This is a genomic window from Mesorhizobium sp. M1307 (assembly GCF_040318155.1).
Classification (GTDB): Bacteria; Pseudomonadota; Alphaproteobacteria; order Rhizobiales; family Rhizobiaceae; genus Mesorhizobium.
In genome coordinates, this window is sequence record NZ_JAMYLR010000031.1 from 1 (window position 1) to 54,946 (window position 54,946).

Here is a 54,946-nt window from a genome sequence, read left to right on the forward strand (position 1 = left end):
TCGCTCCTTCGCTCAACTGCCTCTCCAAAGAATCCTTTCTCAGCCTAAACTCAACCCCAAAATCGCCATATGCGATTCCCCTGCCCTCGAGGGGGAGATGTCCGGCAGGACAGAGGGGGTCGTCTCGCGTGGAACACCAGCCTGTTCCGTCCGCTATGGGAGTTGCGTCAAGACCTACCGACCCCCTCTGTCGCCTTCGGCGACATCTCCCCCTCAAGTGGGGAGATTGCCAGCACCTTCAACCGATTTGCATTCCCGTCACCCGCAATCTCCGCTTGAAGGCATTTGTGCAACGCGATACGCCGATTGCAAATTGCAAACCGGAGAGACACGTGAGCGCGCCAGAGACCAGAACCGAAACCGACACGTTCGGTCCCATCGAGGTCGCCGCCGACCGCTATTGGGGCGCGCAGGCGCAGCGTTCGCTGGCCAATTTCAAGATCGGCTGGGAGAAACAACCTGCCTCGATCGTGCGGGCGCTGGGCATCGTCAAGCGGGCGGCAGCGGAGGCCAATATGGAGCTGAAGCGGCTCGATCCGGCAATCGGCAAGGCCATTATCGAGGCCTCCCAGGAGGTCATCGACGGCAAGCTCAACGAGCATTTCCCGCTGGTCGTCTGGCAGACCGGTTCGGGCACGCAGTCCAACATGAACGCCAATGAGGTGATCTCCAACCGGGCAATCGAGCTTCTGGGCGGTGTCATGGGATCAAAGAAGCCGGTGCATCCCAACGACCACGTCAATATGAGCCAGTCGTCGAACGACACCTATCCGACGGCAATGCACATCGCCTGCGCCGAGCGCATCATTCACGACCTGCTGCCGGCGCTAAGACATTTGCATGCGGCACTCGACGCCAAGACCAAGGCTTTCGCCCATATTGTCAAGATCGGCCGCACCCATACACAGGACGCGACGCCGCTGACGCTCGGCCAGGAATTCTCAGGCTATGCGGCGCAGGTCGCCTACTCGATCAAGCGCATCGAGATGACGCTGCCCGGCCTGCAGGAATTGGCACAGGGCGGCACCGCGGTCGGCACCGGCCTCAATGCACCGGTCGGCTTTGCCGAAAAGGTGGCGGCGCGCATCGCCGCAATCACCGGCATCGATTTCGTCACCGCGCCGAACAAGTTCGAGGCGCTTGCCGCCCATGATTCCATGGTCTTCTCGCACGGCGCCATCAATGCCTGCGCGGCGGCGCTGTTCAAGATCGCCAACGACATCCGTCTGCTCGGTTCCGGCCCGCGTTCGGGCCTCGGTGAATTGTCGCTGCCGGAAAACGAACCGGGCTCGTCGATCATGCCGGGCAAGGTCAACCCGACCCAGTGCGAAGCGATGACGCAGGTTTGCGTGCAGGTCTTCGGCAACAATGCGGCGATCAGCTTCGCCGGCAGCCAGGGCCATTTCGAACTCAACGTCTACAATCCGCTGATGGCCTATTGTTTCCTGCAGTCGGTGCAGCTGCTGGCCGACGCTTCGGTGTCGTTCACTGACAATTGCGTCGTCGGCATCGAGGCCCGCGAAGACAACATCAAGGCAGCGCTCGACCGTTCGCTGATGCTGGTGACGGCGCTGGCGCCGACGATCGGCTATGACAACGCCGCCAAGATCGCCAAGGCGGCGCACAAGAACGGCACAACGCTGCGCGAGGAAGCGCTGGCCACCGGGCTGGTCAGCGAAGCCGATTATGAGCGGCTGGTGCGGCCGGAGGACATGACGCACCCAGGGTAAGTTGATCGCGAAAACGTTACCTGGGTGAACAATCCGTAACCAATCTGGCATCTTTGGTGAACAGTCGGCCTGCGCTAACTAGACGGGTATCCCAAGCCGTTTGGCCAAACCCTTCTGGAGAGTTACGCATGTCCACCAACACGTCCACCAACACTTCGTTTGCCGGTTCCGGCACCGCCTCCGGCGCCTCGGGCACGATCCTGCTCGGCCGCATCCTGCTTTCGGTCATCTTCCTGCTTTCCGGTTTCGGCAAGCTGACGGCGATTGCCGGCACGGCCGGCTATTTCGGCAGCCTCGGCCTGCCGCTGCCGATGGTGACCGCCATTGTCGTCGGCCTTATCGAACTGCTTGGCGGCCTGGCCATCCTCGTCGGCTTCCAGACCCGGATCGTCGGCTGGGTAATGGCGATCTTCACCGTCGCCACCGCGCTGGTCGCCCACACCGGCTGGGCCGATCAGATGCAGATGATCAATTTCATGAAGAACCTCGGCATTGCCGGCGGCTTCGTCGTGCTCGCCTCCTCGGGCCCAGGCGCGTATTCAATCGACGCCAAGCGCGGCTGAAGCAGCCCAGCATTTCCTGAACAAAGGGGCGCGGAATTTTCCGCGCCCCTTTTTCGTTGTCGTTTGTGCCTGTCGGTCCGCTGACCGGAATTCTGCTAGGATCGGGGCTCTTGGCCACCCGGCCGACAACGGAGGTTGCCATGCCCCGCAATGCGCTGCTTTTGCTTTCCCGACTAATGTTCGCCGCACTGTTCGTGCCGTCCGGCTTCCATGCGCTTGCCGACATTGCCGGCACGACCGGCTATTTCGCCGGCCTCGGCCTGCCGCTGCCGACGCTGGCTGCCTGGGGCACCGGGCTGTTCGAACTGATCGCCGGGCTGCTCATCCTCGTCGGCCTCAAGACGCCGATCGTGGCGCTGCTGCTCGCCGCCTTTTGCGTCGCGACAGCGTTCATCGGCCACTATGGCCAGGGCGGCGGCGATCCGACGCTGACCTTCATGCATTCGCAGATGCTGATGAAGGACATCGCGATATCAGGCGGTTTTCTGGCGCTGGCGATGGCTGGCGCGGGTGCATGGTCGGCCGACGGCCGGATGGCTGCAGGGACTGGCTAAGCTGCCGCCCGGCTCGGCTCATTTGCTGTCGAGAAAGACGAACTCCGCAAGCCTGGTTATGTTTATGGGCTGAGAGAGAAAGGCGCCATGCCCCATTTGACCGACGCTGATGGTCAGGCAAACCAGTCTGCTTTCCACCGCGATCGGCAGCCATTCATATCCATATTGATCTGCGCCCTTGGGGGAGTAGCTCCGAAGATTGCTGTCAATCGCGACATACAGGTAGTTACGCAATTGGATCAGGCTTGCCCTCTTCAGGTATGGCAACAGGTCGGTTCGGCCCACGACAGGGTCAAGAAAGTTGCCGAGGGGCTGATGAACGGACAGAGTTCGATCGACAGCGCCAGGACAGAGATTAACGTCCGCAAAAAACGTGTTCATCGAAATCGATCTTTGAAATTTGATCATTTCGTCGCTTATTCTAAATACAAAGTAATTTATCTTTTGCCCACTTTTAGGTTTTAAAAAACCTTTGAGCAGATTGAATGGTGTTTTGCCGTCTGCGCCTTTTGGATAACTCTTCTCAAACTCAAACGCGCCTTTTGCAGCAACGGAAACCTTGGAAACCGTCTGAGCTCTGGCCGCGTCGACAATCAACAATGACAGGACGGAAAGCAGCAGCGGCAGGATTTGACTGGATTTCACGATCTTCTTCCCCTCAGCGTGCAGTCGTCGCGATTGGCATCCATTTCAGTGCCGCGCCTGAAGCTACTTCACCGAAACACTAGGCCCGCCCTCGACCGCCAGCACCAGCCGACGGTTGGTCACCCTTGCCAGTTGTGCCAGCCGGCCGGCGGGCCGCTCGCCGTAAAGATCGGCCAGCGCTGCCGGCAGCACCAGCGCCAGCACGCCATTGCCGCGGTTTTCCCATTTCAGTCGCGACATGACGCCGGGCATTGCCGCCGTCAGGAGATAGACGACGCGCAGCAGCGCCGCCAAGACGCGGGCGCGCTCGAGATAGCGCGGTGTCGCCAGTCCGCGGATTTCCGGAGCGGCTTCATTGAACACGCCCTCGTGGCGAAACAGGCTGACAAGCGCCAGGAAGGCGCGGCCGGGATGATCGACGCCGATGAAGGAGGCGTGGGCGATGATGTTGAGCGATTGCTTGCCGCGATATTCGGGATGGGCACGCCAGCCGATATCGGCGAGCAGGCAGGCGGCGTGGCGGTAGCGCGCCTCATCCCTGGTCTCGTCGATGCCGAAGGCGGCGAACGCCTTGCCGGTCCACTCGACAAGCTCATGCGCGTGGTCGACCGAGCGCGAGCGCAGGCGGGCAAGCTCTTCCGCCGCCGAGATCAGCGGATCGGCTTTCTGCTCGGCCTTGTCGAGCAGCGAATAGAGAAAGCCCTCGCGCACGCCCAGCGCCGACACGATGATCTTCGACGGCTGCATCGCCGCCATGATCTCCTGCAGCACGATGGCGCCATAGGGCAGCAGCGAGCGGCGGTTCTTGGAGATGCCCTCGATGCCTTTGATCTTGTCGATCTCGGCCTTGGCAACCTGCCGGAGGAAGTTCGCGGCGCTTTCGATGCCGATCTCGTAATGGTGCATGACGCCGAGCGGGTAGTTGGTCATTTCCATGTGTAGCCGGGCGAGATTTCGCCAGGTGCCGCCGACCGTGTAGAAGGTCCTGCCCTGCCCGCCCTTCAGCAATTTCGCCCGCGCCAGTTGGTCGCGCGTGATCCTTGCCGCCTGGGTCAGCGAGTTCTTCGCCATGTCCTGCAGGCGCAAGCCGCCCAACGGCAGCGTGATGCCGTCACCGATCGTCTCACCATCGATGTCGATCAGTTCGAGGCTGCCGCCGCCAAGGTCGCCGGCAATGCCGTTGGCCGGGTGGAAACCGGAGATGACGCCGAGCGCCGAATAATGGGCTTCCTCGCGGCCGCTCAGCACCTGGATCTCGGTCTTGAGCACATCCTCGGCGCGGTGGATGAAGTCGGGGCCGTTGACGGCCTCGCGAGCGGCGGCGGTCGCCAGCACATATATGCGCTCGGCGCCGGCCTGGTCGGAGAGTGCGCGGAAACGGCGGAACTCTTCCATCGAGCGCGTCACCGCCTCGGGATCGAGCTTTCCGGTCGAAACGATGCCGCGGCCGAGGCCGGCCAGCATCTTTTCGTTGAACAGCAAGGTCGGCGAACGCGCCAGCCCCTCATAGATGACAAGACGGATCGAGTTCGATCCGATATCGATGATGGACAGCGGTCGGCGGTCCTGAAGCCGGCCCTGGGACGCTGAAATCATCAGCCCGTCGCTGCGTTCTGTTTCTTGCGGCGCTTGAACTGCGCGATGCGCTTGGGCGCATGCGACTTCAACGCATCGCCCCGTCCGGACAGGCTCGGATTGGTCATGAAATATTCCTGCGCGTTGAACGGTTCCTCGCCCTCCTCCAGCACGACGCGCCGGGAGGTTCCGTCAGCCAATACGTCGAAACTTTGCTGGTTGTCCATGATGTTGCCGAGCATGATCTGGCCGAGCACCTGCTCATGCACAGTTGGATTGGTGATCGGCACCATGGTCTCGACGCGGCGGTCGAGATTGCGTGGCATCAGATCGGCCGAGGAGATGTAGACGATCGCCCCGTCCGAGGGCAGGCCGTGACCGTTGCCGAAGCAATAGATGCGGCTGTGCTCGAGGAAACGGCCGACGATCGATTTCACCCTTATGTTCTCCGACAGGCCGGGCACCTGCGGCCTCAGGCAGCAGATGCCGCGCACGACGAGATCGATCTCGACGCCGGCGCGGCTGGCATCATAGAGGGCATCGATGACGATCGGGTCGACCAAGGCGTTCATCTTCATCCAGATGCGGGCCGGCCTGCCCTCCAGCGCGTGGCTGATCTCATCCGAAATGTGCTGGAGGATGCGGTCGCGTAGCGTGAACGGCGAGATGGCCAGCCGCATCTGCTCGGCCGGCTCGGCATAGCCGGTGATGAAGTTGAACAACTGGGCGACATCGCGCGCGATCGTCGGGGCGGTGGTGAAGAAGGACAGGTCGGTGTAGATGCGTGCCGTGACCGGGTGGTAGTTGCCGGTGCCGAGATGCACGTAATTGCGCAGCCTGCCGTCCTCGCGCCGCACCACCAGCGACATTTTCGCATGGGTCTTCAGTTCGAGAAAGCCGAAGACCACCTGGACGCCGGCGCGCTCGAGGTCGCGCGCCCAGCGGATGTTGGCCTCCTCGTCGAAGCGCGCCTTGAGCTCGACCAGCGCGGTCACCGACTTGCCGGCCTCGGCGGCGTCGACCAAAGCGCGTACGATCGGGCTGTCGTTGGAGGTGCGATAGAGCGTCTGCTTGATCGCTACCACTTCCGGATCGGCCATCGCCTGACGCAGGAACTGCACCACGACGTCGAAGGATTCGTAGGGGTGGTGGACGATGATGTCCTTCTCGCGGATCGCGGCAAAACAATCGCCGCCATGCTCGCGGATGCGCTCGGGAAAGCGGGGATTGTAGGGGGTGAATTTCAGATCGTCGCGGGCGACGGCGACGATCTCCGAGATCTGGCTGAGCGCCAGCGGACCGGTGAGCACGCTGATGCGGCTTGCCGAAACGCCAAGCTCGCCGGCGACGAAGTCGCGCAGTTCGGGCGGCATCAGCCGGTCGAATTCGATCCGGATAACCGAGCCGCGGCGCCGCCGCTTCAGCGCCGTCTCGAACAGGCGCACCAGATCCTCGGATTCTTCCTCGACCTCGATATCGCTGTCGCGGATGATGCGGAACGTGCCGGAACCCTTGACCTCGTAGCCCGGGAACAGCTTGCCGATATAAAGACCGACCGCCTCCTCGAGCGGGATGAAGCGGACATGGCGCTTGCGATCCGGCAAGCGGATGAAGCGCCTCAGCGCCACCGGCAGGCGCAAAAGCGCGCTCATTTCCTCGCTGTTCTTACGGTGGCGCAATTGCAACGCCATCGAGAAACCGAGATTGGGAATGAACGGGAACGGATGCGCCGGGTCGATCGACAGCGGCGTCAGCACCGGAAATACCTGCTCCTGGAAATGGTCCTCGAGCCAGATCTTCTCGTCCTTGCTCAGCGCATCGCGGGTGATGCTCTCGATGCCTTCCTTGTCGAGCAGCAGCATCAGCGCCGAAAGGCTTTTCTGCTGGTCCTCCTGCAGGCGCTCGACCTCGCGCAGCAATTGTTCGAGCTGCTGCTCGGGCGTGCGTCCGTCCGGGCTCTTCAGCACGATGCCCTCGCGCACCTGGCCGGCAAGACCCGCAACGCGGACCATGAAGAACTCGTCGAGGTTGGCGGCCGATATCGACAGGAAGCGAACACGCTCGAGCAGCGGATGGTTGGCGTTCAGCGACTCTTCGAGCACGCGCCGGTTGAATTGCAGCCAGGAAAACTCGCGGTTGACGAAGCGGTCGGGATTGCCGCCTTCGCGGCTCGCCGCCTCGACGGTGATGAATTCGTTCTGCACCGGCTTCAGTTCGTTCATGGTTTCCGCTCTTCCCACACCGTTCGACGACCATAGCCTTAACCGGCTTAACTTATCCTCTGACAGGCTTTTGCGACAGTTTCATTTCATCGATCTTGCAAAGAGACGGGTTATGATCCAGATGCAATCGACAAGATCAGGAGACGACGATGGCAGGCGGTTCCATTCCCCATTTCCAGAACGATGCGGGCTATCCGGCAATCGACATCGGCGTCAAGGAATTCATGTGCACCGGCGCCAATCCGCCTTTCGACCACCCCCATGTATTTCTCGACATGGGCGACGACAACGAAAAAGTCTGCCCGTATTGCTCGACGCTCTATCGCTATTCGCCGAAGCTGAAGGCGTTGGAAACGCAGCCGCCGGGCTGCCTCTATCTCGACCAGGCCGCCTGATTCTTCCGCGACAAGCCTGATGCAGGAAACGCAGTCCCGGCAGGTGGTCATCGCCGGGGCGGGCGTCGCCGGGCTGACCGCGGCACTGGCCTTCGCCGAGCGCGGCTATCGGATAAAACTGTTCGAACAGGCGCAGCACCTCGAGGCTGCCGGCGCCGGTATCCAGCTTTCGCCCAACGCGACGCGCATCCTACGGCAGCTCGGCGTACTCGATCGGCTGCTGGCGACGGCGGTGCGGCCGGAGGCGGTCGTGCTCAAGGATGCCGCCACGCTGCGCAAGCTGGCGCGCGTACCGCTTGGCCAGGCGGCCGAAACGCGCTGGGGAGCGCCCTATCTCGTTGCCCACCGCGCGGATCTGCAGTCAGCGCTGATGCAGCGAGTTTCGGAGCAGCCCGGTATCGATCTGATCGCCGGCGCGCGGGTGACCGACATCGCAGCCGGATCGAAAGGTGTTACCGTCACTGCATCGGCTGATGGCGACACGGTCGAGGCTGGCTGTCTGCTGATCGGCGCCGATGGCGTCTGGTCGTCGGTGCGAGAAAAACTGGCCCGCAAGGCGGCCGAATTCGGCAGAAGCCGGTTTTCGGGCGAGCTTGCCTGGCGCGCCACGGTGGCCGCCGACAGCCCCGCCGGACAAGCCTTCAGGGTGATCGGTGCGCCCGATTGCGTTACCGCATTCCTCTATCCCGGCTTCCACATGGTCGCCTATCCGGTCAGCCGTGGCACTGCCTTCAACCTTGCGGCCTTCACCAGGGGCAAGCGCATCGCCGAGGGCTGGTCGGGGCATGCCAACCCCGCCAGCCTCGCCAGCGCCATGCGCGGTACCGCGCCGGCGCTGGTCCGTCTGGCGAGCGAGGCCGCGCCATGGACGGCATGGCCGATCCACACCGTCGAGCAGCGGCGGTGGACGACGCCGGAAGGGATCGCGCTGATCGGCGATGCGGCGCATGCGATGACGCCGTTTGCCGCACAGGGCGCGGCGATGGCGATCGAGGACGCGGTAACCCTTGCCGGTTTCGTTGCCACCTCGCCTGCCGATCTCAGCAGCGCGCTTGTCGCCTGGGAACAGGCGCGGCGGCCGCGCGTCGCCCAGGTCGCCCGCCGCGGCGTCGTCAACCGCCTCGCCTGGCATGCGGCCGGGCCGGTGGCGATGGCCCGCAACCTGTTCCTGGCGATGCGCTCGCCCGAAAAACTCGCCGCCGATCTCGACTGGCTCTATGGCTGGCGGGCGTTGGACGCTCGGCGGTCCTAAGTCGCCTTGTCAATTGTAAAGCCGCATCGAAAGGCCGAGCGAGGCCGGCAGCGGGTTCCACCAGCCGGTGCGCAGCCCGGCCGTGCGCAGTGCAGCCGCCGCCCAGGTGTTGCAGCCGACCAGCGCGTTGAAATGGCCATTGGCTTCGAAGAAACGATCGAAACGGGAATACGCCGCATTCTCGATCGGCATGGCCCCGTTGGGTCCGTGCCGGAAGCTTGCCGCAATGTAATCGAGCAGCGCGGTAAACCGCTCCTCGCCGATGTCGAAGCCGGCGACGTCGGGATGCGGCTCGGCGATGTCGCCTGAAATGTCGACATGCATCACCGAGGCATCGACGGTCAGCGCCTTCATCACCGGCACTGCCTTCAGTTCCGACCAGGTCGGCGTCTCTAGACTAGAAGGCGCGGCCGCCCCAGCCGAAGACGATGTAGCGGACCTCCGCCATGTCGGCGGGAATGCCGGCATCGACCAGGAAATGGAAGCGCCGGCGCACATCGTCGTCGACCGGGATGGCGATGTCGGTGTGGATCGGATTTTGCAGCACCAGGATACGGTGGCTTGTGCCGATCGGATCGGCAACGGCCGCCGGCCAGAGCGGGCGCGGCAGCAGCGTGCCCAGCGCCACCGCAAGGACTGCTGCAACGACCAGCAGGCCAAGAAAACGGGCAAGCTTCTTCATGGGAAAGGCATAGAACAAGCAATGCTCAAGGTGAAGCCCCTCCGAAAGTTGCACAGCTGACTTAGAGCTTGACGCGTATCCTCCCCGGGAGGATATGCTCAAGCATGTCAGATCACCTCCACGCCTCGCATCCTTCCATCATAAAGCGCCTGAAGCGCGCGCAAGGCCACCTTGCGGCGGTGCTGGCGATGATCGAGGCGCATCGCCCTTGCGTTGACCTGGCGCAGCAGCTTCATGCCGTCGAAAGGGCCATCAGCAGCGCCAAGCGCGAGCTGATCAACGATCACATCGAGCATTGCCTGACGGACAGCGTCGAAACCGGCGGCAACTCGCTGGCGGAACTCAAGCAGCTGGCGAAATATCTGTGAATGCCATCGTAGCCCCCATTCTGGAATGGCTCGGGTTCGGCTCGCACGCCGCACATCATCACGGCGGTCACGGTCCGCACGGTCACAGCCATGGCGTCATCGACGCGACAATTGCCACCACCGACCGGGGCATCTGGGCAATCAAATGGTCGTTCGTGATCCTGGCGATCACCGCAGCATTGCAGATGGTCGTGGTTGCGTTGTCGGGGAGCGTGGCATTGCTGGCCGATACGATCCATAACATCGGCGATGCGACCACGGCGATCCCGCTATGGATTGCGTTCGTGCTGGCGCGGCGCAAGCCGTCGCGGATCTTCACCTATGGCTTGGGCCGGGTCGAGGATCTGGCCGGCATCATCATCGTGCTCATCATCCTGTTCAGCGCTGTAGTCGCTGCCTACCAAGCCATCGACAGGCTGATCAATCCACAAGTGGTGACACACCTGGGCTGGCTGACTGCGGCGGGCATTGTCGGCTTCCTCGGCAACGAGGCGGTTGCCGTGTTCCGTATCCGCGTCGGTCGGGAAATCAACAGCGCGGCACTGATTGCCGACGGCTACCACGCCCGCACAGATGGACTTACCAGCCTTGCCGTGGTCATCGGAGCCATCGGCGTCTGGTTCGGCTTTTCCTTGGCCGATCCGATCGTCGGTCTGCTGATCACGATTGCGATCTTCGGTATCGTCTGGCAATCGGCCCGCTCGGTGCTGACCCGCATGCTGGATGGAATCGAACCCGGTGTGATGGACGAAATCCGACATGCCGCCGAGCATGTTCCGGGCGCGCGCATTGTCGATGCCAAGGCGCGCTGGATCGGTCATAGATTGCACGCCGACATCGCAATTGCCGCGGACGAAACCCTGCCGCTGTCGGCGGCGAACAAGATCGCCGCAGCGCTGAAGGACGAACTATCCCAGCATATGCCGGCCCTGGCAGAGGCGAATGTGCGGTTTTCAACGGAACGTGGAGAGAACGACCATCCTCACGAGCACACGCATGACCACGGCCACATGCACTGACGCTCGCCGATTTTCTGCTAGTCTCGTCCGATGTTCCAGACGCTCGTCGAATTTCAGCGCACGATCTATCTGACGCTCGGCGAACAGATCAAGCTGCTTGCGGCCGGAGGCAATTGGCTGGCGTTCATGGCCTTCCTGCCGATGGGCGTCGTGTTCGGGGCTGCCCATGCGCTGACGCCGGGGCACAGCAAGGCCGTCCTGGCGACGTATCTTGCCGGTTCGGATGCGAAGGTCTCGCGTGGTCTGCTCGTATCTATCACGCTATCGTTCACGCATGTGACGATTGCCGTTCTGATTGCGGCTCTCTCGCTGCCACTGGTCTCAATAGCATTGGGCAGCGTCGGCCGCGCTCCGCTTCTGGAGCACATCAGTCGCGGGCTGCTCGGCCTCATTGGCGTCTGGATGCTCTGGCGCGCTTTGAGCCACAGCCATCACCACAGGCACGAGGGCGAGGCTGTCGGCGTCATGGCAGGCCTGATCCCATGTCCGCTTACGCTTTTCGCTATGACTTTCGCGATGTCCAGGGGTGTTCCGGCAGCGGGCGTCCTGTTTGCCATCACCATGATGGTCGGCGTGGCGCTGACGCTGTCCTGCGTCGCCGTGTTGTCGATCGTGTTTCGGGAACGGCTTGTACAGTTTTTCGCGCGCCAGCCACGGCTGTTCGAACCATCTCCCGGGCCATCGAGGGCGCCGCCGGTCTCGCCCTTGCCGGCGTCGCTGTCTGGCAGATCACATCAGCTTAAGAGAAAATATGGTTTCAGCCACTGCATGGTGTCCGGTCCGGTGCAGCGGCTGGAACGCGCCAAGGCGACGCCGGTCATGTCACATCGATCACGACCATCAGTCCGCCGCCGCCCTTCTCCTCGACATTGTTGTTCGTGGTGTGATGCGGGATGTGGCAATGGATCAGCCATTTGCCCGGACGCTGCGCCTTCCAGATCACGTCGTAGCGCTGACCCGGCCCGACGTTGATCGTATCGGCAAGGAAACGACCCGAAGCGGGGACCGTCTCGCCGTCGCGGGCAACGACCTCGAACGGTCCGCCATGGATATGCATCGGATGGATGAAGCCGTTGTTGGTGCCGATGAACCGCACCTTGAGCGTCTCGCCGACCTTCATCGGGATCGTCTCGGTCGAGGGATAGGCCTTGCCGTTGATGGTGAAGAAATTCGGCATGCCGCCGTCCATCGGCATCGACGGGTAGGTCAGCCCTTCCCGCACCAGCCATTCCTGAAGCTGGATGACGTAATCATCGTCGGCCGCGACCTCGTCGGCAGGATTGGCGGGATCGATGATCAGCGCACCGTAGAGGCCGAGCGCCTGGGTCCGGTCCGGCTTGGCATGGGGGTGGTAGAAATAGGTTCCGTGCTGGGTTGCGGTGAATTCGTATGAATAGGATTGGCCGGGCTCGATCGGCGCCTGGGTGATCTCGGCCGGCCCATCCATCTGGTTCGGCAGGATCAAGCCATGCCAATGCACCGTCGTTTCCTCAGGCAGGCCGTTGGTGACGTTGATCCTGACCCGATCGCCCTGGCGAATGTGAATTCGCGGGCCGGGAATCTGGCCATTATAGGCATAGGCGTCGACCGCGACGTCCGGCAGGATCTGCCAGCGGACCACTGAAGGCCTGAGCTCGAACACCTTGATGCCATTCTCTATCCGAAACGGCAGTTCCTGGTCGCCCCTTGCCGTCAGGCCATAAGAGGCGGCCACGAGGCGTGGATCGGTAGCGGCCATGTCGCGCATCGTATCAGCCGGCGTGTCGCGATCCATGATCATGCCTCGCGGCATGATCACCCCGCCGACGTCGCGTGCCGACAGCGTCAGGTTCAGCCAGTTCGCCGGCGCGATCATGCCGATGGCGAGCGCCAGCAGGGAGACGGCACCCAGGGCAGCCACCTGCGGCGTTGTGGCATCTGTCTCCATGTGATGGCCGCCGCCTTTGCCTTTGTGGGAAGCTATATCGTGGCGCTGTCCGCGATGGCCACTGGCGTCGGCCTGCTGCATTTGCATCTGCGCATGTTGCCCCGTTGCAGGCTGCTCTCGACCATCGATGCCGGCTGCCTGCGCGCGCTGTGTCATCAGCCCATGCTTCAGCCCCCGGGCGACCAGCCAGACATTGGTCGGGTAGGCAAGCGCAAAGCCGGCGATGACGCCGATCGACATCACGCCCCAGAACAACAGCTCCGTCGGTTCCATCGCGCGCATGTCGCGGCCCATCATCAGGAAGCTCATGACCGGCGCCATGCCGGCCATCATGAAGTTCATGGAGATGAACTCGGGCAGGAAGCTCTTGCGTACGTTTTCCCAATAGGTGCCGCCCATCATCGATTTCATGAACAGCGACTGGAAGATGAACAGGCCGAAGGCAAAGCCGGCGAGATATTCGACGATCAGGTCGATCCACATCGGCAGGCCGAGCGCCGCCGTGACGGCGGCGGCAAGAATGATGCCGGTCGCATCGCCGGCGACGCAGTGGATGGTGGAGCCGACGCCCTGCTTCCAGAGCGGCCGGGTGAACACCTCATGCTCGTCCGGTCGGGGTTCCTTGTCGGCGAGCACGTAGAGCAGCAAGCCGAGCGGACCCATATAGAGGGTGACCAGGATGAAGCCCCATTTCATCACCACCGGCTCGGGATTGTTGCGATATTGGTCGAAGCCGACATAAAGCGTCGAACCCAGCGCCAGCGCGAACCAGACGACGAGGAAATAATCGATCGGTTGGATGAGCATCAGGATGAACCCTTGACCTATCGCCGCACTCGCCCACTCGGCTTGTTATACAACTCCTAATGGCAACAAACGCGGCTGGCGCGCTTATGATCCGCGCCGACCGTACGCTGTTCAGGCAGGCCAATTTTCGTTGTAACCGACTGATCTGATGACGCCTGCCCGCAGCTCCGGAACTGTCAGTCTTATCATTGCGGCTCTCCTCTAGTGGGGTTGTTATGGGGCTTCCCATCACAGGAAGGTCAAGGGCTTTTGAGCCAGCCCAAATCATCGCTGTCGTGCCGAAGCAGCCCTCGAAATTTGCCCCTTGACCTTCCCGTGATGGGAACCTTTATCGTGTCGCAGTTACCCAGTTGGAGCTGCAAACCCATGAACGCTGTCGCTCATAACCCCAGCCGAGCCTGTTTCCGCTCCCGCGATTCAGATTGGGATCGAGGGCATGACCTCCGCCTCCTGTGTCGCCCCGCTTGAAAGGCGCTGAAGACGGCGGCATGACGTGACCGAGGCTAGTGTCAACCTGGCTACGGAGCGTGCCACGTGAGTTACACCGCGTGCCGACGCGCGTGACCTTAATCTCGGAGACAACACATGGATCGACGCTGTTTTCTGGCCGCAGGCGTTGCCACGGTTCTCGCCAGCCCGCGCGCCATCGCCCAGATGAAGATGGACGAGATGCCCGGCATGGATATGGGGCACGCGGGCCACGACATGGGCGCGGCACCAAAAAGCGCGACCATGCTGCCTGAGGGCCAGGCGTTGCGCGAGTTGCCGCTGCTAGCCAATGAAGCCAATGCGCCCCGCCTGTTCAGAGCAAACCTCACGGCTGAACCCGCCATGGTTCGCTTTGCAGAAGGGCTCGACACGCCAATCCTTGGATACAATGGTATGAGCCCGGGGCCATTGATCGAGGTGACTGAAGGCGACCGTGTCGAGATTGCATTCACGAACCGAATTCCTGAAGAGACGAGCACCATCCATTGGCATGGCATGCCGGTTCCAGCTGACCAGGATGGCAATCCTATGGACCCCGTTGCGACGGGCACGGAGCGCACCTACAGCTTCGAACTGCCCGAAGGAAGCGCGGGGTCGTACTGGTATCATCCGCATCCGCACGGCAAGACGGCCGAGCAGGTCTATCGCGGACTTGCCGGCGCGTTCGTGGTCAAGCCGAAGGCGGACCCGATCCCGGCCGAGTATGGCGACACTGTGCTGATGTTCACAGACCTTCGCCTTGCCGCCGACGGCACCATGCCGGACAACACCATGGTCGATTTGATGAACGGGCGCGTCGGCGATCACGTGCTGGTCAATGGACAAAAAAATCCCGCGCTATCCGTCCCGTTTGGAACAAAGCGGCGATTTCGGTTCTACAACGCGACTAACGCGCGCTTTTTGCGGCTCTCCTTCGACGGCGCACCCATGACGATCATCGGCACCGATGGCGGTCTGCTGGAGGCGCCGGTGGCAGCCAAGGATGTCCTGCTCAGCCCGGCGGAACGCCTTGAACTGATCGTCTCGTTTGAGAAGCGCGGCCCCGTCACCCTGAGCACGCTCGACTACGATCGCGGCTGGATGGGCGCAGGCCGCCCCGCCGATGCAGGCCTGACATTGCTTACGGTCAATGTTTTGGACACGCCTGCAGAGACGTTTCCTCCGCTGCCGGAAAAGCTTCGACCAATTGCGCAACTTGGCACCCCTGCCGTCAGCCGGCGTTTCGTGTTCACCGAAACGACGACGATGAGCGCGACGGATATGCAGATGGGCTTCCTGATCAACAGCGCGGCGTTCGACATGGGCCGCATCGACGTGGTGTCGAAAACAGGACAGGTCGAGCTCTGGGAAATCGTCAACAAGGCCGACATGGACCATCCGTTCCATGTTCATGGGACGCAGTTCCAAGTGGTCGAGCACGAACGTGGTGGGCAGGTCTCGAAACCGGCCTATCTCGCCTGGAAGGACACGGTCAACGTGGCGCGCGGCGAAACGATGCGGCTTTTGCTGCGCCAGGATCGCCCCGGGCGGAGGATGTATCATTGCCACATCCTGGAGCACGAGCAGCTCGGCATGATGGGCGTCGTCGACGTGCAGGCCTAGCCGGTCGCTCGACGTGGCTGCACTGGCAATCTATGGCGCCCTGTTCACCAGCGCATTCCTAGCCGCAACCATCTTGCCGGTCTCGTCGGAAGTTGTGCTCGCCGGCTTGATCGCCGGCGGCCGTGGCGATCCGGTGCTACTGCTTGCGGTCGCCACAATCGGCAACACGCTCGGCTCGGTGGTGAACTGGACGCTGGGGCGTGGCATCGATACGCTGCAATCTAGGCGATGGTTTCCCATCACCCGTGAACGATACCAGCGGGCCAGCCGGAGCTTTCGCCGCTTTGGCGCGTGGCTGCTCCTATTCGCCTGGCTGCCGGTCGTCGGGGACGCCTTCACTGTCGCGGCAGGCGCGGCCCGCATGCATCTCGGCATATTCGTGATGCTTGTCGCATTGGGCAAGGCTGCACGATATGCGGCAATCGTCGCAGGATTGTGGGTGCTAAGATAATTGCTGATGCTCGCCATCGACCAAAGGGCAGATCCTCCCGAGCATCACCGCTCGTCGAATACGCGTAAGGCCCGAGCAAGACAGAGAGCCCGGTCCGCCGGTCTTGTCCCGAACCGGCGTACAGGATCAGTGCAGGATCTGCGACAGGAACAGTTTCGTGCGTTCATGGCGCGGGTGGTCGAAGAACTCGGCCGGCGTGTTCTGCTCGACGATCTGACCCTGATCCATAAAGATCACCCGGTTGGCGACTTTGCGCGCAAAGCCCATCTCGTGGGTGACGCAGAGCATGGTCATGCCTTCCTCGGCCAGCCCGACCATCGTCTCCAGCACTTCCTTGATCATTTCCGGATCGAGAGCCGAAGTCGGCTCGTCGAACAGCATGATGCGCGGGTTCATGCACAGCGAGCGGGCGATCGCCACGCGCTGTTGCTGGCCGCCGGAAAGCTGGCCGGGATATTTGTTGGCCTGTTCCGGAATCTTGACGCGCGTGAGGAAATGCATGGCGATTTCCTCGGCCTGCTTCCTCGGCATCTTGCGCACCCAGATCGGCGCCAGCGTGCAATTCTCCAGGATGGTCAGATGCGGAAACAGGTTGAAATGCTGGAACACCATGCCGACCTCGCGGCGCACCTCGTCGATCTTCTTCAGATCGTTGGTCAGTTCCTTGCCGTCGACTATGATCTTGCCCTTCTGGTGTTCCTCCAGTCGGTTGATGCAGCGGATCATCGTCGATTTGCCGGAGCCCGACGGGCCGCAGATGACGATGCGCTCGCCGCGCATCACCTTTAGATTGATGTCCTTCAGCACATGGAATTCGCCGTACCATTTGTGCATGGCAATGATGTCGATGGCGACATCGGTGGTGGAAATGTGCATCTTGGCGGCATTGACCTTGATCTCTTCCGCGCTGACGGCGTTTTCTATGGCCATGACAAGGTCCCCTTTTTTAGCGTTTGTGGCCGGTGTCGAGACGGCGTTCCGTGTACATTGAATAGCGCGACATGCCGAAGCAGAACAGCCAGAAGATGAAGGCCGCGAACACCAGGCCGGATCTGGCCGTCTGCGGCGTCGCCCAATTGGCGTCGGAGAAGTTCTGCTTGACGATGCCGAGGAGGTCGAACATCGAGATGACGATGACCAGGCTGGTGTCCTTGAACATGCCGATGAAGGTGTTGACGATGCCGGGAATGACCAGCTTCAGCGCCTGCGGCATGACGACCAGGCCCATCTTCTGCCAGTAACTGAGGCCGAGCGAATCGGCGCCCTCATACTGGCCTTTGGGGATCGCCTGCAGGCCGCCACGCACCACTTCGGCCATGTAGGCGGCGGCAAACAGCGACACGCCGATCAGCGCGCGCAGGAACTTGTCGAAGCTGACGCCGGCCGGCAGGAACAGCGGCAGCATCACGCTGGCAAAGAACAGCACCGTAATCAGCGGGATGCCGCGTACCGTCTCGATGAAGATCACGCACAGCAGCTTGACGATCGGCATGTTCGAGCGCCGGCCGAGCGCCAGCACGATGCCGATCGGCAGCGACACGGCAATGCCGACGAAGGACAGGCTGAGCGTCACCAGCAGCCCACCCCAACGCGACGTCTCGACATGCGGCAGGCCGAACATGCCGCCGACCAGCAGAACGAAGGCGACGACCGGCAGCGCCAGGAAGAGAAGAATGGCGTTCAGCCCTTTGCGCGGTACGCGCGGTATGAGCAAAGGCACCAGCAGTGCCACGAACAGGATGGCCACCACGATCGGCCGCCAACGCTCCTCGACAGGATAGGTGCCGAACATGAACTGGCCGAACTTGGCGTTGACGAAAGCCCAGCAGGCGCCGGTCCAGCCGTCCGACTGGATGCCGCCCTGCGCCACGGTGGCGCAGACCGTGCGGTCCGGTCCCGTCCACTGGGCGTTGATGAAAGCCCAATTGACGATCTGCGGCAGGATCATGGCAACCAGCGCGATGCCGACGATGGTCAAGATGGTGTCGCCCGTGGTGGCAATCAGGTTCTTGCGGATCCAGGCGGTGAGGCCACGCTCGCTCGACGGCGCCGGCTGCGCCAGCGTCATCTCCGTCCGCACCCAGGACATGTCGTGTTCCTGCATGGCCCTACCTCTCCACCAGCGCCATCCTGGCATTGACGACGTTCATGATCGCCGACGTGATCAGGCTGAGCGCGAGATAGACAGCCATCATGATCACCACGCCTTCGACCGCCTGCCCGGTCTGGTTCAAGACAGTGCCGGCAGTCGCCGTCAGGTCCGGATAGCCGATGGCGATGGCGAGCGAAGAGTTCTTGGTCAGGTTCAGATACTGGCTGGTCAGCGGCGGAATAACGATGCGCATCGCCTGCGGCACGACGACAAGCCTGAGGATCGATCCCGAGCGCAGCCCGAGTGCCGCGGCCGCCTCGGTCTGGCCCGTGCTGACGCCCCTGATGCCGGCGCGCACGATCTCGGCGATGAAGGCGGCCGTATAGCAGGACAACGCCAGATAGAGTGACAGGAACTCCGGTCTGACCTGAAAGCCACCGACCAGGTTGAAAGTCGATTGTTTCGGGAATTCGAAGCTCAGAGGAAAGCCGCTCAGCGCGTAGGCCAGCAGCGGCAGGCCGACGATCAACGCTATGGATGTCCAGAGCACCGGGAACGGCTGACCCGTCGCCATCTGCCGCTGCCGCGCCTTGCGGGCGACGAACCAGGCCATGGCAATGCCGAGGAGCAGGGCGACCAGGATCAGCCAGGAGCCCTCGCCCCAGACAGCGCGCGGAAAATAAAAGCCGCGCTGGTTGAGAAAGGAGCCGAACGGCAAATTGATGCTCTCGCGCGGTGGCGGCAGCACGGCGAGTACGCCGGAATACCAGAAGAAGATGACCAGCAGCGGCGGGATGTTGCGGAAGACCTCGACATAGACCGTGCAGATCTTCCTGATCAGCCAGTTGCGCGACAGTCGGCCGATGCCGACGATGAAACCGATGATGGTGGCGGTGATAATGCCGACGACGGCCACGATCACGGTGTTGATGAAGCCGACCAGGATGGCTCGGAAATAAGTCGAATCCGACGAATAAGCGATGGCGCTTTCGCTGATGTCGAAGCCGGCGCGGCCCTTGAGAAAGCCGAAGCCGGAAGCGATGTGCAAGCGCGTCAGATTGACGATGACGTTGTGGGTAACCCACCAGACCCCCGCTACCAGCAGGACGAGGACCAACGCTTGAAAGAATATACCGCGGACACGAGGATCATTGATGAAGGAACCGCGGCTTGGCTCCTCGCGAAGAACTTCCTGCGATGCCATTCGACAGTCCCCTGGAAAGAGAGACCGGAAGGCAGACGATCTGCCTTCCGGATCCATTTTCGATCAGCGGATCGGCGGAGCGTATTGCAGACCACCCTTGGTCCACAGCGCGTTGATGCCGCGCGCGATCTTCAGCGGGCTGCCCGAGCCGACATTGCGCTCGAACATCTCGCCGTAATTGCCGACGGCCTTGACGATGTTGACGACCCAGTCGTTAGAGACGCCGAGATCGGTGCCGATCTTGGTGTCGGCTTCCTGGCCGAGCACGCGCTTGATCTCGGGACTGTCCGAGTTCTTCATCTCGTCGACATTGGCCTTGGTGATGCCGAGTTCCTCGGCGTCGAGCAACGCGAAATAGGTCCACTTGACGATGTGGTACCATTGGTCGTCGCCCTGGCGTACAGCCGGCCCAAGCGGTTCCTTGGAGATGATCTCGGGCAACACGACGTGGTCGGCCGGCGCACCGAGCGTCAGGCGGATGCCATAGAGGCCCGATTGGTCGGTGGTGTATACGTCGCAGCGGCCGGCGTCATAGGCGGCGTTAACCTCTTCCAGCTTTTCGAAGACGACAGGATTGTACTCCATCTTGTTCGACTTGAAATAGTCGGCAAGGTTGAGCTCGGTCGTGGTGCCGCTCTGCACGCAGACCGCCGCGCCCGAAAGTTGCAGCGCCGAATTCACGCCCGGTAGCTTCTTGGCGTTGATCATGAAGCCCTGGCCGTCATAATAAGTCGTGCCGATGAAGTTCAGGCCGAGTGCGGTGTCGCGATTGATGGTCCAGGTGGTGTTGCGCGACAGGATGTCGATCTCGCCCGACTGCAGAGCGGTAAACCGCTCCTTGGCGCTGAGCGGCGTAAACTTCACCTTGGTGCCATCGCCGAACACGGCGGCCGCCACAGCGCGACAGAAGTCCGCGTCGATGCCTTGCCACTCACCCTTGTCGTCCGGCGCCGAGAAGCCGGCCAGACCGGTCGAGACGCCGCATTGGATGAAGCCCTTCGCCTTGACATCGTCGAGCGTGGCCGCCGAAGCCGCCGAAGCCGCGAATCCAAACGCGGCGGCGCCCAAAACGCCGATTGCAATGTGTTTCATGACCCACAGACCCTTTTCTGTTTTTTCCAGGCGAACCTGACTTTTTCCCGTGTGAACGCAGCTATGTATCCCGGCCCATTACCGGAATCCCGCATCGTAACCGACGCGCTGCCTCCCATTCACGAACAACATCGAAGGCGATTATTCCTGTGAGGTCAAGGGAAATGACCAAATCCGAAAGACTTTGAAAACCAACCGCCTGAAATGCCTGAAATTGCAGACAAACGCGCTCGCAAATTGGTCAGCGCGCCAATAAAGCCGGCAAAGTCGGACCGTGACTTGCCAAGCGCACCTGGCAGCCGTCCAGAGGATCTACGGCGCATTGCTGAATTGGCATATTCAAGACCTTGGCCTGGCGAGTGCGGTGCGGTTGCGCGGCCAATGCCGCCGCACTATGGCTAACGACTTACTCATGGGATAAAAAGCAATGGCAAAAGACGGCAGCGAGATGGGCATCAACACGCGGCTCGCCCATTCCGGCAACAACCCGCATGACTATTTCGGCTTCGTCAATCCGCCGGTCGTGCATGCCTCGACCGTGCTCTATCCCAATGCCGCGACAATGGCGGCGCGCAGCCAGAAATACACCTACGGCACGCGCGGCACCCCGACCACCGATGCGCTGACCAGCGCCATCGATGCGCTGGAAGGCTCCGCCGGCACGGTCGCGGTGCCGTCCGGCCTGGCGGCCGTGGTGCTGCCGCTGCTCGCCTTCCTGTCGGCCGGCGATCATCTGCTGATCGTCGATTCCGTGTATCATCCGACCCGCAATTTCGCCGACACGATGCTGAAGCGGCTGGGCATCGAGGTCGAATATTACGAGCCCCGCATCGGCGCCGGCATTGCGGCGCTGCTCAGGCCCAACACCAAGGTGGTACTCACCGAATCGCCGGCCTCCAACACCTTCGAGGTGCAGGACATACCGGCCATCGCCAAGGCAGCACACGCCGTCGGCGCCATCGTCATGATGGACAACACCTGGGCGACGCCGCTCTACTTTCGCCCGCTCGACCACGGCGTCGACATCTCGATCCACGCGGCGACGAAATACCCGGCCGGCCATTCCGACGTGCTGCTCGGCACCGTGTCGGCCAATGCGGACTGCTGGAAGCAGCTTTGCGAGACGTTCAACACGATGGGCTGCTGCGCGGGGCCGGACGACGTCTACCAGGTGCTGCGCGGCCTGCGCACCATGGGCGTGCGGCTGGAGCACCATCAAAAGAGCGCGCTTGCCCTCGCCGGCTGGCTGGAGGGCCAGCCGGGCGTGGCGCAGGTGCTGTATCCGGCGCTGCCCAGCCATCCCGACCATGATCTTTGGAAGCGCGACTTTTGCGGATCGAGCGGCATCTTCTCGATCGTTCTTGCGGGCGGTGGACAAAAGCAGCAGCACGCCTTCCTCGACGCGTTGAAGTTTTTCGGCCTCGGCTATTCCTGGGGCGGCTATGAGAGCCTTGCCGTGCCGGTATTCCTTGGCGACCGCACCATCGCCAAGGGCCCGTATGACGGGCCGCTGGTGCGCCTGCAGATCGGGCTTGAGGATGTCGGGGATTTGAAGGCCGACCTGGCGCGCGGGCTGGCGGCGGCCGCTGAGGCCTGAGCCAGCACCTTTCCAGACTGAGTCAGGAAATCGGCGTAACAGCCTGGAAAAATTGCGATCCTGAGCGATGTCATGGCGACCGATCAGCCGATGACACGGCGTCTACAAAATAGAGACGCCGGTGTGGTGGAGGCGTTAGAATAGCCTCTGCCGGCGCTTGAAACGGATCGAGGCCGGCCAGCGGATTGGTCGGGAACCTTTTGTCGGCCGATTCATCCAATGTCCGATGAGAAGCCTATCAGGAGATCGGCCATGCCTGCTGCGTTGACGGCAACGCCCGCCGCTTCCGGTGACATGCAGCTTGTCGGCCGCGCGCTGGCACGTGATGGCGATGCATTCCGCACCATCATCAAGACGCACAACCAAAGGCTCTACCGCATCGCCCGAGGCGTCGTGCGTAACGACAGCGAGGCCGAGGACATCGTCCAGGAGGCCTATGTCAGCGCCTTTGCCCATCTCGAGGCCTTTCGCGGCGATGCCTCGCTCGCCACGTGGCTATCGCGTATCGTCATCAACGAAGCGCTCGGCCGCTTGCGCAAAAGGCGGCGAATGGTAGCGATGCCTGAAAACCCGCAAGCCGAAATCATCCGGTTTCCCCTCAACCCGAGCGACGATCCGGAGCGGACGATGGCGCAACGGCAGATCCTTGAGCTTGTCGAACGGGCAACCGACAGTCTTCCCGATGTCTACCGGATGGTATTCGTGGCGCGCGTCATCGAGGGATTGAGCATCGAGGAAACCGCCGAACTGCTTGGCGTGCGACCAGAAACCATCAAGACCCGGCTGCACCGCGCCCGCGCGCTGGTGCGCAAGGCGCTGGACGACCAGATCGGCCCGGTGCTGCTCGACGCCTTTCCCTTCGCGGGCCGGCGCTGCGAACGGCTGACCAATGCCGTGATGCAGCGGCTTGGTCTTTCCGGATAGGCCGCGCCGATTTTCGCGGGAACGTTTGGCGGCGACCTGCATCCAATGAGCATCACTGAAAACGAAGCCCGATGCAGTTCCGCGTCGGGGCGAAGGAGAGCATCATGTTTATTCGACCGACCGCGGCACTGGCCGCATTTTTCCTGCTTAGCGCAGCGCCCTTGTCGCAAGCTGCCGACAAGCCGACCGATCCGCAGATCGCACATATCGCCTACACAGCGGGCGTGCTTGACGTCGAGGCGGCCAAGCAGGCGCTGAAGAAATCGAAAAACAAAGAGGTCGTGGATTTCGCCAAGGACATGGTGCGAGATCATGAGGCGGTCAACAAACAGGCTCTCGACCTGGTCAAGAAGCTCAAGGTCACGCCTGAGGATAATCCGACCAGCAAAGCGCTGACCAAGGCAGCGGCCGAGGAACGTGCCAAGCTTGCCAAGCTCAAGGGTGCGGCGTTCGACAAGGCCTATGTCACCAGCGAGGTGGCCTATCACAAGCAGGTCAATGGCGCGCTCGAAACACTGTTGATTCCGTCGGCCAGCAATGCCGAGCTGAAAAGCCTGCTGGAAACCGGCCTGAAAATATTCCAGGGCCACGAACAGCACGCCGAACACGTCGCCGGCATGCTGAAGTGAGGATTGGGCCGATGATGTCGAGGCGGCATCTGTGGGTTGCGCTGGCACTGGCCATGGGTGCCGCGCCGGCCAAGGCCGACACCATTGAGGTGACGATCGAGAAGCTTGTGTTTTCGCCGGCAAAGATCGAGGCGAAGGTCGGCGACACGATCAGGTGGGTGAACAAGGACGTGTTCGCCCACACGGCAACCGTCAACGGCGCCTGGGAAGTGATGATCCCGCCGAAGAAGGCAGCGAGCCTGACGGTGAAGAAGGCGGAATCGGTCGATTATTTCTGCCGCTTCCATCCCAACATGAAAGGCCATCTGACGGTGACGTCGCCCTGACTGGCTGATGCATGCCGCGCAAAAGTGTGCAGCGGTTTTGCGATAACGGCATGCATAAACAAGAGCCTAAAGCGCGCCGCATGAGGCTGGTCGAATGCGACGCGCTTTTAGGCCGCCAGCCATGCCGTCCCAACAAGAAGCGTGACCAGCGTCAACGGCAGGCCGACCTTGAAGAAGGCGATGAAGCCCAGCGGTTTGCCGGAGACCCGCGCGTGCTCGGCAACGATCAGATTGGCGACCGAGCCGAGCAGCGTGAAATTGCCGGCCAGCGTCGAGCTCATGGCGACGACCAGCCAGGCCCGCTCGGGGTTTTCCAGTCCGGGCACGAACGGCTTCAGCGCCAGCACGGCCGGGACATTGCTCATGATGTTGGATAGCACTGCGGTGAAGCCGGACAGCCGCCAGACATCATTCAGCCCGAGGTCCTTTGCCGAGGCGACGATGTCGGGCGTCAGCAGCGTCTTCTCCGCTCCGGCGACGACGATGAACAGCCCGGCGAACATGAACAGCAGCGGCCCATCGATCTCGCGATAGATGCGCTCAGGTTTGATGGCGCGGGTCAAAAGAAGAATGGCGCCGCCGATCAGCGCAGCCTTGGCAACGGGAACGCCGGCAAAGAAGGCGACCGCCAAACCGACACAGACGACCACCGCCTTCACCACCTGCCCCGGCAGCATGCGGCCGCGATAGACTTCGGGGCTGAGCTCGGCCTTGCGCGAAAATTCAGCGCGGTAGACGATGCGGATGATGCCGATGACGGCGACGAGGCCGAACGCCGCGACCGGCGCCAGCGCCGCCGAGAAGGCCGGATAGGAAATCCCCGACAGCGCGCCGATGACCATGTTCTGCGGATTGCCGGTGATGGTGGCGACGCTGCCGCAATTCGAGGCCGTGGCGGTGGCGATCAGATAGGGAACCGGGTTGCGGTTGATGACGCGGGTGACATGGACGACGATCGGCGCCATGACCAGGCAGATGGCGTCGTTGACCAGGAACGCCGACAGGACGCCGGTCAACAGCGTCACCATCACCAGCAGCATGAACGGCGCATGCGCATGCTCGATGGCGAAGCCGCCGAGCGCGCGAAAGGCGCCCGACACTTTCAGATGCGCCACGACGATCATCATGCCGAGCAGAAGCGTGATGGTGTCGAAGCTGATGGCGCGGTAGGCGTCCTCCATGTCGAGCGCGCCGATGGCGATCATCGCCGCACCGCCGAGCAGCGCGATCCCTGCCCGGTCGAGGCGCAGTCCGGGTATCCTGCCGATTGCGACGCCGGCATAGGTCAGGACCAGGATCAGCAATGCCGCCGCGCCCATCGCTGTCATGTGTTGGAAAATCCTGTGCGACTGGCGAGTGAACCTGTCCGGAATGGACCTGAAGATATTGGCGATCCCGACAGGATTCGAACCTGTGACCATCGGCTTAGAAGGCCGGTGCTCTATCCAGCTGAGCTACGGGACCGCTGGCCGGCCGCATGACCGGCGGATTGTGCCGGCAGGGCCGGCATAGGATCAATGCGTCCAGGGCGTCCTGCGGTCATAGCGGAAATTCTCCGCATAGGAAATCTGGCGGCGCTTGATTTCCTTCGGCTCCTCGACCCGAAAAGCCAGCCCTTCCTTCTCGGCATAGGCGACCGCCTCTTCTCTTGTGTCGAAGGTCAGCCTGATCTGGCTGCGCATGTCGCCGGACGTGGTGTAGCCCATCAGCGGATCGATCTTCTTGCGCTGCTCCGGATCGAATTCCAGCACCCAATAGCCGGTCTTGGCCTTGCCGGACTGCATCGCGGTTTTGGCTGGGCTGAAAATGCGGGCTGACATGACCACCTCATTGCTTGTTGCAAGCACACGACCCCGAGACCAGATTACTGTTCTCTGGCCATGCACTAGCCCGTCATTACTGCGCAATGCCGCCGGCAGCAAGGCCGATGGCTTTTTACGCTTGCTTTGGCGGGCTGAAATCACTAGGCAACAGACCGTTCGGAGTGTAGCGCAGCCTGGTAGCGCATCTGGTTTGGGACCAGAGGGTCGGGAGTTCGAATCTCTCCACTCCGACCATTCATCAAGCAAATCTCGTCGGCAGGGCAAGCGGATCACGCTCGAGCGTGTCTCCCGTCGCCGGTCATGTTTAAGCGACGGACGGACAGCACGAGCCCGCGCTGCCCGTCCGACATGCAAGCCGTCAGCCCTGGATGAAGGCCAGCAGATCCGGATTGATGATCTCCGGATGCGTGGTGCACATGCCGTGCGGCAGGCCCTTGTAGACCTTGAGCGTGCCATGCTTCACCAGCTTGGCCGCAAGCAGCGCGGAATCGGCGATCGGCACGATCTGGTCGTCGTCGCCATGCATGATCAGGACGGGAACCTCGATCTTCTTGAGGTCGTCGGTGAAATCGGTCTCCGAGAACGCCTTGATGCAGTCGTAATGGGCCTTGGCGCCGCCCATCATGCCCTGGCGCCACCAGTTGTCGACGGCGCCTGGCGAGACCTTGGCGCCCTCGCGGTTGAAGCCATAGAACGGGCCGGCCGGCACATCCCTGTAGAACTGGGCGCGGTTCGCGACCAAAGCGGCGCGAAAGCCGTCGAAGACCTCGATCGGCAGGCCACCCGGATTGCTGTCGGTCTTGACCATGATCGGCGGCACGGCGCCGATCAGCACCGCCTTGGCAACGCGGCCGCCACCGCCATAAAGCGCGACGTAACGGGCCACCTCGCCGCCACCGGTCGAATGGCCGATGTGGATCGCATCCCTGAGATCGAGATGCGCCGCCAGCGCCGCAACGTCGGCGGCGTAGGTGTCCATCTCATTGCCAGTCGCGGTCTGCGACGAGCGGCCGTGGCCGCGGCGGTCATGGGCGATGACGCGGTAGCCCTTTTCGAGGAAGAACAGCATCTGGTTGTCCCAGTCGTCTGAGCTCAGCGGCCAGCCGTGATGGAACACGATCGGCTGGCCCTTGCCCCAGTCCTTGTAGAAAATCTCGGTGCCGTCATGGGTGGTGAATGTGCTCATCGTCCTACTCCTTGATGGAAAAGTCGGGGGGTAACAGGGAAGCTTTTAGCCCCTTCAGCTGGACAAATTATAACAGCGCGGCCAGGGTGAGCATTGGCAAAACGGACATTCAACGTGGCAAAACTGACAAATGACGGCTGCGCGTGATCTGATCGAAATCGGCCTTGTCTTGTATCCCGGCGTGCAGGAAGCGGCCGTGCTCGGCCTGACCGATCTTTTCATGCTGGCAAACCGGCTGGCTGTCGAGCGGTCGCCCGAGGCGGCGAGGCTTCGCGTCAGTCATTGGCAATTGGAGGACGCGGGCCACACCGTAGTCCGCACCTTCGACAGCGACCCCGGCGCCGACAATGAACCAGCCATGGTTATCCTCCCGCCGACCTTGGGAGATCCGATCGCTCGGGAAGCAGCCGCGCCCTATGCCGGCTGGCTCAGGGATCGCCACACGGCAGGCGCGACGCTCGGTTCGGTCTGTGCCGGCGCTTTCGTGCTTGCCGAAACCGGCCTGTTGTCCGGCCGTGCGGCGACGACGCACTGGGCTTATCGCGACGCGCTGGCGCTGCGCTTTCCAGACATCCTGCTCGACGCCGACAGGCTGGTCATCGACGATGCCGATATCATCACCGCCGGCGGCTACATGGCCTGGACCGACCTCGGCCTCAAGCTCGTGGACAGGGTGCTCGGGTCAACCGTGATGATGGACACGGCGCGTTTCATGCTGGTCGACCCGCCGGGCCGCGAGCAACGTTTTTACAGTCCGTTTGCGCCGCGACTGACCCATGGCGATGAAGCGATTCTCAAGGTGCAGCACTGGCTGCAGGCGAACGGCGCGCGCGATGTGACGCTTGGCGCCATGGCCGATCACACCGGGCTGGAGGAGCGGACTTTTCTGCGGCGCTTCCGCAGCGCCACCGGCCTCAAGCCGACCGAATATTGTCAGCACCTGCGGGTCGGCAAGGCGCGCGAGATGCTGGAAACCACGATGCGAGCGATCGACCAGATCGCCTGGGAGGTCGGCTATGACGATCCCGGCTCGTTCCGCAAGGTATTCGCCAGGATAACCGGCCTGGTGCCCGGCGACTATCGCCGGCGGTTTGGCGTGGAACGAGCGGTGCTTGGGGGAGACGATCGGTCTGAAACGGTACCGAGGCTAGAGCAATGACGGACCGACCAATCGCGACCTGCGATGAGTGCGGCAGCACGTATTTTTCCGGCAGCAGCGCAATGGCCAGTCTATGTGCCGAATGCGCATCTCTGCTCTATGGATATCCAAACTGCGAACATCATTTCGAAAGCGGCCGATGCACGGCCTGCGGATGGGACGGCTCTCGATCAAAATACGTCGCCGACATCATTTCCAGGCAAGACCGACAGCGTTGAGAATAGCGCTATCAGCTGGCGAGAAAATCTCACTTCAAGGCGACTGGTCGGATCGCCGCATATGGCAAGCTCGCCGGGAAGAGAACCCCAACCGCCCCATCTCCCGGCGAGCCTACAACCTGATTTGATACGCAATCAGGACCGGGATTAGCCGGCAAGCTCTTTGTTGCAAGACAGGTGCCAGTCTTTTTTCTCGAAATGGGACACAGACGGAAGTGAGCTCCCTGATGTTCACGCCGAGGCTTTTTGCCTGATGTGCCGGATCAGTCGAATTCCTGAAATCAGCAGTAATGCGCCTCCGACTTCCACGACCAGGATCACGGCCGAGCCCCAGGGAATAGCTGGCCAAAACTCCGAAAAGGCTTGCCTGAGCCAGGTGATATGAGCAGGCTCCTCGCCGTAAGCCCTGAGCATCAAGTCCGCGTAATCGAACATCTCTTTGACCACGATCGCCGACCAGAACAGCGATGAGACAAACCATATCAGTGCGATTCGTCTGACGATCGGGCTCATTCCAATACCTACTGTCAAAAAGATCGACTTGATTAGCACACCCGCCAAACGAGATCATCCCGCTATATCTCGAACTCGCCCTGCCCTTCGTCCATGGCGCTGACGGTCTCGGCTGCCAGGGCGCGGGTGATCGGCGTCTTGCGCTCGAGCGCGGTGCGGTCGAGCCGCTCGACCACGCGCATGGCGGTGGCCAGCGAGCGTTCGATGCGGCGCACCAGATATTGCACGACATGCGGCTCGACCTCGACCTGGCGGTCGGTGAACAGCTTTGTGATGACGCCGGCCAGCAGAAGATCGTCGGGTTCGTGGATCTCGACGGTCGCCGCCGCCTTCAGCCGCGACGCCAGGTCGGGCAGCCTGACGCCCCAGGCGGACGGGAAGCGCCGCGCCGTCAACAGCAAGCTCGAGCCGGCGCCGCGCACCGCGTTGATTAGGTGGAAAAGGCCGTGCTCATCGATCGGTTCGGCGTCGATATCGTCGATCAGGGCCGGATGCGGACCGAGGTTTTCGATGCAGTCGCCGATGCGGCCGGCCTCCACTTTCACCGCGTCGGCGCGGGTCCGCCAGATCGAGGCCAGATGGGTTTTCCCCGAGCCGGCCGGCCCGGCCAGCACAACGACCGGCGACGGCCAGTCCGGCCAGCGGTCGACAAGCGCCGCCGCCTGGCTGTTGGTGCTGGAGACGACGAGCTCGTCGCGCGAATAGCCGGTGCCGTGGCCTAGATCGAGCGGCAATTGACGCGGCGGATCGATCTTGTCCGGCATCTGGCTCAACCGCGCGCGCCCCCGCGGCGCCGCACCTGCAGCGGCGGCACCGGCTCGTCGGCATGGCCCTTGTAGAGCGGCGATTCGAGATAGCGGGCGATGGCGAAACGCACCAGAACGGCAACGGCGGCGGAAGCCGGCACGGCAATCAGCAGGCCGACGAAGCCGAACAGCGCGCCGAAGGCAAACAGCGCAAACATCAGCCATACCGGATGCAGGCCAACGCTTTTGCCGACCAGCCTTGGCTGCAGGATGTTGCCCTCGATGAACTGGCCGACGAAGAACACACCGGCCACCGCTGCGATCATGGTCCAGTCCGGCCAGAACTGGACGAAGGCGACGCCGACGGCCAGCACCAGGCCGGTCAGCGAGCCGACATAGGGGATGAAGGAGATCAGCCCGGCGAACAGACCGATGAGGATGCCGAAATTTAGGCCCGTCAGTGTCAGGCCGGTGGCATACATGGCGCCGAGCACCAGGCACAGCGTGCCCTGGCCGCGCACGAAGCCGGCGGTCGCCGTGTTGATGTCCCTGGCGATCGTCCTGACGGTCTTGACATAGTCGCGCGGCACCCAGCTGTCGACGATTGCCACCATGCGGTCCCAGTCGAGCAGCATGTAGAAGGCGACGACCGGCGTCACGACGAACAGGCTGACCACCGAGACCAGCGCCACACCGGAGCTCCAGATCGAGGTGAAGACGGTGGTCAGGAGGCCGAAGCCGGAGGTCAGCAGCGAGTTCAGGCCTTCGCGCAGGCCGTTGGCGTCGACGCCGAATTTCTCTTCCAGCCATTTCGGGTCGAAGCTGGTGATAAGGCTCTGCAGCCGGGTCAGATAGTCCGGCAGCTTGCTGGCGAAATCAGCCATCTGCGAGGCAAGTACCGGAACCAGGATGACGACGGCCAGCACCAGGACGACGATAAAGGCGATGAGGATGACCACCGTCGCCATCAGCCTGGACAGGCCGAGCCGCTCCAGCCGGTCGGCGACAGGGTCGAGGAAATAAGCGAGCACCATGCCGGCGACGAAGGGCAGAAGGATGCCGCTGAAGACATAAAGGAAGACGGCGAGGATGATGGCGCTGACCAGCCAGAAACGGATCTGCCGGCGAAACGACGCCGATGCCGCAGCCTCCGCTGCCGCGGCTTCAGCCTCGGCGTCGATGGACCGTTCGTCAGGTGCCCGGTGGTCAGGTGCCCCGTGTTCAGGTGCCGGGTGTGGAGCCTTCGCCATAGCCGCTCATATGCCTCAGCCAAGCCACGAGATAGGCCGCGGCCGAAGCCACGGTCAAGACCCCGGACAGCAATATGAGGGCCGGCCTCAGCGGATCGAGACGGATGTCGAAGGCGAGTTCGCCCAACACCACTGCCGCCAGCACGATCTGGATCGCGGTGTTGGCCTTCGACACCAGGAGCGGCTTCATCTCGACCGGATGCGCCATGACGGTGGATAAAAGCACGGCGCAGACGATCAGTGCGTCGCGCGACACCATGGTAACGACCAGCCACAGCGGCAGTTCGCCGCTGAAGCCCAGGACCACGAAAACCGAGACCAGCAGCAGCTTGTCGGCCATCGGATCGAGATAGGCGCCGAGCCTGGAAAACTGGTTGAAATGACGGGCGATGAAGCCGTCGACGCCGTCGGAAATGCCGGCAATGAGGAAGCCGGCAAAGGCCCAGTCCCAGCGTTCCTGCAGCATGGCCAGCACCACGGCCGGCACCAGCACGAAGCGCATGATCGTGATCATGTTGGGGATGGTCAAACGCATATCCCGTCGCTCTTGTTTGTCGATACATGATGGAGATGGAGGGTTACGGCAAGTGAGAAGCGACACAGAAGCTGCCAATCTCCCCACGAGGGCGCCAGCAATGAAATAGGTCAAGACCGATGTCGATTTCGGGGAGGCTCATTCGTCTCACGATAGGAAGCCGAGGAAATTTGCCCAGCAAGGAAACGGACGCGATGACAATCACTATCACAGCATTTGAACGATCGCCCGATGGCGGCAAGGGACTGGCGCGCGATACGCGCGTTCGCTGGGCGCTCGAAGAAGTGGGGCAGCCGTATGAGGTTCGTCTTGTTTCCTTCGCAGAGATGAAGGCGCCTGGCCATCTGGCCATCCATCCCTTCGGCCAGATCCCCACCTATGAGGAAGGTTCTCTCTCGCTGTTCGAAACCGGCTCGATCGTCTTTCACCTTGCTGAGCAGCATGCGGGATTGCTGCCGAAGGATCGCAATGCCCGCGCGCGTGCGATCACGTGGATGTTTGCCGCACTTAACACCGTCGAGCCGCCGATCCTCGAATTAACGACGGCAAGAATATTCGAACGTGACAAGCCTTGGAGCGAGGAGCGCTTGCCGTTGGTAAAGGACCGTGTTCGCGCTCGGCTGGACAAACTCTCGGCCCACTTGGGCGTCGCCGACTGGCTCGATGATACGTTCAGCGCAGGCGATTTATTGATGGTATCGGTGCTGCTGCGACTAAGAATGTCAGGCATTTTGGACGAATATCAAAACTTGGCTGCCTATGTAGCGCGCGGGGAAGCTCGGCCGGCTTATATCCGGGCTTTCGCCGCGCAATTTGCAATCAACGCAGAGGTGCGTGAAGAATAGCCAGCGTTGAACTAACCAAATGGAAGCGAGCCCGAAGCGCGCTATCCTTTGGCCGTTAGGAAACAAGGCGCGCTGTGGATGGACTAATAGGCCGCTAGCAAGGCACGATGCGCAACAGAGAGGGAGTGGAACCTTGTCTTTGGCCGTTGGCGAAGCGCGTAAGTATCTCGATACATTCATGACGGGACATGGCTTTCGCCGCATCCGGAAAGGCGTCTTCGAAGTCGACCGGGGCGACGATATCAGCCTGATTCTCGAAGAGGCCTTTACTGCAAGCTATGGCGATGTTCATTTGAACATGCTCGTTTACCTGGACTTTCTTACCGTCAGGCCGTTGCTTGAAAGGCTGTACGGCAAAAAATGGATCTGGCCCGGACTGTCGCAGTTTCATCCTGAAACGATATTTAACAATGAGCTGAAAGCTTATGCTCGTTACTTCGAGCACCTTGACCAGACGAGCATAGACAGGTTGCTGGGGAAATATGTCGAGCTGGCGCGACGGATCAGCGCTCAGAACCCGGACCTCGCCAGTTACGTCGCCGGACATAGCGAGTTGCTCGACAAACCTTACGAATTCACACAGCCCTTCGCAGTTCGAATTCCTCGCGCTGATTGCCTGCGAAATCGAACTTGGGCACTACGAGCGGGTAAAGCAGGCTGTGCACTGGATTCGAACGAACAATGGCGGAATAGCGCTGAGCGGCTACGCCAAGGCACAACTCGACCGCGTCGACATGGTTCTGGCGGAACGAGAGAGGCGTCCATAAGGGGGGCAGCTTGGGCGACTGTCCACTCCTTTGTCGAGCCAAGACCGTCTGATCCCGCCGTCATCCTTGCGAGGTGCGGCCGTTCATGCGAAGAGCCCGTGAAGCGACAGCCTATTTCCCCACTGCTGAATGACGATGGCGCAGAGAATCACAATCGCTTGGCGAGTAACGCTTTGTTATCTGGCCGGACTGACAGAAAGTCTTTTGGTCTTCGCATTTTTCGGAGCCCCGCACCGCAAGGTGGCGACGCAAGATCTCCTGTGGGCCTTCGCTCTTGAGCTGGCCGTGGGCGTGGTCGTCTCTTGGCCCCTCTGGCTGACCGCCGCTGTCGTCGCGTTCGTTTTCTCAAGATCAGTCGTTGTAAATCCAGGTCTGTGGGCTGCCGCGGCGGCTTTGCTCGCCGCCGGCTTCTCGTATGGAACTCAGCCCTTCGACGGTGAGATCAGGTCTCTTGCCACCGTCGGTGGCCTCGCCGCAATTCTGGCAGGGATTTCTTTTTACTGTTGGAGTGTATCACGCCCGGTTCCCGCGGCATCCAACTGAAAACACCATTAATCGCGCGCTTGCCTTGCGGGGCAAAACCGTTCATGCGAAGAGCCCGCACGCGAGTGAAAACAGCGACAGGCAAGCGCAACAGATGAGCAGGCGCCGGAAATGAGCAAGCGCAAGAACGGGCTCACCTATGCCGAAGCGGGCGTCGACATCGATGCCGGCAACCTCATGGTCGAGAAGATCAAGCCGCTGGTGCGCGCCACCCGCCGGCCGGGCGCCGATGGCGAGATCGGCGGCTTCGGCGGCCTGTTCGACCTCAAGGCAGCCGGCTTCACCGATCCGGTGCTGGTCGCCGCCAATGACGGCGTCGGCACCAAGCTGAAGATCGCCATCGACGCCGGCAAGCATGACACGATTGGCATCGACCTGGTCGCCATGTGCGTCAACGACATCGTCGTGCAGGGCGCCGAGCCGCTGTTCTTCCTCGACTATTTCGCCACCGGCAAGCTCGATCCCGACCAGGGTGCTTCGATCGTCGGCGGCATCGCCGAGGGCTGCCGGCAGGCCGGTTGCGCGCTGATCGGCGGCGAGACGGCGGAAATGCCCGGCATGTATCACGACAAGGATTATGACCTTGCCGGCTTTGCCGTCGGTGCCGCCGAACGCGGCCAGCTGCTGCCGACCGACGACATCGTCGAAGGCGACGTGCTGCTCGGCCTTGCCTCCTCGGGCCTGCATTCGAACGGCTTTTCGCTGGTCCGCCGCATCGTCGCGGTAAGCGGCCTTGGCTGGGGCGATCCGGCGCCGTTCAATGACGAGGCGACGCTGGCCGAGGCGCTGCTCGAGCCGACGCGCATCTACGTCAAGTCGATCCTCAAGGCGATCCGCAACACGCATGGCATCAAGGCGCTGGCCCATATCACCGGCGGCGGCTTTCCCGAAAATATCCCGCGCGTTCTGCCCAAGGATTTTTCGGCCGAGCTCGATCTCGGCGCCATCGAGGTACCGCCGGTGTTCTCATGGCTGGCCAAGACCGGCGGCGTCGCGCCGGAAGAGATGATGCGGACCTTCAATTGCGGCATCGGCATGATCCTGGTCGTCGCCTCCGGCCAGGCGGCGCAGGTCGCTGCCGTTCTGCAGGAGGCCGGCGAGACGGTGACGCCGATCGGCCAGATCGTGCCGCGCCGCGATGCCGGCGTCATCTATCGGGGCTCGATTGGCCTATGACCAGGAAACGGACGGTCGTACTGATCTCGGGGCGCGGCTCCAACATGACGGCGCTGGTTGCGGCGGCGAGCAACCCGGCCTATCCGGCCGAGATCGTCGGCGTCATCTCCGAGCGCGCCAATGCCGCCGGCCTTGGCATCGCCGCGGCGCGCGGCATCGCCACCAGAGTGATTTCGCGCTCCGACTATGCCAGCAAGCAAGCGCATGACGAGGCGATCGATGCGGCCCTCTTATCGTTCGGCGCCGAGATCGTCGCGCTGGCCGGCTATATGCGCATCCTCGGCGCGCGCTTCGTGGACAAGTGGCAGGGCCGCATGATCAATATCCACCCTGCCCTGCTGCCTGCCTTCAAGGGGCTGGATACGCATGCGCGGGCGTTGCGCGCGGGCATGCGCATCCATGGCTGCACGGTGCATTTCGTCACGCTCGACATGGATGACGGGCCGATCATCGCCCAGGCCGCCGTGCCGGTGATGGTCGGCGACAATGAGGACACGCTGGCCGCGCGCGTGCTCAAGGCCGAGCACCAGCTCTATCCGCTGGCGCTGGGGCTGGTCGCCGAAGGCAAGGCGCGGATGGAAGGCGGCCGCACGGTGTTTTCGCGCTTCGCCGACGATGCCGACAACGCCACGTCGGTGGTGATCGCGCCCGACCCGATGCGCGAAGAGACCGATCTCGAGCACCTGGCGCGGATAACGCCGTAAGAGTCAGTTCTTGAATTTGGTAGCAAATTTTGCTACCGTTTTCGTGAGGAGACGGCTTGATGGCGACAGTCGAAAAAGTCAGCGTAGCGCTTTCCCCGGAACTGCTGGACATGGTCAAAGGCGCGGTGGCCAGCGGGCAGTACGGTTCGGCAAGTGAAGTGATCCGCGAGGCACTGCGCGAATGGCGGCTTCGCCAGCCCTTGCGCGAGGCCGAAGCGGAGCGGTTGCGGAAAGCCTGGACGGAAGGGCTGGAGAGCGGTCCGTTTGCGCCGTTCGACATCGAGGACATAAAACAGAAAGCCCGCAGCCGGTTGGGCAACACCAGCAAAAACCGGCGGAATGGCTGACATCCGCATTGTCCACAGCCCGGCGGCAGGAGACGACCTGATCGATATTTGGTTTGGCATTGCAAGGGACAACCCGCTTGCCGCGGACCGCTTTTTGGATGCTATTGCCGAGCGCATCGTGCAATTGGGCACATTCCCGGAATCCGGTCCCAAGAGGCCCGACATCGCTGCCGAGGTGCGGGCGTTGACGATCGGCAACTATCTCGTGCTTTATCGCCTGGCCGAACAGCGCGTCGAGATCGTCCGCGTCGTGCATGGCGCACGCGACGCTTCGGCCTTATTTTGAATCCATGAAGCAACTGCTGCTCCTGCGTCACGCCAAGTCGAGTTGGGACGATCCCAACCTCATCGACTTCGAACGGCCGCTGTCCGCGCGCGGGCTGAAGGCAGCGCCGCTGGTCGGCCGCGAACTGGCCCGGCGCGGCTGGCTGCCGGAGTTGGCGCTGGTGTCGCCGGCGCTGCGCACCCGCGACACGTGGCGGCTGGTCTCGGCGGAATTGCCGGCGAAGGTGCAGGCCAAATTTGCCCAGGCGCTTTACGAGGCAGCAGCGGCGGACATCCTCGCCAAGGTGCGGCAAGTGAAGGCGGGGACCGGAACGCTGCTGGTGCTTGGCCACAATCCCGGGTTGGAGGAGTTCGCGCGCGGTCTTGCCGGGGCTGGATCTGATGAAGCGGCGCTGAAAAAACTGGCGGAAAAATTCCCGACCGCGGCCCTGGCTCGGTTCGACGTCGATGGCGATTGGGCCGGTCTCACCTTCGGCAGCGCCCGGCTGACGCACTGCATTTGGCCGAAGGATCTTCGCTAGGGATTTACCAACAGGCCCGGGGATCGCCGACCCTTTCGACCGACCGGGCTTTGCCCAAACAAGAGCGGCGGGCCAGGCCCGCCGCGCATTGTGCTCCCGGTTAAGGAACTAACGGCCCCAATTGCCCCGGCCAGATTGGGGCACTACGGGCTGATCCGTGCCAAACCAGGTCGTCGCCTCGGTGTCGACGGCGTTGTGCTCGGCCGTCAGCGGCTTGCGGATGGAACCGGTAAACCCGCTGTCGACGGTGCCGACAGGCGCGTTGCCAACAGGCGCGGCCGGCTGGTTGACGCCGTCCGAGCCATAGTGATCGCTGCCTGCAAAGGCGCTGCCCGTGGCGACGAGGACGATGGTGGCGACGGTAAGAGCAGTCTTGGTCATTTCAGGTACTCCAATGTACTGGTCATTCGTGAGTTGTCGTTGCTTTCGACGCATTCGAGATGAGAGCGCTGTCCGCGCCGACGAATACGCACCCGGCTTTTTCCGATGTGCACGTTGCTGGACGATTTCAGCAACCGAGATTGTGGCTACAGATGAAACCTGCAAATCAAAGTATTCGATTGGCGCAGGATGCTATTCGGCGCACACGCCCGTTGATACGCGACAGCAAGAGTAGCGGGCCAAGCCCGCTGCTCTTTGTGTTGCGGGCCGTGATAATCAGCGGCCCCAGATGCCTTGGCCGGATTCAGGCGCCACCGACTCGGAGGTTATCTTGGCACCGGTATGCTCGGAAGTAACTGGCTTGCGGATCGAACCGGTGAAGGTGTTGTCGACGTTGGCAGCAGCAGCGGCCGGCTGGTTGACGTTGTCCGAGCCATAATGGTCGCTGCCGGCAAAAGCAGTGCCGGTGGCAACGAGGATGGCGGCGGCGGTAAGAGCGAGCTTGGTCATTTCGGTACTCCGGTAGTTCTTTGGTCTGTCCGTCAAGTGGCGTGCCTCGGGAGGAATTCGCGTCGCTCGGACCACCCCGAGATGGGTCGGCAAGTCTGTCGTTTCCAATCACGAAAATTTTGTGCCGGTGCGCCAAATTGGCCGCTTGAAAATCGACATGCAGCTCCATGCGCCACAATGTTCTTTCTTCTTTTCAACTAGCTAGTTATGCGGTCAGTGGTGATTTGCCGCGCGAACATTCTTTGAGCCGGCGTTCACCCTTTCCTGTACTCTCAGTCAACGGAACCGAACCGTTCGGTTCGAGTTCTTTACGTTTGGCGGATCAGCGCTTTCAGAGGCTCGATCGACATTCCTGCCGACGGATCAATGCGCCGTGAAATTCACGCTGCCAGCTCGGCGCCAGCGGCGTCGTGCTTGGGCCGCGCGCTGGCCAGAAGCACGACGGGGCAGTTGCAGGCGGCTAAAACAGCGCCGGCGGTTTCACCGAAGAACAGGTCCTCACCCGGACGTTGGGTGACGCCCATCACGACGATCACCGCTCCTTTGGCCGCCTCCCGGGTGATCGCCTTGTCGGGTGTAACGCGGGTATGGAACGCTGTGTCGATATGCAGGCCGTAGCGGCCCGCCAGATCAGCGATGTCTTTCAGGACGGCCTCTTCGCGGCTATGCGACACCGATATCGACCTGCGGTCCTTGGCTGCCTTTTGCGAGACGTAGAGAACCTTGATCCGCGCCCGGTTTGGACGGGCCAGCGCCAGCGCCAGGTCGGCGGCGCGACGCGCCACCTGGGTACCGTTGACGGGGACGAGAATGCTGGTGCCGGCCTTCAGCGTCGGCATCTTTTCGCCAGCATTGCCGCCGTTCAGGACCAGGCAAAGCGGGCCGTCAAATCCTGCGGCAATGTCGTTGAGGGCCGGCGCGAAGGCGCCATCGGCGGTCAGCACATTGTCCAGGCCGACCAGCAACAGGCCGTATCCCTTGCGGGCCTCTTCGGCGATCGTCTCACCCGTGGCCTCCAATTCGGTGCGGGCCGTCAGGTGGACTTTGTCGACAAGCGTATCTTCGATCCGTTTCACCGCCTGAGCGCTTTTTCTTGCGCCCTTCTTGATTTCCTGCAGGGCGCGCTCCTGTCCCTTGCTGTCGGTCGGCCTGTCAACTCGGCCGTCTTTCGGCTGAAGCAAGGTGGTGGGCAGGCGAAGCAAGGTGGTGGGCATGCCGCTGCCTCCGCCGACCAGTCCGGCGAGATATGCAGTGAACTTGCCGATCCTGCTGTCGTCGACCAGCACCAGCAGCCGCTCCAGCCTGGAAATGAAGCCGTATTCGTCCAACGCCTCGCGCTCGACACGCTGCTGCTCGTCGTGCCCAACCGGCAGCCGGCCGAGCGCCCAGCGCAGCATCGGCGGCATGGCCAAGGTGGTGATCACGGCCATGGTGACGATCATGGTGAAGAGATTGTGCGACAGGATGTTCATCGACAGGCCGATGCTGGCGACGATCACCTCGGTGGAGCCGCGTGCGTTCATGGCACTGCCGACGGCGATTGCCTCCTTGAACGACATGGCGGCGAGCTTGGCGCCGATGAAGGCGCCGCCAAACTTGCCGATGCTGGCGATGACCACGAGAGCGCCCGTCAGCATGGCAAGGGTTGGATCGGCGAGCACCGTGAGATCGGCGGAAAGCCCCGCCATGCCGAAGAAGATCGGCATGAACAGCGCGGTGATGACGCCGCGCAGCTGGCCTTCGATATGGCTGGAGAGGATGGGCGATTCCCCGACAAGGATGCCGGCGACGAACGCCCCCAGCACGGTATGGACGCCTATCAGATTAGTGATCAGCGCCATCGCTCCCATGATGATGAGGATCATGGTGATCACCGCAAACTCGCTGCGGAATTGATCGTTGGTCCAGCGGATCAAGGTGAAGACAAGACGGCGGCCAATGGTGAAGGAGAACACCATGAACAGTGCCACCGCGGCGATGGTGGTCACCAGCGGTACGAGCTGCAGCCTGCCGTTGGTGGCGATGCCGAAGGTTACGGCGATGACCAGCCAGCCGATCGTGTCCTCGATGATCGCCGAGGAAATAATCACCTGTCCGAGGTTGCGGCGCATGAAGTTCATCTCGCGCACCACCATGGCGACGACCTTGACCGACGAGATCGACAGCGCCGTGCCCAGGAACAGCCCGGCGACGGTGCGCTGCGTGGGCTCAGCCAGCAATGCGTCCGGCAGGAACTGCGCCAGCGCGAAACCGAAGATGAAGGGCACCACGACGCCGGTAGCCGAAATGGAAAAACAGGCCGCGCCAACCCGGCGCACCAGCCGCAGGTCCGTCTCCATGCCGGTCAGCAAAAGCAGCATCAGGATGCCGAGCTGCGAGACGGCGTCGATCATGCCCTTTTGCGCAGGATCACTGGGAAAGATCAGGTGCTGGGCCGACGGCCACAGCCAGCCGAACAGCGAAGGACCGAGCAGGATGCCGCCGATCAGTTGGCCCATGATTGCCGGCTGGCCATAACGCTGCAGCACTTCGCCCAGGCCGCGCCCGACAAGCAGCAGAAGCACGATCTCGGCGACGAAAGCGCCTTCGCCCGAACCACCCATGCCGGAGGCCCGGGTACCGGCAACGAGCGTCTCCGCTGCCCAGGCCGCGCCCGCGGGGACGAAAGCGCAAACCAGCAGTGTCAGGCTGGAACGTGTCGGAGCCTGCCAAGCCATGAAACCCCCATCGCCCAATGCACGTGTTCAACAACGCGCGACACGGCGTTGCGTTGCTAGACGTGGACGTCACCGAAGGAGAGTTCGCCGTCGTCGCTCTCTGTCAGAAAGGCTGTCACCAGCAGGCCTGCATAGAGGACGGCGACCAGCACGACGATGGCGCCACCAGGAACGGGACCCAGGGCAGCACTGGTGACGGCCTCACGCATCGACCCGACGAAGCCGATGCGGACGCCTTCGGTCAGAAGACTGGGGGTCGACAGTTTGAGGATCCAGGCCAGCAGCAGAATCAGCAGCATGTAAATGTAATTGCGACGCAGGCGGCGCGCCAAAGCCACGCGTTGCGAAATCAGGAATTTCGGCGCGCGCAGGCTCTCGCCGACGATCAACAGCCAATCGGACGCGAAGTCCGGCTGCGACGAGAATATCTGCGCGAAATAGTGCCGTTCGAACTGGCGCACGCGAGCCCGATAGAAGTCGAAGAAGCGATATCGGCGGGCCTCTATCCACAGCAGCAGCAGAACAAGCAGCATGGCAAACAGCAGCACGCCATGGTGAGCGCTGGCTGTCGAAAGCGAAACGGACAGCATGGCTGCGACAACGGTTATCGCCCAGTTGCTCGTCCGGTCCAGGCGGTCACGCCACCCAGCCATGCGCGCAATCTCGGCGCGATGAAAGTGGGACATTGTGGTTACGAGTTCGCCGGACGACAGTGTCCTTCCGATAGGATCCGGCGCCGGCAACACTTCTGCCATGACAATGCCTCCACCCGCCACGCGAAAACGGCCGGATGGAGATATCGTTCCGACGCTCAATCCGCCGGGCGCAGCCAGACCTTGTTGTCGTGGAAGGCCGCGCCGCCATAGGGCGCCGGCGCATCGGCGCCGGTCAGCACGTTGATGCCCTCGCCGCGCTCATGGGCGCTGTTGGGCCAGATGCCTTCGGCGACGACGACGCCGCGCTTGATGCCGTCGAACAGCTTTGCGTGCAGCACCACCTCGCCACGCTGGTTGCCGACCTCGACACGGCCGCCGTCGGCGACGCCGAGTGCCGCCGCATCATCGGGATGCAAGAGCAGCTCCGGCCGGCGCTCTTTTGCCTGCGATACCGGCGTTTCGGCAAAGGTCGAATTGAGGAAATTGCGCGCCGGCGAGGTGGTCAGCCGGAACGGGTGCGCCTCGTCCGCCACTTCGATCAGGTCGACATGGTCGGGGAATTCCGGCAGGCTCGCCACCGGCCCGAACAGGCCCATGCTTTTCGGTGGCCGGTTGGGTGCGGCCTGGCCCGTCCAGTCGGCGCGAAAATGGAACTTCTTGTCGGCATGGCCGAAGCCGTCGAGGAAATGCGCGGCCTCGAAATCCGGCTGCAAATCGACCCATTTCTGCTCTTCCAGGCTCGAAAAGCTGCCCAGCCCGCGCTTGCCCAGGATGATATCGATATGCTGCTGCTCGGTCATGCCGAAGCCCGGACGGTCGGCGACACCGAGCCTCTTGCCGAGCTCCTCGATGACGAAATGGTTGGTGCGCGGGCCTTCCGGCGGGTCGATCAGCTTCGGCCCGAGTGTGATGTGCTGGTTGCCGCCACCCTTGTAGACGTCGTCATGCTCGAGAAACATCGTCGCCGGCAGGACCACATCGGCGAGCTTGGCGGTGTCGGTCATGAACTGCTCGTGCACGCAGGAAAACAGATCGTCGCGCAGAAAACCTTGCTTCACCAGCCGCTGCTCCGGCGCGACATTGACCGGATTGGTGTTCTGGATCAGCAGCGCCGTCACCGGCGGGCCGCCATAGAGCGCATCCTCAGCCCCTGTCAGCACCGGGCCGATCCGCGAATGATCGAGATGACGGATCGCGGGGTCGCGCATCCGTGTGCCTTCGAGCAGTTCCTGGTTGAGCTTGAAGATGCCCGAATTGGAATGGAAGGCGCCGCCGCCCTCATATTGCCAGCAGCCGGTAACCGCCGCGATCGAGGCCGCGGCGTGCATGTTGACCGAACCGTTGCGCTGCCGCGAAAAACCGTAGCCGAGGCGGAAATAGGTCTTCTTCGTCGTGCCGACGAGACGGGCGAAGGCCTCGATTTCGTCGACGGAAAGCCCGGTGATGTCAGCGGCCCATTGCGGTGTCCGCGTCTTGAGATGCGCTTCCAGACCGTGCGGGTCGTCGGTGTATTTTTCCAGATAGGCGCGGTCGGCCATGCCGTCGCGGAACAGCACGTGCATGACAGCGCACGCCAGCGCGCCGTCGGTGCCGGGCTTCAGCACCAGGCCGAGATCGGCCTGCTTCATCGTTGCATTTTCGTAGACGTCGATGACGACGATCTTGGCGCCGCGTTCCTTGCGCGCCTTGATGGCGTGGGTCATGACGTTGACCTGCGTGACCACGGCATTGGTGCCCCAGATCACAACGCAGTCGGACTTTGCCATCTCCCGCGGGTCGGGACCGCGCAGCGCGCCGGCGCCCATCATCCAGCCGGTCCAGGCCAGATTGGTGCAGATCGAACCGAAGAAGCCGGAGTATTTCTTGGCGTGCCTGAGCCGCTCGATGCCGTCGCGCTGCACCAGCCCCATCGTGCCGGCATAGTAATAGGGCCAGACCGTCTCCGAGCCATATTTTGCCTCCGCTGCGATGAATTTTTCAGCGACCAGATCGAGCGCCGCCTCCCAGCTCGCTTCCTTCCAGGCGCCGTCGCCCTTGGCGCCGGCCCGCACCAGCGGCTTCAGTAGGCGGTCGGGATGATGGACGCGATCGGCGTAACGGGCGACCTTGGCGCAGATGACGCCGGCCGTATAGCTGTTGGCCTTGGCGCCATGGACGCGACCGATACGCCTGGCGTCGAGCAGCTCGACCTCGAGCGCGCAGGTCGAAGGGCAATCATGCGGACAGGCCGAATGGCCGATTTTGAGCTTGGCGTGCTGATTCATGGGAGCAAACTAGCCGGTTGTGATAGCGGCGTGTAGGGCCAGATGGGCGGGCCTACATCCCCCTCTGGGCTATTCGTCGGAAAGGCCGATCAAGTCCAAGAATGCATCAAAGTCCGGCGCAATGGGCCAAACGCTTTCGATAAGATCACTATTTGTCATGTCAAACGCAACGAGCGGATAAAGCCCCGCGGTGCGTAGATCGAACGCAATCGCGTCGCCGCCCCCGTTGCTGCCGATAACGAAAAAACCCGGAAAGAACTCCTTGAATGTCCCCTGTTGCTCTATTTCGATCACCTCTTCCGCGGCGTGCAAGGCAAGCCATAGCGGCTGGACTGGCAGGGGGCCCTCACCACCGTTGCTGAAAGAGAGAAGGGCAACATAGCTTTCAGGCAGGACCAAAGGCCCCACGTCCCTGAGTTTCTCGATCGCTTCGTCTGACGCTCCATCGTTTTTGCGCCACTCCCGACCTTCAAGCATCTCATTCACCCCCTACGGCGAACCACGTGGGTATCCAGGAACGTACCCGGCCACATGACCGCGACAGGCTTGAGCAACGCGTCGTAGGCGCGGCATTTCGGGCATCTCCCCCGCGAGGGGGGAGATTGCGCTCTTCCTACTCCGCCGTGCCTTCCTCGTACTCCGCCGACATCGACAGCCATTTTTCCTCGTGGCCGGCCAGCTGTTGCGCGAGTTGCGAGCGCTCCTTGGCCAGCCTTGTCGCGGTCGAGGGGTCCTTTTCGTAGACGGCCGGATTGGCGAGTTCGTCCTCGATCAGGTCGATGCGCTTGCGGAGACGGTCCATCAGCGCTTCGGTGGCGCGGATTTCCTTGGCCAGCGGCTCGAACGCAGCGCGGCGCGCGGCTGCGTCGCGGCGGCGGTCGGCCTTCGAGGCTTTGTCCGCCTCGCGCTTGCCGCGGCGGTCGCCGGAGACGCCGGTGACCAGCGTCTTGTAATCCTCGAGATCGCCGTCATACGGATTAACCGCGCCGTCCTTGACCAGCCACAGCCGGTCGGCGGTCGCTTCGAGCAGATGGCGGTCGTGCGAGATCAGGATGACCGCGCCGGGAAAATCGTTCAGCGCATGGATCAGCGATTCACGGCTGTCGATATCAAGATGGTTGGTCGGTTCGTCGAGGATGAACAGGTTCGGCCCCTCGAAGGCCGACAGGCCCATCAAAAGCCGCGCCTTCTCGCCGCCGGACAGGTCCTTGGCGGCGGTGTTCATCTTTTCGGTGGTCAGGCCGAACTGGGCGACACGGCCGCGCACCTTGGATTCCGGCGCGTCCGGCATCAGCCGGCGGACGTGTTCATAGGCGTTTTCATCAGGCCTGAGGTCGTCGAGCTGGTGCTGGGCGAAGATTGCTACCTTCAGCCCGGGCGCCACCGTCATGCTGCCGGTCTCCGGCTTCAGCCGGCCGGCCAAAAGCTTGGCGAAAGTCGACTTGCCGTTGCCGTTGGCGCCGAGCAGCGCGATGCGGTCGTCGGCATCGATGCGCAGCGTCATCTTCTTCAGGATCGGCTCGCCCTCGGTGTAGCCGACGTTGACGTTGTTCAGCGCAATGATCGGCGAGGCCACCGTCTTCACCGGCTCGGGGAAGGAGAACGGCCGAACCGCGTCATTCACGATCGCGGCGATCGGCTTCATCTTCTCCAACGCCTTGATGCGCGACTGCGCCTGCCTCGCCTTCGACGCCTTGGCGCGGAAGCGCTCGACGAAGGATTCCATGTGCTTGCGCGCGGCTTCCTGCTTGACGCGGCCCTTCTCCTGCAACTCGCGCTGCTCGGTATATTGGCGCTCGAATTGGTCGTAGCCGCCGCGCCAGAAGGTCAGCTTCTTCTGGTCGAGATGGACGATCGAGTTGACGGCGCGGTTGAGCAGGTCGCGATCGTGCGAAATCAAGAGCACGGTGTGCGGGTATTTCGACACGTAGTTTTCCAGCCAGAGCGTGCCTTCGAGATCGAGATAATTGGTTGGCTCGTCGAGCAGCAGCAGATCGGGCTCGGCAAACAACACGGCGGCCAGCGCGACGCGCATGCGCCAGCCGCCGGAGAAGGACGAGGCCGGGCGCCGCTGCGCGGCATCGTCGAAGCCGAGGCCGGCGAGAATGGTGGCCGCGCGTGACTCGGCCGAGTGCGCATCGATATCGGCCAGCCGCATGTGGATGTCGGCGATGCGGTGCGGATCGGTCGCCGTCTTTTCCTCTTCGAGCAGTGCACTCCGCTCAAGGTCGGCCTTGAGCACGATCTCGATCAGCGGCTCCTCGGTGCCCGGCGCTTCCTGCGCGACCTGGCCGATGCGCGTATTCTTGGGCAGGCTGATCGAGCCGGTCTCGGAGGCGAGATCGCCGGTGATCGCCTTGAACAAGGTCGTCTTGCCGGTGCCGTTGCGGCCGACAAGGCCGGCCTTGCTGCCGGCCGGCAAGGTCAGCGAGGCATGGTCGAGAAGCAGGCGTCCGGCCATGCGGAGCGAAAGGTCGTTGATGATCAGCATGGCCGGGCTTTTGCACGGGACAACCATGCTTCGCAAGGGCTTGAGCCCGGTTCGCCGCATAAGCCGCGAAAACCGACAAAGCTGGTGATGTCGACCCCGCGCGCCGCGACTTCCCGCAAAACGCAAAAAGAACCCGCTATCCTGAGGGGGGACAAGGAGAGCGGGCCCTTTCGTGAACGGCGGCCTTGGGAGCGTCCGATCGACCTCCAAACACGCAGCAGCCTGGTTTGTTCCATGGGAAGAACGAACTATGTGATGAACAAACGCTGCTGTGGCCGGCAGGTTTGTCCACAGGGGCGTGCCGTCTGTACGCTATCGACCATGACGCTGCGGAAAGACTCGGCTATCCTTGGATGTGCGGCGGGCTTGATCTCCGCCTGGCCGGCGCCATCAGCTTCCTCCCAAGCGGCGCCGGCCACCTTCCTTGACCGGCGCCGACGCCATTTGAGGCGGTCATTGTTTCGGCGGCGTGCCGGGCTGATCCCCGCCGGTCGTCGACTTCGGCACCGGATTCTTGTCGACCTGCGGGTTCTGATCGACCGTGTCGCCAGGGGCCTTGGTCGGCTGGATTTTGTTGTCGCAACCCGCAACGGTCAGAGCTGCCATAAGCAGCAGGATTGAGCGCTTTTTCATCGCAGTCTCCTCTCGCCCGACAACGAGGCGTCGGCGATTTGGTTGCGCGGCCCGTGTCGTTCCTGCATTCGCCAAGGGGCCTGGGAACAAAATGCCGCGTCTCCGGTTGCTGCACAATCAATGGAGGAAGGCATGATCCGTCTGCTCATCGCCGGGGCAATCGTCTATGTCGCCTATCGCGTCGCCAAGAAAGTGATCGACGAGGTGCCCGACGATTTCGATCCGCTGCTGCTGCCGCCACCACAGGACGATCGCGAGGCGCTGCGGCGGCAATCGGCAAGGATGGGCGTCGAGCCGGAGCGTTAGTCGACAGGCCTGCCCGCAAGGCTTCTTCGTTCACGAGCCCTATTCCGGCTCCGCAAACCGTTGCGAACAAAGCAGAAACGATGCTTGATGGGCGATGAACCTCGCCGCCCGTGATTCGTCCTTCCAGCCGGCCTATCTGGCGAAGCTCAACGCCGAGCAGCGGCTTGCCGTCGAACATGGCGACGGCAAGATCGCCGGACCGTTGCTGGTCATTGCCGGCGCCGGCTCCGGCAAGACCAACACGCTGGCGCACCGGGTCGCGCATCTGATCGTCAGGGGTGCCGACCCGCGCCGCATCCTTTTGATGACATTTTCGCGCCGTGCCGCAGCGGAAATGGCCAAGCGGGTCGAGCGCATCGCCGGCGAGGTGCTGGGGCGCGATGCCTCGGTGATCACCGATGCGCTGAGCTGGGCCGGCACGTTCCACGGCATCGGCGCCAGGCTGCTGCGCGATTATGCGCTGGAGATCGGTCTCGATCCGGCCTTCACCATCCACGATCGCGAGGATTCCGCCGACCTGATGAACCTCGCCCGCCACGAGCTTGGGTTTTCGAAGACTGAAGCCCGCTTCCCGACCAAGGGCACCTGCCTTGCGATCTATTCGCGCGCCGTCAACGCACAGGCGGCGCTCGGCGAGGTGCTGGGTTCGGTGTTCCCGTGGTGCGCCGGCTGGGCCGAACAGCTGAAGCAATTATTCGCACGATATGTCGAGGCCAAGCAGGCGCAGAATGTGCTCGATTACGACGACCTGCTGCTCTACTGGGCGCAGATGGCCGGCGAGCCGGAAATCGCCGCGCATCTGGGTGCGCGTTTCGACCATGTGCTGGTCGATGAATACCAGGACACCAACCGGCTGCAGGCCTCGATCCTGACGGCCCTCAAGCCCGACGGATCGGGGCTGACGGTGGTCGGCGACGACGCGCAGTCGATCTTTTCGTTCCGCGCCGCGGAAGTGCGCAATATCCTGGATTTTCCGAAGCAGTTCGCGCAGCCGGCCGAGGTCGTCATGCTGGAGCGCAACTACCGCTCGACCGAGACCATCCTGGCGGCGGCCAATGCGGTGATCGGCGAAGCTTCAGAACGTTTCACCAAAAATCTCTGGACCGAGCGCAAATCGGCGGAAAAGCCGAAGCTGGTGAGCGTGCGCGACGAGACCGAGCAGGCGAGCTACGTCTGCCAGGCGATACTGACCGAACGCGAAGCCGGAACCGTTCTCAAAGCACAGGCGGTGCTGTTTCGCGCCTCGCACCATAGCGGCCCGCTGGAGATCGAGCTGACGCGCCGCAACATCCCCTTCGTCAAGTTCGGCGGGCTGAAATTTCTCGATGCAGCTCACGTCAAGGACTTGCTGGCCGTACTGCGCTTTGCCGAAAACCCGCGCGACCGCGTCGCCGGCTTTCGCGTGCTGCAACTTCTGCCGGGCATCGGCCCTTCGGCCGCCAATGCGATCGTCGAGACCATGGCAAATTCGCTTGACGAGACGATGGGGCTTGCCCGCTATCGGCCGCCGCAGCGTGCCGCCGACGACTGGCCGGGCTTTGTCGCGCTCTATAGCGGCCTGCGTGCCGGCGCGCAAAAATGGCCGGCCGACATCGAACAGGTCAGGCTCTGGTACGAGCCGCATCTGGAACGTATCCACGAGGATGCAACGACGCGCCGGGCCGATCTCCTGCAGCTCGAGCAGATCGCTTCCGGCTATGCGTCGCGAGAGCGCTTCCTCACCGAGCTGACACTCGATCCGCCGGACGCGACCAGCGACGAAGCCGGCCCGCCACACCGCGACGAGGATTATCTGATCCTGTCGACGATCCATTCGGCCAAGGGCCAGGAGTGGAAGAACGTCTTCGTGCTCAACACCGTCGACGGCTGCATCCCGATCGATCTCGGCGTCGGCAGCAAGGAGGACGTCGACGAGGAGCGGCGGCTGCTCTACGTGGCGATGACGCGGGCCAAGGACAGCCTGCACCTGGTCATGCCGCATCGCTTTTTCGTCCACGGCCAGGCGGCGCGCGGCGACCGCCATGTCTATGCCTCGCGCACGCGCTTCATCCCGCGCTCTATCCTCGGCGCCTTCGAGCAGGTGGCATGGGCCAGCGTCCAGGCCAGAGACGATCCGCGCCGCCAGCCGCAGGTGCGTGTCGACCTCGGCGCCCGCATGCGCGGCATGTGGAAATAGGCACCCGCCTCGACGTCGGCGCTGCTCGCCCGGCGACCGCTCCCAGAGCCGGCGAAAAAAACAATCCCGGCAACATGGAACCTCGCGCCGTGATCCGCGTTTCTGCCCGACCCCCAGACCGGAGAACGGCGTCCGCCGTGACCTCCGCCCATTCGAGAGGCCAGAATGCACGACAGGACGTTTTCCACCCCGGTCGCCCTAACTGTTGGCGCCGGCTACAAGCGTACGATCGCTTCGTTCTCCGAGATGCACGAATTCCTGACCGAGTTCCCGCCTTCGCGCCGCCGGCTGAGCTATGGCGCCGCGGTAAAGGCCTGCGAGGCGGCACGTGCCGGCGATATCTCGGCCGAAGCGGCACGCGACGCCCTGATCACCTTCGCCGTGACGGCAGGCATCCTCTGGCCGGCCGCCCAGCCGGCAGTCTCGGTCAAGCCGGTCGCCCGGGGCCTCGGCGGCTACGCCGCCTGACAGAAACGACCATCAATGGACCGTCATCGGGCCGCCGCCGGGCGGGTCGCCCGCTGCCGCAGTTTCGAAACTGACCTGATCGCGGCCGTTCGATTTGGCCTTGTAAAGGTGCTTGTCCGCCACCACGAACATCTCGGCGTAGGTGGTCGGCCCGCTGAAGGCGACGCCGCCGATGCTGACCGTGAGAGGACAGGGCCGGCCGCCAGGCGTGAACTCCGCCTCACGGACGCGCCGGCGAATTGTCTCCGCCACCAGCCAGGACTGCGAAGGATCCGCGCCGGGAAGGAAAACCGCAAATTCCTCGCCGCCGATCCGGCCGACGATGTCGGCGCCGCGTAGCTGGCCCTGGATTGTCCTGGCGATCAGCTTGAGCGCCTGGTCTCCGCAGTCGTGGCCGAGGCGGTCATTGACGGATTTGAAATGGTCGGCATCGACGATCAGCAAGGCTCCGGCATTTACGACGGAATGGCTGCGGGCCTGTTCGAGATAGGCCTCGACGAGCATGGAAAATGCACCCCGGTTGAATACCGCCGTCAGGCTGTCGGTCGCCGCGACGACGGCCAGTACCTTCTGCGCGATCGCCAGCTGGCGCATTTTCCACATGAGGAAGAAGAAGAACGAGCTGGCCAGGACAAGCGGCAGCAGCAGGTCTGTGAGCTGCGCCCGCCACAGCGCTTCCGGCGACAAATACGGGAAATTGAAGGAATCGACGAAGAACGCGGCTGCAATGCAGACCGCCGTGCCCGCGACGGTAACCGCCACGACCCTGCCCCAGCTCGTCGGGGACAAATCGATCTGCATGCTTTTGCTCCTGCTTCAGCCGGCTACCTTGAAGCAACAGCGCAAACGAAGTCCTAAGACTTTGCTTTCAATTCGATCGCAGTCGAAGCGAACCAGCCGTCGAGATGGCGGCCAGATAAGGAGATCGGTCCTAAATCAGCTGCCTTCTGATGCTCATCCGGGTGACCGCGGTCACAAGAATGGCGCCGATCATGAAATAGATGGTCGCCACGATGTCGCCCTGGTGGAAATAATAACCGGAGTTGAGGAGCGCCAGGACCACGGCGAAGAACGCCACGAGGCGCAAGGGTTCATTGGGCATGCGTGCCAATTCTCGCTGTTGCTGCTGAATGCTGCTGAAGCGGCCGCCCTCACGACCGTGCGCTCCATAAAATGTTTTGGCGCGTTTTGCAATCTCGGCAGATCGTCCTCTATCCACCGTCCGCTTCACCAGCCGCCCCAGGTTCAGGCGAAGGCCCTGCCCTCCTCGCTGCGCTGGAACATCGTCAGGTCCAGTCCGAGGCTTGGTTTGCCCAGAATGGTCAGGATCGCATGCGCCTGGCCGCGGTGGTGGGTCTGGTGGTTGAAGAAGTGGTCGAGCGCCGGCGCCAGCCGCTGCGAGACGGTGCGCATATCCGAGACGGTCATGTAGGAGAAGCGGCCCGACAGCGCCTTGTCGCTCAGGCCGTCGACCCAGTCGATGATCCGTTTGTCCTCGGCCTCGCGCGCCAGCCGCAAGCCTGGCAAGGCGCGGTGCAGGACCGTGTCGAGCCTTGCCGGCGCGTCGCCCTCACCGGTGAAGCGTTTCATCCAGATACGGTCGGCTGCCAGGAGGTGGTTGAGCGTTCCCATCATTGAACCGAAGAAGACGCCGATATTGCGGTCGAACTCTTCCTCGTCGAGATCGGCGGCGGCATCGTAGATGCGGCCGTTGGCCCATTGATTGTAGGCCGCAAACATCCTGAAATGCTGTTTCATTCTTCTCTCGACCTGCGAGACCCCCTGCGCGGGTCTGTTTCGGCCATAGTTAGACTGCAAGGACGCTGCCGCCAATGACCATTCTGCTCTATGACCTTGTCGGACGCGACGCCGCCCGCCATTCAGCCCACATTGCTGGAAGGCGGCGATGGCGCTGGCCCACAAAGGGCTCGACATCACCAGCGTGCCGACCCGTTTCCTCGAAGTGCCGAAGGTGGAAGGCGGCGTCTCGAAGCTCGTTCCGCTGATCCGCGACGGCGAGACGGTGGTCGCCGATTCCTTCGCCATCGCGCTCTATCTCGAGGAGGCCTATCCCGAGCGGCCGACATTGTTTTCCGGCGACGGCGGCAAGGCGACGGCGCGCTTCATCGAACGCTGGTCGCAGCTGACCATCCATCCCTACGTCACTTCCGCGGCGATACTGGACCTACATGCCATGCAGGACGAGGCGAACGCCGCCTACTTCCGGCAGAACCGCGAGCAGCGCTTCGGCAAGCGCCTGGAGGCGGTTTACGCCACCCGCGACGCCGGGCTCGCCGGCTTCCGCGCCTCGCTGGAGCCGCTGCGCTCGATGCTTGGCTATCAGCCCTTCATCGGCGGCCGGTCGCCGCTATTTGCCGACTACATCGTTTTCGGCGCGCTGCAATGGGCGCGAATCGCCACGCCCTACCGGCTGCTCGACGACGGCGACATCGTGGCGCAATGGTTCGAACGATGCCTCGATCTGCATGGCGGCCTCGGCCGTAACGTCGTGGCGGCAGCGATCTCCCGCCTCGAGAGTTGAAATCGGCAGTTTTCATCGGCGGCGGCACATTTTGTTCTTGCTTTGTGCCGGCAGCTATGCTATTAATCCCGATATGGTGATGATTCGCACCGACGCCCGCCCGGCCTGCCGAGGCGGGTTTTGTTTTGCCGATCGAGGTCCAACGGCGTTGCCGGCAGGGACGTCGTCCGGCCTTAGCTGAAAGTTGCCAGCCGGCGAAATGCGACAATGCGGGTAGACGAAGTGTCGCTCGAAGCGCCTCATCAGCGCCTGGATCGAAGCAAACAAGACGAACATCCGGCGAACCGGGCAATCACAACAAAGGCAGCGCGCCATGACCGCAAACCCAGAGTTCCCGGCCGATTTTCGCGCTGCGCTCGCCAACCTTTTCCTGTGGCGGCGCGACGTCAGGCGGTTCAAGTCGACGCCGCTCCCCGATGGAGCGCTGGAGCGGCTACTGGAGCTTGCCAGCGCCGCACCGTCCGTCGGGCTGAGCCAGCCCTGGCGCTTCGTCGTCGCCGAGAGCGAGGCATGCCGCGCCGCCGTCAGGGCCTGCTTCGAGCGCTGCAACGCGGAGGCACTCCAAAGCTTTTGCGGTGAACGCGCCGCCCTGTATTCGCGCCTGAAGCTTGCCGGCTTGAATGAGGCGCCCTGCCAACTTGCGGTTTTCGCCGACCGCGCAACCGAGCAAGGGCATGGGCTCGGCCGCATGACCATGCCAGCCACCATAGACTATTCCGCTGTCATGGCGGTCCACACGATGTGGCTGGCGGCGCGCGCCGAAGGAATAGGTATGGGCTGGGTCTCGATCCTCGATCCGGCCGAGATGGCGACCATCCTGGACGTGGCGCCGGAGTGGACGCTGATCGGTTACTTCTGCATCGGCTACCCCAGCGAGAACCACAGCGTGCCGGAACTGGAACGGGAAGGCTGGGAAACGCGGCGGCCGTCTATCGTGACAAGGCGGTAGTGGAATGGCGCGGGGAAGAATGACTCCTCCCTGCAGGGCTGTGAATGTCATGGATGGTTTCGCCGATCGTCAGCATTGCCAGCAAGACACCATGGCAAAGCCAGTCGTGACGGGCTTGACCTGAGGAAGGGCATAGAATGTTTCGCTACGACATGCAGGCCGAGATCTGGGTCTATCCGGGCAAGGGCGGCTGGCATTTCGTGACGCTGCCGCCGGAGGTTGGAGCCCGGATCAAGACGGCGATGGTGGGGATGGCAAGGCCCTGGGGCTCGCTTGGCGTGGAAGCCGTCGTCGGCCAGACCAGATGGCGGACATCGCTGTTTCCCGACAAGAAATCCGGCAGCCTGCTCTTGCCGATCAAGACCGCGGTGCGGGTTCGCGAAGGCCTCGGGGCTGGCGACACGGCCAACCTGACGATCGAGATGCAGTTATGACGGCGTAGTCTCAGGCTTGCGACGACGCGCTATAGGGCGGCCAGTCGATCGGACCCAAAGTGGGTACCGGTTGTCGGAAAATCCGATGCTCGGCAAAAAGATGGAGCGGCGGCATGGTTCGACTTGAAAGTCCGCCGCCCCAGCGCAGAATGCGCGCCGGGCCGGCCTCCCCTTGGCAAGGCGGCGGGCGGCTTGTATAGAGCCCGCCACCCTCAATTCCACTCTCCATCACAAGGACGATCCCATGGCGCTCGAACGCACCTTTTCCATGATCAAGCCGGACGCGACCCGCCGCAATCTCACCGGCGCTATCACCAAGATGCTGGAAGATGCCGGTCTGCGCGTCGTCGCTTCGCGCCGGGTGTGGATGAGCCGCCGCGAGGCGGAAGGTTTCTATGCCGTCCACAAGGAGCGTCCGTTCTTCGGCGAGCTGGTCGAATCCATGTCGTCGGGCCCGACAGTCGTGCAGGTACTGGAAGGCGAGCACGCCATTGCCAAGAACCGCGAAGTGATGGGCGCCACCAATCCGGCAAGCGCCGCCGAAGGCACCATCCGCAAGCTGCACTCACTGTCGATCGGCGAGAACTCCGTGCACGGTTCCGATGCGCCGGAAACCGCTGCGCAGGAGATCAAATACTGGTTCTCGGACACCGAGATCGTCGGCTGAGCCGGCATCCCGAACCCCATCGAAGAGGCCGGCGCAACGCCGGCCTTTTTTGCTAAAGCGCGTCGCGTTCGACCGGCTTCCTGCGACGCGCTTCAAGTTTCTTGTCTTGATGCATGTCATTATCGCAAAACCGCTGCACACTTTTGCGCGACATGCAGTAGCGGACATTTTCAGCTTCAGGCTCCTCGACGGGTCACGGGTGCGTTAAGCTCGGAGGGGCGGATCAAACGCGGTCCCGACAATGGAGCCGACAAGGCCATGACCAGCACCATTCCCGGTTTCTTCCAAGGCACCGAAATGCCAACCAGCGGCTGGTGGGAAGCGCTGTGGCCCGAGCCTGCCAGTGTCCTGGCGGCAGTCGGCATGAAGCCCGGCACGGACGTGGTCGATCTCTGCTGCGGCGACGGCTGGTTCACGCTGCCAATCGCCAGGGTCGCCCGTCATGTGATCGCTATCGACATTGATGCCGATCTGCTCGAAGTCGCCAGGCTGCGGCTGGCCGAAGGAGGCGCGAGCAATTGCGAGTTTTTGGCGGGCGACGCCTATGAACTTGCCAGGCTGGTGCCTCAAACCGTCGACTTCGTCTTTATCGCCAACGCTTTCCACGGCGTTCCGGATCGGCCGCGGCTTGCCCGCGCCGTGCGCGCGACGCTTGGCCCTGCCGGTCGTTTTGCCATCGTCAACTGGCACCAGTATCCGCGCGAGCAGACCACGGTCCTGGGCGAGCCGCGCGGGCCAAAGACCGAGCTGAGGCTGTCACCCGAACAGACCACCGCGTCGGTGGAAGCGAGCGGGTTCAAGCTCGCCGAGCTGGTTGATGTGCCGCCCTATCACTATGGCGCGGTATTCAAACTCGCGACGAATTGAGAAATATCGCATGAAATGCGGCATCGTCGCCCGATACATGTCGCCCGCCGCCCCCTAGCGGCGGGTTCTGCCGGTCTATTTCGCCTGGCGTTCCTTCACGTTCGCATGTTCGTTCGCCGCTT

Annotated in this window: 56 protein-coding genes, 2 tRNA genes and 3 pseudogenes (1 of these 61 cut by a window edge); 31 read left to right on the plus strand and 30 right to left on the minus strand. The window is 62.6% G+C overall.

The window, feature by feature from the left end; genetic code table 11:
- Positions 1 to 332 precede the first annotated feature (332 nt).
- The 3 genes from fumC (at position 333) to NKH16_RS25325 (ending at position 2,847) form a co-directional block, all read left to right on the plus strand.
- A complete protein-coding gene (fumC, locus tag NKH16_RS25315) occupies positions 333 to 1,730 on the plus strand; it encodes a class II fumarate hydratase (protein WP_352902483.1) in 1,398 nt (465 codons plus the stop codon).
- A gap of 128 nt (positions 1,731 to 1,858) precedes the next feature.
- On the plus strand, positions 1,859 to 2,293 hold the full coding sequence (locus NKH16_RS25320; RefSeq protein ID WP_352452770.1) for a DoxX family protein: 435 nt from the start codon (positions 1,859 to 1,861) through the stop codon (positions 2,291 to 2,293).
- Between the two features lie 140 nt (positions 2,294 to 2,433).
- Positions 2,434 to 2,847, plus strand: a complete 414-nt coding sequence (locus NKH16_RS25325) for a DoxX family protein (RefSeq protein ID WP_352452771.1) — start codon at positions 2,434 to 2,436, stop codon at positions 2,845 to 2,847.
- Positions 2,848 to 2,865: 18 nt separating this feature from the next.
- Here NKH16_RS25325 and NKH16_RS25330 read toward each other — a convergent pair whose 3' ends face one another.
- From NKH16_RS25330 to NKH16_RS25340, 3 genes are all read right to left on the minus strand, one after another.
- A complete protein-coding gene (locus tag NKH16_RS25330) occupies positions 2,866 to 3,492 on the minus strand; it encodes a hypothetical protein (RefSeq protein ID WP_352747296.1) in 627 nt (208 codons plus the stop codon).
- 63 nt (positions 3,493 to 3,555) lie between these two features.
- Positions 3,556 to 5,088 carry an exopolyphosphatase gene (gene ppx / locus NKH16_RS25335; RefSeq protein WP_352747298.1) on the minus strand — a complete coding sequence of 511 codons (1,533 nt, stop codon included), beginning with the start codon at positions 5,086 to 5,088 and terminating at the stop codon, positions 3,556 to 3,558.
- Positions 5,088 to 7,289, minus strand: coding sequence for an RNA degradosome polyphosphate kinase (locus tag NKH16_RS25340; protein WP_352747300.1), 2,202 nt, complete (start codon positions 7,287 to 7,289; stop codon positions 5,088 to 5,090). Before NKH16_RS25340 ends, ppx begins: the two co-directional genes overlap by 1 nt.
- Positions 7,290 to 7,438: 149 nt before the next feature.
- Here NKH16_RS25340 and NKH16_RS25345 point away from each other — a divergent pair, with 149 nt between their 5' ends.
- The gene (locus NKH16_RS25345) at positions 7,439 to 7,684 is read left to right on the plus strand and encodes a zinc-finger domain-containing protein (RefSeq protein ID WP_023677627.1); all 246 of its coding nucleotides are present in this window, start codon (positions 7,439 to 7,441) and stop codon (positions 7,682 to 7,684) included.
- Positions 7,685 to 7,703: 19 nt separating this feature from the next.
- Complete coding sequence (locus NKH16_RS25350; RefSeq protein WP_352747301.1) at positions 7,704 to 8,936, plus strand: FAD-dependent monooxygenase; 1,233 nt, start codon at positions 7,704 to 7,706, stop codon at positions 8,934 to 8,936.
- A gap of 9 nt (positions 8,937 to 8,945) precedes the next feature.
- Here NKH16_RS25350 and NKH16_RS25355 read toward each other — a convergent pair.
- Positions 8,946 to 9,618 (minus strand): annotated as a pseudogene (locus NKH16_RS25355) (TIGR02117 family protein).
- Between the two features lie 104 nt (positions 9,619 to 9,722).
- Here NKH16_RS25355 and NKH16_RS25360 point away from each other — a divergent pair.
- From NKH16_RS25360 to NKH16_RS25370, 3 genes and pseudogenes are all read left to right on the plus strand, one after another.
- Positions 9,723 to 9,986 (plus strand): metal-sensing transcriptional repressor, encoded by a 264-nt coding sequence (locus tag NKH16_RS25360; RefSeq protein WP_023719742.1) that lies wholly within the window; start codon positions 9,723 to 9,725, stop codon positions 9,984 to 9,986.
- On the plus strand, positions 9,983 to 11,005 hold the full coding sequence (locus tag NKH16_RS25365) for a cation diffusion facilitator family transporter (RefSeq protein WP_502894987.1): 1,023 nt from the start codon (positions 9,983 to 9,985) through the stop codon (positions 11,003 to 11,005). The genes NKH16_RS25360 and NKH16_RS25365 overlap by 4 nt, the downstream gene beginning before the upstream one ends.
- A gap of 30 nt (positions 11,006 to 11,035) precedes the next feature.
- Positions 11,036 to 11,748: pseudogene (locus NKH16_RS25370) on the plus strand (HoxN/HupN/NixA family nickel/cobalt transporter).
- A gap of 74 nt (positions 11,749 to 11,822) precedes the next feature.
- Here the strand turns inward: NKH16_RS25370 and NKH16_RS25375 are convergent.
- Positions 11,823 to 13,739: a multicopper oxidase domain-containing protein gene (locus NKH16_RS25375; protein WP_352747304.1), complete on the minus strand. Its 1,917-nt coding sequence runs from the start codon at positions 13,737 to 13,739 to the stop codon at positions 11,823 to 11,825.
- Between the two features lie 654 nt (positions 13,740 to 14,393).
- Here NKH16_RS25375 and NKH16_RS25380 point away from each other — a divergent pair.
- Positions 14,394 to 15,830: a multicopper oxidase family protein gene (locus tag NKH16_RS25380; RefSeq protein ID WP_352747306.1), complete on the plus strand. Its 1,437-nt coding sequence runs from the start codon at positions 14,394 to 14,396 to the stop codon at positions 15,828 to 15,830.
- Positions 15,831 to 15,843: 13 nt separating this feature from the next.
- Entirely contained in the window at positions 15,844 to 16,281 is a 438-nt protein-coding gene (locus NKH16_RS25385; RefSeq protein ID WP_352743421.1) for a YqaA family protein, read from the plus strand.
- A gap of 126 nt (positions 16,282 to 16,407) precedes the next feature.
- On the opposite strand, the gene NKH16_RS25390 is transcribed toward NKH16_RS25385, so the two are convergent.
- The 4 genes from NKH16_RS25390 to NKH16_RS25405 all read right to left on the minus strand — a co-directional run bounded on the left by NKH16_RS25390 (position 16,408) and on the right by NKH16_RS25405 (position 20,669).
- Positions 16,408 to 17,157: an amino acid ABC transporter ATP-binding protein gene (locus tag NKH16_RS25390; RefSeq protein WP_031194215.1), complete on the minus strand. Its 750-nt coding sequence runs from the start codon at positions 17,155 to 17,157 to the stop codon at positions 16,408 to 16,410.
- A gap of 70 nt (positions 17,158 to 17,227) precedes the next feature.
- Positions 17,228 to 18,385 carry an amino acid ABC transporter permease gene (locus NKH16_RS25395; RefSeq protein ID WP_352452782.1) on the minus strand — a complete coding sequence of 386 codons (1,158 nt, stop codon included), beginning with the start codon at positions 18,383 to 18,385 and terminating at the stop codon, positions 17,228 to 17,230.
- Between the two features lie 4 nt (positions 18,386 to 18,389).
- Entirely contained in the window at positions 18,390 to 19,577 is a 1,188-nt protein-coding gene (locus NKH16_RS25400) for an amino acid ABC transporter permease (RefSeq protein ID WP_352452783.1), read from the minus strand.
- Between the two features lie 63 nt (positions 19,578 to 19,640).
- On the minus strand, positions 19,641 to 20,669 hold the full coding sequence (locus tag NKH16_RS25405) for an amino acid ABC transporter substrate-binding protein (protein ID WP_254820740.1): 1,029 nt from the start codon (positions 20,667 to 20,669) through the stop codon (positions 19,641 to 19,643).
- A 427-nt stretch (positions 20,670 to 21,096) separates the two neighbouring features.
- On the opposite strand from NKH16_RS25405, the gene NKH16_RS25410 reads away from it, so the two are divergent.
- The 4 genes from NKH16_RS25410 (at position 21,097) to NKH16_RS25425 (ending at position 24,145) form a co-directional block, all read left to right on the plus strand.
- A complete protein-coding gene (locus NKH16_RS25410) occupies positions 21,097 to 22,266 on the plus strand; it encodes a cystathionine beta-lyase (protein ID WP_352743417.1) in 1,170 nt (389 codons plus the stop codon).
- Positions 22,267 to 22,518: 252 nt separating this feature from the next.
- Entirely contained in the window at positions 22,519 to 23,190 is a 672-nt protein-coding gene (locus tag NKH16_RS25415) for an RNA polymerase sigma factor (protein ID WP_023677637.1), read from the plus strand.
- A gap of 104 nt (positions 23,191 to 23,294) precedes the next feature.
- A complete protein-coding gene (locus NKH16_RS25420; protein WP_352747308.1) occupies positions 23,295 to 23,819 on the plus strand; it encodes a DUF4142 domain-containing protein in 525 nt (174 codons plus the stop codon).
- Between the two features lie 14 nt (positions 23,820 to 23,833).
- Complete coding sequence (locus NKH16_RS25425; RefSeq protein ID WP_352747391.1) at positions 23,834 to 24,145, plus strand: cupredoxin domain-containing protein; 312 nt, start codon at positions 23,834 to 23,836, stop codon at positions 24,143 to 24,145.
- A 107-nt stretch (positions 24,146 to 24,252) separates the two neighbouring features.
- Here the strand turns inward: NKH16_RS25425 and NKH16_RS25430 are convergent, their stop codons facing one another.
- From NKH16_RS25430 to NKH16_RS25440, 3 genes are all read right to left on the minus strand, one after another.
- A complete protein-coding gene (locus tag NKH16_RS25430; protein WP_352747310.1) occupies positions 24,253 to 25,473 on the minus strand; it encodes an anion transporter in 1,221 nt (406 codons plus the stop codon).
- Between the two features lie 59 nt (positions 25,474 to 25,532).
- Positions 25,533 to 25,609, minus strand: a tRNA-Arg gene (locus NKH16_RS25435).
- Positions 25,610 to 25,659: 50 nt separating this feature from the next.
- Complete coding sequence (locus NKH16_RS25440; protein ID WP_023677641.1) at positions 25,660 to 25,965, minus strand: ETC complex I subunit; 306 nt, start codon at positions 25,963 to 25,965, stop codon at positions 25,660 to 25,662.
- A 160-nt stretch (positions 25,966 to 26,125) separates the two neighbouring features.
- On the opposite strand from NKH16_RS25440, the gene NKH16_RS25445 reads away from it, so the two are divergent.
- Positions 26,126 to 26,202 (plus strand) — tRNA-Pro (locus tag NKH16_RS25445).
- Positions 26,203 to 26,326: 124 nt separating this feature from the next.
- Here the strand turns inward: NKH16_RS25445 and NKH16_RS25450 are convergent.
- On the minus strand, positions 26,327 to 27,154 hold the full coding sequence (locus NKH16_RS25450) for an alpha/beta fold hydrolase (RefSeq protein ID WP_352747313.1): 828 nt from the start codon (positions 27,152 to 27,154) through the stop codon (positions 26,327 to 26,329).
- 130 nt (positions 27,155 to 27,284) lie between these two features.
- On the opposite strand from NKH16_RS25450, the gene NKH16_RS25455 reads away from it, so the two are divergent.
- A complete protein-coding gene (locus NKH16_RS25455) occupies positions 27,285 to 28,313 on the plus strand; it encodes a GlxA family transcriptional regulator (RefSeq protein ID WP_352747316.1) in 1,029 nt (342 codons plus the stop codon).
- A 449-nt stretch (positions 28,314 to 28,762) separates the two neighbouring features.
- Here the strand turns inward: NKH16_RS25455 and NKH16_RS25460 are convergent, their stop codons facing one another.
- The 4 genes from NKH16_RS25460 to NKH16_RS25475 all read right to left on the minus strand — a co-directional run bounded on the left by NKH16_RS25460 (position 28,763) and on the right by NKH16_RS25475 (position 31,569).
- Entirely contained in the window at positions 28,763 to 29,044 is a 282-nt protein-coding gene (locus NKH16_RS25460) for a hypothetical protein (protein WP_352747319.1), read from the minus strand.
- Positions 29,045 to 29,106: 62 nt separating this feature from the next.
- Entirely contained in the window at positions 29,107 to 29,808 is a 702-nt protein-coding gene (hdaA, locus tag NKH16_RS25465; protein WP_352747321.1) for a DnaA regulatory inactivator HdaA, read from the minus strand.
- A 5-nt stretch (positions 29,809 to 29,813) separates the two neighbouring features.
- Positions 29,814 to 31,040 carry an AI-2E family transporter gene (locus NKH16_RS25470; protein WP_352747324.1) on the minus strand — a complete coding sequence of 409 codons (1,227 nt, stop codon included), beginning with the start codon at positions 31,038 to 31,040 and terminating at the stop codon, positions 29,814 to 29,816.
- Positions 31,012 to 31,569 carry a CDP-alcohol phosphatidyltransferase family protein gene (locus NKH16_RS25475; RefSeq protein ID WP_023677645.1) on the minus strand — a complete coding sequence of 186 codons (558 nt, stop codon included), beginning with the start codon at positions 31,567 to 31,569 and terminating at the stop codon, positions 31,012 to 31,014. The genes NKH16_RS25470 and NKH16_RS25475 overlap by 29 nt, the downstream gene beginning before the upstream one ends.
- A 200-nt stretch (positions 31,570 to 31,769) precedes the next feature.
- Here NKH16_RS25475 and NKH16_RS25480 point away from each other — a divergent pair, with 200 nt between their 5' ends.
- On the plus strand, positions 31,770 to 32,420 hold the full coding sequence (locus tag NKH16_RS25480) for a glutathione S-transferase family protein (RefSeq protein WP_352452979.1): 651 nt from the start codon (positions 31,770 to 31,772) through the stop codon (positions 32,418 to 32,420).
- Between the two features lie 94 nt (positions 32,421 to 32,514).
- On the opposite strand, the gene NKH16_RS25485 is transcribed toward NKH16_RS25480, so the two are convergent.
- Positions 32,515 to 32,967: a hypothetical protein gene (locus tag NKH16_RS25485; protein ID WP_352743408.1), complete on the minus strand. Its 453-nt coding sequence runs from the start codon at positions 32,965 to 32,967 to the stop codon at positions 32,515 to 32,517.
- A 355-nt stretch (positions 32,968 to 33,322) separates the two neighbouring features.
- Between NKH16_RS25485 and NKH16_RS25490 the strand changes: the two genes are divergently transcribed.
- From NKH16_RS25490 to NKH16_RS25515, 6 genes are all read left to right on the plus strand, one after another.
- Positions 33,323 to 33,730, plus strand: coding sequence for a hypothetical protein (locus tag NKH16_RS25490; RefSeq protein WP_352747328.1), 408 nt, complete (start codon positions 33,323 to 33,325; stop codon positions 33,728 to 33,730).
- 111 nt (positions 33,731 to 33,841) lie between these two features.
- Positions 33,842 to 34,906 carry a phosphoribosylformylglycinamidine cyclo-ligase gene (gene purM, locus NKH16_RS25495; RefSeq protein WP_023677649.1) on the plus strand — a complete coding sequence of 355 codons (1,065 nt, stop codon included), beginning with the start codon at positions 33,842 to 33,844 and terminating at the stop codon, positions 34,904 to 34,906.
- Positions 34,903 to 35,610: a phosphoribosylglycinamide formyltransferase gene (gene purN, locus NKH16_RS25500; protein ID WP_352902494.1), complete on the plus strand. Its 708-nt coding sequence runs from the start codon at positions 34,903 to 34,905 to the stop codon at positions 35,608 to 35,610. The genes purM and purN overlap by 4 nt, the downstream gene beginning before the upstream one ends.
- Before the next feature lie 59 nt (positions 35,611 to 35,669).
- Positions 35,670 to 35,957: a type II toxin-antitoxin system ParD family antitoxin gene (locus NKH16_RS25505; RefSeq protein WP_352457662.1), complete on the plus strand. Its 288-nt coding sequence runs from the start codon at positions 35,670 to 35,672 to the stop codon at positions 35,955 to 35,957.
- Positions 35,950 to 36,243 (plus strand): type II toxin-antitoxin system RelE/ParE family toxin, encoded by a 294-nt coding sequence (locus NKH16_RS25510; protein WP_352747333.1) that lies wholly within the window; start codon positions 35,950 to 35,952, stop codon positions 36,241 to 36,243. The genes NKH16_RS25505 and NKH16_RS25510 overlap by 8 nt, the downstream gene beginning before the upstream one ends.
- Before the next feature lie 4 nt (positions 36,244 to 36,247).
- Positions 36,248 to 36,763: a SixA phosphatase family protein gene (locus NKH16_RS25515; RefSeq protein WP_352747336.1), complete on the plus strand. Its 516-nt coding sequence runs from the start codon at positions 36,248 to 36,250 to the stop codon at positions 36,761 to 36,763.
- 108 nt (positions 36,764 to 36,871) lie between these two features.
- On the opposite strand, the gene NKH16_RS25520 is transcribed toward NKH16_RS25515, so the two are convergent.
- The 8 genes from NKH16_RS25520 to NKH16_RS25555 form a co-directional block, all read right to left on the minus strand.
- Positions 36,872 to 37,144 (minus strand): DUF680 domain-containing protein, encoded by a 273-nt coding sequence (locus NKH16_RS25520; protein ID WP_352616713.1) that lies wholly within the window; start codon positions 37,142 to 37,144, stop codon positions 36,872 to 36,874.
- A gap of 276 nt (positions 37,145 to 37,420) precedes the next feature.
- Positions 37,421 to 37,654 (minus strand): DUF680 domain-containing protein, encoded by a 234-nt coding sequence (locus NKH16_RS25525; RefSeq protein ID WP_352747338.1) that lies wholly within the window; start codon positions 37,652 to 37,654, stop codon positions 37,421 to 37,423.
- A gap of 380 nt (positions 37,655 to 38,034) precedes the next feature.
- On the minus strand, positions 38,035 to 40,257 hold the full coding sequence (locus tag NKH16_RS25530) for a cation:proton antiporter domain-containing protein (RefSeq protein ID WP_502894990.1): 2,223 nt from the start codon (positions 40,255 to 40,257) through the stop codon (positions 38,035 to 38,037).
- Between the two features lie 170 nt (positions 40,258 to 40,427).
- Positions 40,428 to 41,126, minus strand: a complete 699-nt coding sequence (locus NKH16_RS25535; protein WP_352902499.1) for a DUF2270 domain-containing protein — start codon at positions 41,124 to 41,126, stop codon at positions 40,428 to 40,430.
- Between the two features lie 56 nt (positions 41,127 to 41,182).
- Positions 41,183 to 43,291 carry a molybdopterin-containing oxidoreductase family protein gene (locus tag NKH16_RS25540; protein WP_352747343.1) on the minus strand — a complete coding sequence of 703 codons (2,109 nt, stop codon included), beginning with the start codon at positions 43,289 to 43,291 and terminating at the stop codon, positions 41,183 to 41,185.
- Positions 43,292 to 43,360: 69 nt separating this feature from the next.
- Positions 43,361 to 43,768, minus strand: coding sequence for an SMI1/KNR4 family protein (locus tag NKH16_RS25545; protein ID WP_352747345.1), 408 nt, complete (start codon positions 43,766 to 43,768; stop codon positions 43,361 to 43,363).
- Between the two features lie 136 nt (positions 43,769 to 43,904).
- Entirely contained in the window at positions 43,905 to 45,782 is a 1,878-nt protein-coding gene (locus NKH16_RS25550) for an ABC-F family ATP-binding cassette domain-containing protein (RefSeq protein ID WP_352747346.1), read from the minus strand.
- A gap of 453 nt (positions 45,783 to 46,235) precedes the next feature.
- Positions 46,236 to 46,415 carry a hypothetical protein gene (locus tag NKH16_RS25555; RefSeq protein WP_352902503.1) on the minus strand — a complete coding sequence of 60 codons (180 nt, stop codon included), beginning with the start codon at positions 46,413 to 46,415 and terminating at the stop codon, positions 46,236 to 46,238.
- A gap of 132 nt (positions 46,416 to 46,547) precedes the next feature.
- Between NKH16_RS25555 and NKH16_RS25560 the strand changes: the two genes are divergently transcribed.
- The 3 genes from NKH16_RS25560 to NKH16_RS25570 all read left to right on the plus strand — a co-directional run bounded on the left by NKH16_RS25560 (position 46,548) and on the right by NKH16_RS25570 (position 49,365).
- The gene (locus NKH16_RS25560; RefSeq protein WP_023677660.1) at positions 46,548 to 46,721 is read left to right on the plus strand and encodes a hypothetical protein; all 174 of its coding nucleotides are present in this window, start codon (positions 46,548 to 46,550) and stop codon (positions 46,719 to 46,721) included.
- A 94-nt stretch (positions 46,722 to 46,815) separates the two neighbouring features.
- The gene (locus NKH16_RS25565) at positions 46,816 to 48,897 is read left to right on the plus strand and encodes an ATP-dependent helicase (RefSeq protein ID WP_352747348.1); all 2,082 of its coding nucleotides are present in this window, start codon (positions 46,816 to 46,818) and stop codon (positions 48,895 to 48,897) included.
- 165 nt (positions 48,898 to 49,062) lie between these two features.
- A complete protein-coding gene (locus NKH16_RS25570; RefSeq protein ID WP_023677662.1) occupies positions 49,063 to 49,365 on the plus strand; it encodes a DUF982 domain-containing protein in 303 nt (100 codons plus the stop codon).
- A gap of 12 nt (positions 49,366 to 49,377) precedes the next feature.
- Here the strand turns inward: NKH16_RS25570 and NKH16_RS25575 are convergent, their stop codons facing one another.
- The 3 genes from NKH16_RS25575 to NKH16_RS25585 form a co-directional block, all read right to left on the minus strand.
- Positions 49,378 to 50,166: a GGDEF domain-containing protein gene (locus NKH16_RS25575; protein WP_352452963.1), complete on the minus strand. Its 789-nt coding sequence runs from the start codon at positions 50,164 to 50,166 to the stop codon at positions 49,378 to 49,380.
- 130 nt (positions 50,167 to 50,296) lie between these two features.
- Positions 50,297 to 50,596: a hypothetical protein gene (locus NKH16_RS25580; protein WP_156937369.1), complete on the minus strand. Its 300-nt coding sequence runs from the start codon at positions 50,594 to 50,596 to the stop codon at positions 50,297 to 50,299.
- Positions 50,597 to 50,610: 14 nt separating this feature from the next.
- Positions 50,611 to 51,123, minus strand: a complete 513-nt coding sequence (locus NKH16_RS25585; RefSeq protein ID WP_352747351.1) for a DinB family protein — start codon at positions 51,121 to 51,123, stop codon at positions 50,611 to 50,613.
- Positions 51,124 to 51,197: 74 nt separating this feature from the next.
- On the opposite strand from NKH16_RS25585, the pseudogene NKH16_RS25590 reads away from it, so the two are divergent.
- From NKH16_RS25590 to NKH16_RS25610, 5 genes and pseudogenes are all read left to right on the plus strand, one after another.
- Positions 51,198 to 51,907: pseudogene (locus tag NKH16_RS25590) on the plus strand (glutathione S-transferase family protein).
- Between the two features lie 313 nt (positions 51,908 to 52,220).
- A complete protein-coding gene (bluB, locus tag NKH16_RS25595; protein ID WP_352747354.1) occupies positions 52,221 to 52,856 on the plus strand; it encodes a 5,6-dimethylbenzimidazole synthase in 636 nt (211 codons plus the stop codon).
- A 137-nt stretch (positions 52,857 to 52,993) separates the two neighbouring features.
- Positions 52,994 to 53,290 carry a DUF1905 domain-containing protein gene (locus NKH16_RS25600; protein ID WP_352747357.1) on the plus strand — a complete coding sequence of 99 codons (297 nt, stop codon included), beginning with the start codon at positions 52,994 to 52,996 and terminating at the stop codon, positions 53,288 to 53,290.
- Between the two features lie 244 nt (positions 53,291 to 53,534).
- A complete protein-coding gene (gene ndk, locus NKH16_RS25605; RefSeq protein WP_352747360.1) occupies positions 53,535 to 53,957 on the plus strand; it encodes a nucleoside-diphosphate kinase in 423 nt (140 codons plus the stop codon).
- Between the two features lie 258 nt (positions 53,958 to 54,215).
- The gene (locus NKH16_RS25610) at positions 54,216 to 54,824 is read left to right on the plus strand and encodes a class I SAM-dependent methyltransferase (protein WP_352452956.1); all 609 of its coding nucleotides are present in this window, start codon (positions 54,216 to 54,218) and stop codon (positions 54,822 to 54,824) included.
- Positions 54,825 to 54,899: 75 nt separating this feature from the next.
- Here the strand turns inward: NKH16_RS25610 and NKH16_RS25615 are convergent, their stop codons facing one another.
- Positions 54,900 to 54,946, minus strand: partial view of a hypothetical protein gene (locus NKH16_RS25615; RefSeq protein WP_254820285.1) — the end only. It continues 223 nt past the right edge of the window; the window shows 47 of its 270 coding nt (coding positions 224-270); its start codon lies beyond the right edge, outside the window — the gene reads right to left on this strand; the stop codon is at positions 54,900 to 54,902.

Coding starts and splice junctions, on each gene's coding strand:
- NKH16_RS25320 (WP_352452770.1), top strand. CDS start 1,859: ATGTCCACCAACACGTCCACCAACACTTCGTTTGCCGGTTCCGGCACC.
- NKH16_RS25325 (WP_352452771.1), top strand. CDS start 2,434: ATGCCCCGCAATGCGCTGCTTTTGCTTTCCCGACTAATGTTCGCCGCA.
- ppx (WP_352747298.1), bottom strand. CDS start 5,088: ATGATTTCAGCGTCCCAGGGCCGGCTTCAGGACCGCCGACCGCTGTCC.
- NKH16_RS25340 (WP_352747300.1), bottom strand. CDS start 7,289: ATGAACGAACTGAAGCCGGTGCAGAACGAATTCATCACCGTCGAGGCG.
- NKH16_RS25345 (WP_023677627.1), top strand. CDS start 7,439: ATGGCAGGCGGTTCCATTCCCCATTTCCAGAACGATGCGGGCTATCCG.
- NKH16_RS25350 (WP_352747301.1), top strand. CDS start 7,704: ATGCAGGAAACGCAGTCCCGGCAGGTGGTCATCGCCGGGGCGGGCGTC.
- NKH16_RS25360 (WP_023719742.1), top strand. CDS start 9,723: ATGTCAGATCACCTCCACGCCTCGCATCCTTCCATCATAAAGCGCCTG.
- NKH16_RS25375 (WP_352747304.1), bottom strand. CDS start 13,739: ATGCTCATCCAACCGATCGATTATTTCCTCGTCGTCTGGTTCGCGCTG.
- NKH16_RS25380 (WP_352747306.1), top strand. CDS start 14,394: ATGAAGATGGACGAGATGCCCGGCATGGATATGGGGCACGCGGGCCAC.
- NKH16_RS25390 (WP_031194215.1), bottom strand. CDS start 17,157: ATGCACATTTCCACCACCGATGTCGCCATCGACATCATTGCCATGCAC.
- NKH16_RS25395 (WP_352452782.1), bottom strand. CDS start 18,385: ATGCAGGAACACGACATGTCCTGGGTGCGGACGGAGATGACGCTGGCG.
- NKH16_RS25400 (WP_352452783.1), bottom strand. CDS start 19,577: ATGGCATCGCAGGAAGTTCTTCGCGAGGAGCCAAGCCGCGGTTCCTTC.
- NKH16_RS25405 (WP_254820740.1), bottom strand. CDS start 20,669: ATGAAACACATTGCAATCGGCGTTTTGGGCGCCGCCGCGTTTGGATTC.
- NKH16_RS25410 (WP_352743417.1), top strand. CDS start 21,097: ATGGCAAAAGACGGCAGCGAGATGGGCATCAACACGCGGCTCGCCCAT.
- NKH16_RS25415 (WP_023677637.1), top strand. CDS start 22,519: ATGCCTGCTGCGTTGACGGCAACGCCCGCCGCTTCCGGTGACATGCAG.
- NKH16_RS25420 (WP_352747308.1), top strand. CDS start 23,295: ATGTTTATTCGACCGACCGCGGCACTGGCCGCATTTTTCCTGCTTAGC.
- NKH16_RS25425 (WP_352747391.1), top strand. CDS start 23,834: ATGTCGAGGCGGCATCTGTGGGTTGCGCTGGCACTGGCCATGGGTGCC.
- NKH16_RS25430 (WP_352747310.1), bottom strand. CDS start 25,473: ATGACAGCGATGGGCGCGGCGGCATTGCTGATCCTGGTCCTGACCTAT.
- NKH16_RS25440 (WP_023677641.1), bottom strand. CDS start 25,965: ATGTCAGCCCGCATTTTCAGCCCAGCCAAAACCGCGATGCAGTCCGGC.
- NKH16_RS25450 (WP_352747313.1), bottom strand. CDS start 27,154: ATGAGCACATTCACCACCCATGACGGCACCGAGATTTTCTACAAGGAC.
- NKH16_RS25455 (WP_352747316.1), top strand. CDS start 27,285: ATGACGGCTGCGCGTGATCTGATCGAAATCGGCCTTGTCTTGTATCCC.
- NKH16_RS25460 (WP_352747319.1), bottom strand. CDS start 29,044: ATGAGCCCGATCGTCAGACGAATCGCACTGATATGGTTTGTCTCATCG.
- hdaA (WP_352747321.1), bottom strand. CDS start 29,808: ATGCCGGACAAGATCGATCCGCCGCGTCAATTGCCGCTCGATCTAGGC.
- NKH16_RS25470 (WP_352747324.1), bottom strand. CDS start 31,040: ATGGCGAAGGCTCCACACCCGGCACCTGAACACGGGGCACCTGACCAC.
- NKH16_RS25480 (WP_352452979.1), top strand. CDS start 31,770: ATGACAATCACTATCACAGCATTTGAACGATCGCCCGATGGCGGCAAG.
- NKH16_RS25485 (WP_352743408.1), bottom strand. CDS start 32,967: ATGTCCGGCGACGTAACTGGCGAGGTCCGGGTTCTGAGCGCTGATCCG.
- NKH16_RS25490 (WP_352747328.1), top strand. CDS start 33,323: ATGGCGCAGAGAATCACAATCGCTTGGCGAGTAACGCTTTGTTATCTG.
- purM (WP_023677649.1), top strand. CDS start 33,842: ATGAGCAAGCGCAAGAACGGGCTCACCTATGCCGAAGCGGGCGTCGAC.
- purN (WP_352902494.1), top strand. CDS start 34,903: ATGACCAGGAAACGGACGGTCGTACTGATCTCGGGGCGCGGCTCCAAC.
- NKH16_RS25505 (WP_352457662.1), top strand. CDS start 35,670: ATGGCGACAGTCGAAAAAGTCAGCGTAGCGCTTTCCCCGGAACTGCTG.
- NKH16_RS25510 (WP_352747333.1), top strand. CDS start 35,950: ATGGCTGACATCCGCATTGTCCACAGCCCGGCGGCAGGAGACGACCTG.
- NKH16_RS25515 (WP_352747336.1), top strand. CDS start 36,248: ATGAAGCAACTGCTGCTCCTGCGTCACGCCAAGTCGAGTTGGGACGAT.
- NKH16_RS25520 (WP_352616713.1), bottom strand. CDS start 37,144: ATGACCAAGACTGCTCTTACCGTCGCCACCATCGTCCTCGTCGCCACG.
- NKH16_RS25525 (WP_352747338.1), bottom strand. CDS start 37,654: ATGACCAAGCTCGCTCTTACCGCCGCCGCCATCCTCGTTGCCACCGGC.
- NKH16_RS25530 (WP_502894990.1), bottom strand. CDS start 40,257: ATGGGTGGTTCGGGCGAAGGCGCTTTCGTCGCCGAGATCGTGCTTCTG.
- NKH16_RS25535 (WP_352902499.1), bottom strand. CDS start 41,126: ATGGCAGAAGTGTTGCCGGCGCCGGATCCTATCGGAAGGACACTGTCG.
- NKH16_RS25540 (WP_352747343.1), bottom strand. CDS start 43,291: ATGAATCAGCACGCCAAGCTCAAAATCGGCCATTCGGCCTGTCCGCAT.
- NKH16_RS25545 (WP_352747345.1), bottom strand. CDS start 43,768: ATGCTTGAAGGTCGGGAGTGGCGCAAAAACGATGGAGCGTCAGACGAA.
- NKH16_RS25550 (WP_352747346.1), bottom strand. CDS start 45,782: ATGCTGATCATCAACGACCTTTCGCTCCGCATGGCCGGACGCCTGCTT.
- NKH16_RS25555 (WP_352902503.1), bottom strand. CDS start 46,415: ATGAAAAAGCGCTCAATCCTGCTGCTTATGGCAGCTCTGACCGTTGCG.
- NKH16_RS25560 (WP_023677660.1), top strand. CDS start 46,548: ATGATCCGTCTGCTCATCGCCGGGGCAATCGTCTATGTCGCCTATCGC.
- NKH16_RS25565 (WP_352747348.1), top strand. CDS start 46,816: ATGAACCTCGCCGCCCGTGATTCGTCCTTCCAGCCGGCCTATCTGGCG.
- NKH16_RS25570 (WP_023677662.1), top strand. CDS start 49,063: ATGCACGACAGGACGTTTTCCACCCCGGTCGCCCTAACTGTTGGCGCC.
- NKH16_RS25575 (WP_352452963.1), bottom strand. CDS start 50,166: ATGCAGATCGATTTGTCCCCGACGAGCTGGGGCAGGGTCGTGGCGGTT.
- NKH16_RS25585 (WP_352747351.1), bottom strand. CDS start 51,123: ATGAAACAGCATTTCAGGATGTTTGCGGCCTACAATCAATGGGCCAAC.
- bluB (WP_352747354.1), top strand. CDS start 52,221: ATGACCGCAAACCCAGAGTTCCCGGCCGATTTTCGCGCTGCGCTCGCC.
- NKH16_RS25600 (WP_352747357.1), top strand. CDS start 52,994: ATGTTTCGCTACGACATGCAGGCCGAGATCTGGGTCTATCCGGGCAAG.
- ndk (WP_352747360.1), top strand. CDS start 53,535: ATGGCGCTCGAACGCACCTTTTCCATGATCAAGCCGGACGCGACCCGC.
- NKH16_RS25610 (WP_352452956.1), top strand. CDS start 54,216: ATGACCAGCACCATTCCCGGTTTCTTCCAAGGCACCGAAATGCCAACC.